The 53,956-nt window shown below is 72.4% G+C and carries 59 protein-coding genes (1 of these 59 cut by a window edge); 28 read left to right on the top strand and 31 right to left on the bottom strand.

What is annotated here, in order from left to right; genetic code table 11:
* Together B4E97_RS03290 and B4E97_RS03285 are read left to right on the top strand one after the other, a co-directional pair.
* On the top strand, nucleotides 1-91 hold the 3' portion of the coding sequence (locus B4E97_RS03290; RefSeq protein WP_286958695.1) for a CueP family metal-binding protein. It extends 563 nt beyond the left edge of the window; only the last 91 of its 654 coding nucleotides appear in the window; its start codon lies beyond the left edge, outside the window; its stop codon occupies nucleotides 89-91.
* A 354-nt stretch (nucleotides 92-445) separates the two neighbouring features.
* Nucleotides 446-829 carry a DoxX family protein gene (locus tag B4E97_RS03285; RefSeq protein ID WP_239265862.1) on the top strand — a complete coding sequence of 128 codons (384 nt, stop codon included), beginning with the start codon at nucleotides 446-448 and terminating at the stop codon, nucleotides 827-829.
* Nucleotides 830-919: 90 nt separating this feature from the next.
* On the opposite strand, the gene B4E97_RS03280 is transcribed toward B4E97_RS03285, so the two are convergent.
* From B4E97_RS03280 to B4E97_RS03250, 7 genes are all read right to left on the bottom strand, one after another.
* On the bottom strand, nucleotides 920-2,140 hold the full coding sequence (locus tag B4E97_RS03280) for a dicarboxylate/amino acid:cation symporter (protein WP_286955736.1): 1,221 nt from the start codon (nucleotides 2,138-2,140) through the stop codon (nucleotides 920-922).
* 48 nt (nucleotides 2,141-2,188) lie between these two features.
* On the bottom strand, nucleotides 2,189-2,725 hold the full coding sequence (locus tag B4E97_RS03275) for a TetR/AcrR family transcriptional regulator (RefSeq protein ID WP_286955735.1): 537 nt from the start codon (nucleotides 2,723-2,725) through the stop codon (nucleotides 2,189-2,191).
* Nucleotides 2,726-2,909: 184 nt separating this feature from the next.
* The gene (locus B4E97_RS03270; RefSeq protein WP_286955734.1) at nucleotides 2,910-3,578 is read right to left on the bottom strand and encodes a hypothetical protein; all 669 of its coding nucleotides are present in this window, start codon (nucleotides 3,576-3,578) and stop codon (nucleotides 2,910-2,912) included.
* The gene (locus B4E97_RS03265; RefSeq protein WP_286955733.1) at nucleotides 3,565-5,244 is read right to left on the bottom strand and encodes a vWA domain-containing protein; all 1,680 of its coding nucleotides are present in this window, start codon (nucleotides 5,242-5,244) and stop codon (nucleotides 3,565-3,567) included. Before B4E97_RS03265 ends, B4E97_RS03270 begins: the two co-directional genes overlap by 14 nt.
* A gap of 12 nt (nucleotides 5,245-5,256) precedes the next feature.
* Nucleotides 5,257-6,441, bottom strand: a complete 1,185-nt coding sequence (locus B4E97_RS03260) for a hypothetical protein (RefSeq protein ID WP_205621787.1) — start codon at nucleotides 6,439-6,441, stop codon at nucleotides 5,257-5,259.
* A 61-nt stretch (nucleotides 6,442-6,502) separates the two neighbouring features.
* Complete coding sequence (locus B4E97_RS03255; RefSeq protein WP_029210213.1) at nucleotides 6,503-8,173, bottom strand: ABC transporter permease; 1,671 nt, start codon at nucleotides 8,171-8,173, stop codon at nucleotides 6,503-6,505.
* A complete protein-coding gene (locus tag B4E97_RS03250; protein ID WP_286955732.1) occupies nucleotides 8,170-9,093 on the bottom strand; it encodes an ABC transporter ATP-binding protein in 924 nt (307 codons plus the stop codon). The genes B4E97_RS03255 and B4E97_RS03250 overlap by 4 nt, the downstream gene beginning before the upstream one ends.
* A gap of 129 nt (nucleotides 9,094-9,222) precedes the next feature.
* On the opposite strand from B4E97_RS03250, the gene B4E97_RS03245 reads away from it, so the two are divergent.
* Entirely contained in the window at nucleotides 9,223-9,675 is a 453-nt protein-coding gene (locus tag B4E97_RS03245) for a GbsR/MarR family transcriptional regulator (RefSeq protein WP_029210211.1), read from the top strand.
* A gap of 51 nt (nucleotides 9,676-9,726) precedes the next feature.
* Here B4E97_RS03245 and B4E97_RS03240 read toward each other — a convergent pair whose 3' ends face one another.
* The gene (locus tag B4E97_RS03240; protein WP_029210210.1) at nucleotides 9,727-11,286 is read right to left on the bottom strand and encodes a GGDEF domain-containing protein; all 1,560 of its coding nucleotides are present in this window, start codon (nucleotides 11,284-11,286) and stop codon (nucleotides 9,727-9,729) included.
* A 151-nt stretch (nucleotides 11,287-11,437) separates the two neighbouring features.
* On the opposite strand from B4E97_RS03240, the gene B4E97_RS03235 reads away from it, so the two are divergent.
* Genes B4E97_RS03235 through B4E97_RS03225 form a run of 3 tightly spaced genes read left to right on the top strand, consistent with a single transcriptional unit; the run spans nucleotide 11,438 to nucleotide 13,337 of the window.
* Nucleotides 11,438-12,232, top strand: a complete 795-nt coding sequence (locus B4E97_RS03235) for a VOC family protein (RefSeq protein ID WP_286955731.1) — start codon at nucleotides 11,438-11,440, stop codon at nucleotides 12,230-12,232.
* Nucleotides 12,225-13,109 (top strand): pentapeptide repeat-containing protein, encoded by an 885-nt coding sequence (locus B4E97_RS03230; RefSeq protein ID WP_286958690.1) that lies wholly within the window; start codon nucleotides 12,225-12,227, stop codon nucleotides 13,107-13,109. Before B4E97_RS03235 ends, B4E97_RS03230 begins: the two co-directional genes overlap by 8 nt.
* A gap of 54 nt (nucleotides 13,110-13,163) precedes the next feature.
* The gene (locus tag B4E97_RS03225; RefSeq protein WP_019285404.1) at nucleotides 13,164-13,337 is read left to right on the top strand and encodes a CsbD family protein; all 174 of its coding nucleotides are present in this window, start codon (nucleotides 13,164-13,166) and stop codon (nucleotides 13,335-13,337) included.
* A 110-nt stretch (nucleotides 13,338-13,447) separates the two neighbouring features.
* Here B4E97_RS03225 and B4E97_RS03220 read toward each other — a convergent pair whose 3' ends face one another.
* Entirely contained in the window at nucleotides 13,448-14,533 is a 1,086-nt protein-coding gene (locus B4E97_RS03220) for a quinone-dependent dihydroorotate dehydrogenase (protein WP_286958689.1), read from the bottom strand.
* 40 nt (nucleotides 14,534-14,573) lie between these two features.
* Here B4E97_RS03220 and B4E97_RS03215 point away from each other — a divergent pair, with 40 nt between their 5' ends.
* On the top strand, nucleotides 14,574-15,140 hold the full coding sequence (locus B4E97_RS03215; protein WP_029210208.1) for a DUF402 domain-containing protein: 567 nt from the start codon (nucleotides 14,574-14,576) through the stop codon (nucleotides 15,138-15,140).
* Nucleotides 15,141-15,211: 71 nt separating this feature from the next.
* Here the strand turns inward: B4E97_RS03215 and B4E97_RS03210 are convergent, their stop codons facing one another.
* A complete protein-coding gene (locus tag B4E97_RS03210; RefSeq protein ID WP_286958687.1) occupies nucleotides 15,212-15,766 on the bottom strand; it encodes a DUF2382 domain-containing protein in 555 nt (184 codons plus the stop codon).
* Nucleotides 15,767-16,019: 253 nt separating this feature from the next.
* Between B4E97_RS03210 and B4E97_RS03205 the strand changes: the two genes are divergently transcribed.
* From B4E97_RS03205 to B4E97_RS03195, 3 genes are all read left to right on the top strand, one after another.
* Nucleotides 16,020-16,457: an ATP-binding protein gene (locus B4E97_RS03205; RefSeq protein ID WP_019285400.1), complete on the top strand. Its 438-nt coding sequence runs from the start codon at nucleotides 16,020-16,022 to the stop codon at nucleotides 16,455-16,457.
* A 176-nt stretch (nucleotides 16,458-16,633) separates the two neighbouring features.
* Nucleotides 16,634-17,497, top strand: a complete 864-nt coding sequence (locus tag B4E97_RS03200; RefSeq protein WP_286958686.1) for a DUF5926 family protein — start codon at nucleotides 16,634-16,636, stop codon at nucleotides 17,495-17,497.
* A gap of 13 nt (nucleotides 17,498-17,510) precedes the next feature.
* On the top strand, nucleotides 17,511-18,260 hold the full coding sequence (locus B4E97_RS03195) for a glycosyltransferase (RefSeq protein ID WP_029210204.1): 750 nt from the start codon (nucleotides 17,511-17,513) through the stop codon (nucleotides 18,258-18,260).
* Nucleotides 18,261-18,296: 36 nt separating this feature from the next.
* On the opposite strand, the gene B4E97_RS03190 is transcribed toward B4E97_RS03195, so the two are convergent.
* Together B4E97_RS03190 and B4E97_RS03185 are read right to left on the bottom strand one after the other, a co-directional pair.
* A complete protein-coding gene (locus B4E97_RS03190) occupies nucleotides 18,297-18,956 on the bottom strand; it encodes a TetR/AcrR family transcriptional regulator (RefSeq protein ID WP_286958685.1) in 660 nt (219 codons plus the stop codon).
* Between the two features lie 33 nt (nucleotides 18,957-18,989).
* Nucleotides 18,990-19,421: an ester cyclase gene (locus tag B4E97_RS03185; RefSeq protein WP_286958684.1), complete on the bottom strand. Its 432-nt coding sequence runs from the start codon at nucleotides 19,419-19,421 to the stop codon at nucleotides 18,990-18,992.
* 212 nt (nucleotides 19,422-19,633) lie between these two features.
* On the opposite strand from B4E97_RS03185, the gene B4E97_RS03180 reads away from it, so the two are divergent.
* Nucleotides 19,634-19,915, top strand: coding sequence for a hypothetical protein (locus B4E97_RS03180; protein ID WP_019285395.1), 282 nt, complete (start codon nucleotides 19,634-19,636; stop codon nucleotides 19,913-19,915).
* On the opposite strand, the gene B4E97_RS03175 is transcribed toward B4E97_RS03180, so the two are convergent.
* Entirely contained in the window at nucleotides 19,903-21,174 is a 1,272-nt protein-coding gene (locus B4E97_RS03175; RefSeq protein ID WP_286958683.1) for an MFS transporter, read from the bottom strand. The two genes, B4E97_RS03180 and B4E97_RS03175, sit on opposite strands and share 13 nt — an antisense overlap.
* A gap of 49 nt (nucleotides 21,175-21,223) precedes the next feature.
* On the opposite strand from B4E97_RS03175, the gene B4E97_RS03170 reads away from it, so the two are divergent.
* The 3 genes from B4E97_RS03170 to B4E97_RS03160 are packed head-to-tail and all read left to right on the top strand — an operon-like array spanning nucleotide 21,224 to nucleotide 22,455.
* Nucleotides 21,224-21,841, top strand: a complete 618-nt coding sequence (locus B4E97_RS03170) for a winged helix-turn-helix domain-containing protein (protein WP_029210200.1) — start codon at nucleotides 21,224-21,226, stop codon at nucleotides 21,839-21,841.
* Nucleotides 21,842-21,890: 49 nt separating this feature from the next.
* Complete coding sequence (locus tag B4E97_RS03165; RefSeq protein ID WP_019285392.1) at nucleotides 21,891-22,121, top strand: ribbon-helix-helix domain-containing protein; 231 nt, start codon at nucleotides 21,891-21,893, stop codon at nucleotides 22,119-22,121.
* On the top strand, nucleotides 22,108-22,455 hold the full coding sequence (locus tag B4E97_RS03160; RefSeq protein WP_029210199.1) for a type II toxin-antitoxin system PemK/MazF family toxin: 348 nt from the start codon (nucleotides 22,108-22,110) through the stop codon (nucleotides 22,453-22,455). The genes B4E97_RS03165 and B4E97_RS03160 overlap by 14 nt, the downstream gene beginning before the upstream one ends.
* A 112-nt stretch (nucleotides 22,456-22,567) precedes the next feature.
* Here the strand turns inward: B4E97_RS03160 and B4E97_RS03155 are convergent, their stop codons facing one another.
* The gene (locus tag B4E97_RS03155) at nucleotides 22,568-23,485 is read right to left on the bottom strand and encodes an SDR family NAD(P)-dependent oxidoreductase (protein WP_286958682.1); all 918 of its coding nucleotides are present in this window, start codon (nucleotides 23,483-23,485) and stop codon (nucleotides 22,568-22,570) included.
* A gap of 166 nt (nucleotides 23,486-23,651) precedes the next feature.
* On the opposite strand from B4E97_RS03155, the gene B4E97_RS03150 reads away from it, so the two are divergent.
* Both B4E97_RS03150 and B4E97_RS03145 read left to right on the top strand, forming a co-directional pair.
* Nucleotides 23,652-23,882, top strand: coding sequence for a ribbon-helix-helix domain-containing protein (locus B4E97_RS03150; RefSeq protein WP_308191443.1), 231 nt, complete (start codon nucleotides 23,652-23,654; stop codon nucleotides 23,880-23,882).
* Nucleotides 23,879-24,118 carry a DUF4258 domain-containing protein gene (locus B4E97_RS03145; protein WP_286958680.1) on the top strand — a complete coding sequence of 80 codons (240 nt, stop codon included), beginning with the start codon at nucleotides 23,879-23,881 and terminating at the stop codon, nucleotides 24,116-24,118. The genes B4E97_RS03150 and B4E97_RS03145 overlap by 4 nt, the downstream gene beginning before the upstream one ends.
* Here the strand turns inward: B4E97_RS03145 and B4E97_RS03140 are convergent.
* On the bottom strand, nucleotides 24,069-26,264 hold the full coding sequence (locus B4E97_RS03140) for a hypothetical protein (protein ID WP_286958679.1): 2,196 nt from the start codon (nucleotides 26,262-26,264) through the stop codon (nucleotides 24,069-24,071). The two genes, B4E97_RS03145 and B4E97_RS03140, sit on opposite strands and share 50 nt — an antisense overlap.
* Before the next feature lie 223 nt (nucleotides 26,265-26,487).
* On the opposite strand from B4E97_RS03140, the gene B4E97_RS03135 reads away from it, so the two are divergent.
* The 6 genes from B4E97_RS03135 (at nucleotide 26,488) to B4E97_RS03110 (ending at nucleotide 32,712) form a co-directional block, all read left to right on the top strand.
* The gene (locus B4E97_RS03135; protein WP_286958678.1) at nucleotides 26,488-27,876 is read left to right on the top strand and encodes a sensor histidine kinase; all 1,389 of its coding nucleotides are present in this window, start codon (nucleotides 26,488-26,490) and stop codon (nucleotides 27,874-27,876) included.
* An 86-nt stretch (nucleotides 27,877-27,962) separates the two neighbouring features.
* The gene (locus tag B4E97_RS03130) at nucleotides 27,963-28,679 is read left to right on the top strand and encodes a response regulator (RefSeq protein ID WP_240483917.1); all 717 of its coding nucleotides are present in this window, start codon (nucleotides 27,963-27,965) and stop codon (nucleotides 28,677-28,679) included.
* Nucleotides 28,680-28,805: 126 nt separating this feature from the next.
* Nucleotides 28,806-29,687: an ABC transporter ATP-binding protein gene (locus B4E97_RS03125; RefSeq protein WP_019285383.1), complete on the top strand. Its 882-nt coding sequence runs from the start codon at nucleotides 28,806-28,808 to the stop codon at nucleotides 29,685-29,687.
* Nucleotides 29,684-30,940 carry an ABC transporter permease gene (locus tag B4E97_RS03120; protein WP_286958677.1) on the top strand — a complete coding sequence of 419 codons (1,257 nt, stop codon included), beginning with the start codon at nucleotides 29,684-29,686 and terminating at the stop codon, nucleotides 30,938-30,940. The genes B4E97_RS03125 and B4E97_RS03120 overlap by 4 nt, the downstream gene beginning before the upstream one ends.
* 68 nt (nucleotides 30,941-31,008) lie before the next feature.
* On the top strand, nucleotides 31,009-31,941 hold the full coding sequence (gene pheA / locus B4E97_RS03115; RefSeq protein WP_029210192.1) for a prephenate dehydratase: 933 nt from the start codon (nucleotides 31,009-31,011) through the stop codon (nucleotides 31,939-31,941).
* Between the two features lie 81 nt (nucleotides 31,942-32,022).
* On the top strand, nucleotides 32,023-32,712 hold the full coding sequence (locus B4E97_RS03110; protein ID WP_019285380.1) for a peptidase E: 690 nt from the start codon (nucleotides 32,023-32,025) through the stop codon (nucleotides 32,710-32,712).
* On the opposite strand, the gene B4E97_RS03105 is transcribed toward B4E97_RS03110, so the two are convergent.
* The 4 genes from B4E97_RS03105 to B4E97_RS03090 are packed head-to-tail and all read right to left on the bottom strand — an operon-like array spanning nucleotide 32,681 to nucleotide 35,829.
* On the bottom strand, nucleotides 32,681-33,157 hold the full coding sequence (locus B4E97_RS03105; protein ID WP_029210191.1) for an SRPBCC family protein: 477 nt from the start codon (nucleotides 33,155-33,157) through the stop codon (nucleotides 32,681-32,683). The genes B4E97_RS03110 and B4E97_RS03105 overlap by 32 nt on opposite strands.
* Nucleotides 33,154-33,849: a phosphatase PAP2 family protein gene (locus tag B4E97_RS03100; protein WP_239265262.1), complete on the bottom strand. Its 696-nt coding sequence runs from the start codon at nucleotides 33,847-33,849 to the stop codon at nucleotides 33,154-33,156. Before B4E97_RS03100 ends, B4E97_RS03105 begins: the two co-directional genes overlap by 4 nt.
* A gap of 1 nt (nucleotide 33,850) precedes the next feature.
* Nucleotides 33,851-34,615, bottom strand: coding sequence for a phosphatase PAP2 family protein (locus tag B4E97_RS03095; RefSeq protein WP_286958676.1), 765 nt, complete (start codon nucleotides 34,613-34,615; stop codon nucleotides 33,851-33,853).
* The gene (locus B4E97_RS03090; protein ID WP_286958703.1) at nucleotides 34,612-35,829 is read right to left on the bottom strand and encodes a diacylglycerol/lipid kinase family protein; all 1,218 of its coding nucleotides are present in this window, start codon (nucleotides 35,827-35,829) and stop codon (nucleotides 34,612-34,614) included. The genes B4E97_RS03095 and B4E97_RS03090 overlap by 4 nt, the downstream gene beginning before the upstream one ends.
* A 191-nt stretch (nucleotides 35,830-36,020) precedes the next feature.
* On the opposite strand from B4E97_RS03090, the gene serS reads away from it, so the two are divergent.
* The 4 genes from serS (at nucleotide 36,021) to B4E97_RS03070 (ending at nucleotide 40,615) form a co-directional block, all read left to right on the top strand.
* Entirely contained in the window at nucleotides 36,021-37,358 is a 1,338-nt protein-coding gene (gene serS / locus B4E97_RS03085) for a serine--tRNA ligase (RefSeq protein WP_286958675.1), read from the top strand.
* Between the two features lie 3 nt (nucleotides 37,359-37,361).
* On the top strand, nucleotides 37,362-38,162 hold the full coding sequence (locus B4E97_RS03080; protein ID WP_286958674.1) for an HAD family hydrolase: 801 nt from the start codon (nucleotides 37,362-37,364) through the stop codon (nucleotides 38,160-38,162).
* Between the two features lie 162 nt (nucleotides 38,163-38,324).
* On the top strand, nucleotides 38,325-39,779 hold the full coding sequence (locus tag B4E97_RS03075; RefSeq protein ID WP_286958673.1) for a M15 family metallopeptidase: 1,455 nt from the start codon (nucleotides 38,325-38,327) through the stop codon (nucleotides 39,777-39,779).
* 275 nt (nucleotides 39,780-40,054) lie between these two features.
* The gene (locus tag B4E97_RS03070; protein ID WP_029210184.1) at nucleotides 40,055-40,615 is read left to right on the top strand and encodes a hypothetical protein; all 561 of its coding nucleotides are present in this window, start codon (nucleotides 40,055-40,057) and stop codon (nucleotides 40,613-40,615) included.
* 55 nt (nucleotides 40,616-40,670) lie between these two features.
* On the opposite strand, the gene B4E97_RS03065 is transcribed toward B4E97_RS03070, so the two are convergent.
* Both B4E97_RS03065 and B4E97_RS03060 read right to left on the bottom strand, forming a co-directional pair.
* Nucleotides 40,671-41,102, bottom strand: coding sequence for a glutaredoxin family protein (locus B4E97_RS03065; protein ID WP_029210183.1), 432 nt, complete (start codon nucleotides 41,100-41,102; stop codon nucleotides 40,671-40,673).
* A 59-nt stretch (nucleotides 41,103-41,161) separates the two neighbouring features.
* The gene (locus B4E97_RS03060; protein ID WP_029210182.1) at nucleotides 41,162-41,773 is read right to left on the bottom strand and encodes a hypothetical protein; all 612 of its coding nucleotides are present in this window, start codon (nucleotides 41,771-41,773) and stop codon (nucleotides 41,162-41,164) included.
* An 81-nt stretch (nucleotides 41,774-41,854) separates the two neighbouring features.
* Here B4E97_RS03060 and B4E97_RS03055 point away from each other — a divergent pair, with 81 nt between their 5' ends.
* A complete protein-coding gene (locus B4E97_RS03055; RefSeq protein ID WP_286958671.1) occupies nucleotides 41,855-42,670 on the top strand; it encodes an RNA methyltransferase in 816 nt (271 codons plus the stop codon).
* 43 nt (nucleotides 42,671-42,713) lie between these two features.
* Nucleotides 42,714-43,349 (top strand): VOC family protein, encoded by a 636-nt coding sequence (locus B4E97_RS03050; RefSeq protein ID WP_029210181.1) that lies wholly within the window; start codon nucleotides 42,714-42,716, stop codon nucleotides 43,347-43,349.
* A 226-nt stretch (nucleotides 43,350-43,575) separates the two neighbouring features.
* On the opposite strand, the gene B4E97_RS03045 is transcribed toward B4E97_RS03050, so the two are convergent.
* The 10 genes from B4E97_RS03045 to B4E97_RS03000 form a co-directional block, all read right to left on the bottom strand.
* Nucleotides 43,576-45,837 (bottom strand): heavy metal translocating P-type ATPase, encoded by a 2,262-nt coding sequence (locus B4E97_RS03045; RefSeq protein WP_286958702.1) that lies wholly within the window; start codon nucleotides 45,835-45,837, stop codon nucleotides 43,576-43,578.
* A gap of 11 nt (nucleotides 45,838-45,848) precedes the next feature.
* Nucleotides 45,849-46,067, bottom strand: coding sequence for a heavy-metal-associated domain-containing protein (locus B4E97_RS03040; RefSeq protein WP_019285366.1), 219 nt, complete (start codon nucleotides 46,065-46,067; stop codon nucleotides 45,849-45,851).
* Nucleotides 46,068-46,161: 94 nt separating this feature from the next.
* Nucleotides 46,162-46,479 carry a metal-sensitive transcriptional regulator gene (locus B4E97_RS03035; protein WP_019285365.1) on the bottom strand — a complete coding sequence of 106 codons (318 nt, stop codon included), beginning with the start codon at nucleotides 46,477-46,479 and terminating at the stop codon, nucleotides 46,162-46,164.
* 79 nt (nucleotides 46,480-46,558) lie between these two features.
* Nucleotides 46,559-47,257: a class I SAM-dependent methyltransferase gene (locus B4E97_RS03030; protein WP_029210179.1), complete on the bottom strand. Its 699-nt coding sequence runs from the start codon at nucleotides 47,255-47,257 to the stop codon at nucleotides 46,559-46,561.
* A 198-nt stretch (nucleotides 47,258-47,455) separates the two neighbouring features.
* Nucleotides 47,456-48,298, bottom strand: coding sequence for a PRD domain-containing protein (locus tag B4E97_RS03025; RefSeq protein ID WP_286958669.1), 843 nt, complete (start codon nucleotides 48,296-48,298; stop codon nucleotides 47,456-47,458).
* Nucleotides 48,299-48,381: 83 nt separating this feature from the next.
* On the bottom strand, nucleotides 48,382-49,824 hold the full coding sequence (locus tag B4E97_RS03020) for a 6-phospho-beta-glucosidase (RefSeq protein WP_286958668.1): 1,443 nt from the start codon (nucleotides 49,822-49,824) through the stop codon (nucleotides 48,382-48,384).
* 32 nt (nucleotides 49,825-49,856) lie between these two features.
* Complete coding sequence (locus B4E97_RS03015) at nucleotides 49,857-51,785, bottom strand: beta-glucoside-specific PTS transporter subunit IIABC (protein ID WP_286958667.1); 1,929 nt, start codon at nucleotides 51,783-51,785, stop codon at nucleotides 49,857-49,859.
* Between the two features lie 273 nt (nucleotides 51,786-52,058).
* Entirely contained in the window at nucleotides 52,059-53,057 is a 999-nt protein-coding gene (locus B4E97_RS03010) for a GTP pyrophosphokinase (RefSeq protein ID WP_019285363.1), read from the bottom strand.
* Between the two features lie 91 nt (nucleotides 53,058-53,148).
* Nucleotides 53,149-53,700 (bottom strand): ribonuclease domain-containing protein, encoded by a 552-nt coding sequence (locus B4E97_RS03005; protein WP_286958666.1) that lies wholly within the window; start codon nucleotides 53,698-53,700, stop codon nucleotides 53,149-53,151.
* A 5-nt stretch (nucleotides 53,701-53,705) separates the two neighbouring features.
* Nucleotides 53,706-53,956: hypothetical protein (locus B4E97_RS03000; protein WP_286958664.1), on the bottom strand; the 251-nt coding region annotated here is incomplete at its 5' end.

Below are 53,956 nucleotides of genomic sequence, written 5' to 3'. Positions count from 1 at the left end.
CACGGTGGCGTATGACGGAAAGACGGTGAAGGCACCCTTCGCCACCGACGGCACGAGCCCCACCTGCGTCGCGACGCTCCAGCTCGCCTGAGGCCCCCACCAGCACCGCGCCGCGGTCGAGGCGCTGGAGCCATGTGAGCCGTCGGACCCGCGGGGCCACGTGAGTCGCGTGAGGCGCGCTCGCGGCGTGCGTCCGGTCGCCCGTCGTAGGTCCCGGTCAGCGGATCGTCGCCGAGCCAGGCCGTGACCCGGGTGCCGCGCTCGCCCCGTGGCGGCCCCAGCCCAGCTCCCGGGGCCGTCCCCCGGCGCGGGGGCCACCACGCGCGCCCGTCGCAGGTCGAGGACGGGCAGCTCGGTCATGCCTCATCCTCTCAGGCGCGCTGGGGGCAGGGACGGCCGCGCAGTAGCGTGGACCCCACGCACCCCGACCTCCCGTAGGCTCCCGATGATCCACCCCGTCAAGGCCGCCGCCCGTCTGATGCTGGGCTCCCTGTTCGTCATGGGAGGTCTCAACCAGCTCAAGGACCAGACCTACACCGGCGGGCTGCTTGACGCGGCCCGGCAGCGCTACGGGCTGCCCGACCTCGCCGCCCCGGCCGACCTCGTGCGGCTCAACGGCGCCGCCATGATCACCTGCGGTGCGTCCTTGGCCCTGGGCATCGCGCCGCGTGCCTCGGCGCTCGCACTCGCGGCCCTGCTGCAGCCCACCAACGTCGTGGGCCACGCGTTCTGGTCGATGGACGACCCGCGCAAGGCCTTCGTCGAGCGCAACCACTTCATGTCCAACGTCGCGATCACCGGCGGTCTGCTGGCCGTCGCCGCGGACTGACGACCGCTCGTCCCGGAGACGTCGAAGGGCCCCCGAGCAGCGTGCTCGGGGGCCCTTTCGCCGACGCTTGACGCCAGGGCTCGACCTCGGTCAGGCGAGGGCCGTCTCGGCGGGGAGGTCCGGCTCGCCGTGGCGGCGCCGGTCGCGTCGCGCGAGCGTGTCGACGACGTGCGCGATGGCCCCGTCTCCGGTGACGTTGGTGGCCGTGCCGAAGGAGTCGATCGCGATGTAGGTCGCGATCATCAGGCCGACCTGCCCCTCGTTGAACCCGAGCTGGCTCTGCAGCAGCGCCGTGGCCGTCATGATCGCGCCGCCGGGGACGCCGGGGGCGGCGACCATCATGATGCCCAGCAGCATGATGAAGCCGATGATGGTCCCGGTGTGGATGGGGAGGCCGTAGAGGAGCATCACAGCGAGCGAGAAGCAGGTGATCTTGAGCGTCGAGCCGGCCAGGTGGATGGTCGCGCACAGGGGGATGACGAACGATGCCACGGGCTCCGAGACGCCGGAGCGGATGGTCTGGCGCAGCGTCACGGGGATCGTCGCGGCGGAGGACGAGGTGCCGAGGGCGGTGGCGTAGGCCGGGAGCAGCTCTCGCAGCATCCGCAGCGGGTTGCGGTGGGCGATGGCGCCCGCGACGGAGTACTGGATGAGCAGGAGGACCACCGTCAGGGCGAAGACCATGAGGATCACGCCGAGGAAGGTCGTGATGACGTTGAAGGTCTCGCCCGCCGCGGTCATGTTGAGGAAGATGCCGAAGATGTAGAGCGGCAGCAGCGGGATGATGATCGCGGTGATGACCTTGTTGATGATCTCGCGGAACTCGACGAAGCCGCGGTGGATGACGTCGCCCTTGATCGTGGTGAGCGCGACACCGATCACGAAGGCCAGGAGCAGGGCGGTCATGACGCCGAAGGCCGGGGCCATCTCGACCTTGAAGTACGGCGCCAGCAGGGAGTCCTCGGGGTTGGTGACCGAGCCGACCTTCTTGTCCGCCAGCAGGCCGGGCAGCACCGCCATGCTCACCCCGAAGCCGAGGAGCCCGGCGAACAGGGTGGAGCCGTAGGCGATCGCGGTGGTGACGGCGAGCCACTTGCCGGCGCCCGCGCCGAGCTCGGAGATGGCCGGGGCGATGAGCCCGAGGATGATCAGCGGGATCACGAAGCCCAGGAAGTTGCCAAACAGCCCGTTGACGGTCACGAAGACCCGGGTCAGCCAGTCGGGGAAGAAGAGCCCGCAGACGATGCCGAGCACGATGGCGATGATGATCTTGGGTAGCAGGCCGATGCGGCGGCCGGGTGACGCGGTCATGCGCCGAGCCTAGGCCGGGTCGGTCGGCGTCTGCGCGCGGGGCGAGGGTCAGGGGCTGAGCAGCTGGTGGAGCGCGGATCGGGTGGCGTCCGGGTCCAGCTCGACCTGGCCCGTCATGAGGTGGAGGATCGTCCCGTCCATGAGCGCCGACACCGTCATCGCGACCCGGAAGGGCGCCGGGGTGCCCACCGCCTCCACGAGCTCGGCGAGGCCTGCGACCTGACGGCGACGGTGCTCGGAGAGGTGGACGCCCCCGTCGGAGGCGAGGGCGAGGCGGGCCCGCGTGTGGACGCCGCCGTCCTCGAGGGCGGCCACCCGGATGAACTCGACCAGGAAGGTCACGAGGTGGTCCACATCCTGGACATCGGATCCGGGGGCGATCTGGTAGTAGGCCTGGAGGTCCCGCGCCTCGATCTGCAGCAGGATCGCGTCCACCAGGGACTGCCGCGTCGGGAAGTAGTTAGCGGTGCTGCCCAACGGGATTCGCAGCGCCCGGTCGATGGAGCGGTGAGACAGCCCCCTGGTGCCGCCCTGGGCGAGGAGCTGGATGGCGGCCTCCAGTACGGAGGTACGACGATCGGGCATGGACCCATTATCGGCACAACGGGTGTTGTATCCTATCCCGAGAGCCGGGCTTCCCAGGAGGACGCCCGGTCGGGCGCGCGAGGGGGAGGCGCCCGGCCGGGTCCTTCACGGGGAGCCCGGTCGACTGCGTCCTGAGGGCCGGCGTGTGGATGCTGTCGGCTGGATCTCGGCGCCGGAGAACCGGTTACGGGCGGGGCGGGAGCCGCAACGAGGAGTCCGCGAAGCGATCCTCCAAGAACCTGCTCCTGGCGGCGAGCGTCTCCGCGTCACCGGCATAGATGGCCGCGGCGATCTGCTCGATCTGGGTCTCGATGATGCCGAGCTGGTGGAGGAGCTCCTCGTGGGCCGTCCGCCGCCCCTCGGCGCGGTGCCGCATGGCGAAGGACCGCGGCAGGTTGGCATAGGTCTCGAGCGCGGCCGGCAGGTAGTCGTCGACGATGCGGCCGACGACGAAGAACCGGTCGGACTCCGCGGTGAGCGAGTCCGCGCGGACCAGCACCTCGGACAGCCCCTCCTCGATCCGGCCGTATGCCGTGAGCACGTCGTCGGGCAGGCGATTGTCGTAGCGGCGCACGCGCGCTCCGAGCTCGGCGAGGTGCCCTTGGAGCTCCGCGGCCTGGGCCCGGGTCGACGCGAACCCGGACGGCGCGAAGCTGGCGCGCTCGCGCGGGCTCAGCAGCGCCCCGATCCCGTAGGTCCCCGCGACCACGAGGGGCCACAGCGGTCCGGCGACGCCCGTGGGGACGGTGGCGCCGAGCGCGCCGAGGGCTGCGACCGACCCGACGATGTTGCGCGTCGAGCCCAGGTAGCGGGCGAACCGGGAGCCGAGGTTCTCGGACCTACTGGTAGCCACGGATCTCCTTGAAGATGGCGGGCAGCGACGAGGTGCGGGCGTCGAACACCTTGCCGTGCGTGCGGGTGGCGATCTCGCGCAGCTCGTCGGCGTCGGACTCCCCGAAGAGCACGGTGAACGTCGGGACGGCCTTCGCCTCGTCCGGGAGGCCGTCATACGTGCGCAGGAACTGCGCCGCGTCGATCCCTGCGGTCTTCTCGCCGTCGGTCATCAGCACCACCGACGTGAACGTGTCGGGGTTGGCCCGCACCTGCTCGCGCGCCGTCTGGTACGCCCGGTCCAGGGCGGAGTAGATCGCCGTGCCCCCGGCGGGTTGCAGCGCCGAGACCTCACGGTTGATGGCCCCGAGCTGAGCCTTGGGGTCACGGGGGTCGAGCTGCACCGACTCGGCCTGTCGGGCCTCGTCGCTGAACGGGATCACGGTCACCCGCTCGCGGGGGCGGAAGGTCGTGAACTGCTCGGTGCCGGTCACGTCCTGCCCGGACAGGGTGGCGAACGCGCGCTTGAGCTGGGTGATCCGGTCACCGTTCATGGACCCCGACACGTCCAGGACGTAGATCGTCTGGCTGGGTCGCCGCACCTCGTCGAGGTAGGTGGCGATGAGCCCGTCCGCGGTGCTGCGCTGGGCCGGGAACGGCAGCTCCACGAGCAGCTGCCGACCGAAGGCGGGGTCGAGCGGCACGCCCGGCACGACGGGTCGACGGTGCGTGCGCTGCATGATCGCCCGCTGGGCGTCCGGGGTGCGCAGCCAGTCCGCGAGCTTCTGGTAGGCGCCGCGCTTGGCCTGGGCCGTGGTCAGGAGGGACAGCGGGTAGTCGGCTGACACGACCCCGTCCTTGGGGCGGACGAGGGTGAGCCGGCTGGACGCCGTGCTCTCGCCCTCGCCCAGGCCCAGCAGCACCGACTCGTAGTTGATCAGTCCGTCCACGGACCGGCTCGAGCCGCCGGAGCCGCTCTGCCCGTTCGCGCTCTGCTCGAGGAAGCGCTCGGCGAGCCAGCCCGACGACCCCGAGGTAAGCCTCTGCCCGGAGAAGAACTGGGTCAGCTGCGGCTTGACGGCCGCGACCCGTCGGCCGTCGATCGCCGATCCGCCCCCGGCGAGCGCCGTGGCGACACCGACCAGCGCGGAGAAGCCGCTGTTGGAGGTGGCGGGGTTGGTCATGCCGTAGGTGAACTTCTTGGCCGCCGCGGCCTGGGAGATCTGCGCCCAGGTCGGCGGCGTGCGGTCCCACCCGAGCTCGGTGGCCTTGGCGGGGCGGACGCCGAGGACCACGGGGGAGGCCATGACCTTGGTCGAGGACGCCAGCGCCTGGTTGCCGCCGGGCAGCAGCCCGAGGTAGCGGTTGGAGGAGAACCAGGTGGCGTCGTACGACCGGCCCGCGGCGCCGGAGGCGACCTGCTCGGCGCCGTCGAGGGTGCCTGCGTAGTGGAGCTCGACGGTGACTCCGGTGGCCTGCCGCGCCTCCTCCAGGATCGGGGCCATGTCCTTGACCTCCGATCCCGCCAGGAGGCGCAGGGTCGAGGGGTCGGCGGCGGAGGCCGACGAGGCGCTGGCCGTCGACCCGGTGCGGTCCGGCGTGGACTCGCAGGCCGCTAGACCGAGCGAGCCGACGACGCCCACGACGAGGACGGCGGCGGTGCCTGCTGCGCGATGGAACCTGTGCATCGTCGATCCCCCTCAGCCGTAGAGCTTCTCGACGCCGGTGATGAGCGACTCGAGCACCTCGTAGGTCGGGGGCTCGATGACGTCGACCAGGTCGGGGGGCGGCGCCACCCCGGCCTCCTTGAGCACCGAGGTGAGCACGGCGCGCTGCTGCGGCCGGAAGCCGTAGCGGGCGGCGGCCCGGACCAGCTCGGGGTCCGAGGTCAGCAGGCGGCCGACCTGGCTCCCGGTGTCCCCCAGGGCGACCAGCGTGTGCTTGGACAGCACGTCAGGGGTGGGATACAGCAGGACCATGTCGGGGGTGATCGAGCCGTCCTTGCGGATCTGGCGGTCGAGGAACTGCGACTCGTAGATGAGCACCATCGGCGTCTTGCCCATGCCGGCCGACAGGTAGTCCTCGAAGGGTCCCTCGCTCGACCCGCCGACATACCCCTGGTCGAGGAAGAGCGGCGACACCTTGGGCACGACCTGGGCCGCGGCCGTCGAGGACGGGACCACGCGCCCGCCGTTCGCCACGTAGCTGGTGAGGGCGAGGTACATCGCGGCGGAGTTGGACCGCCGGACGTCCGTGGTGGTGATGAGGACGTTCTTGCCGGCGGGGTAGGCGTCGTTGCCGGGGATCTGGTCCCAGCGGGTGCCCTTCTGCGCCAGCGCGTAGTACTTGGCCATGCTGATCGTCTGGGCGCCTCCCGGCCCGCTGGTGACGATGCCCTGGCGGCGCAGGACGTCCACGATCGGTCGGTAGGACGCCACCGCGATGGGCGAGAAGAACGGGGAGTAGGTGCCCTTGGACTTGCCTGCACGACGGATCCGGTCGGCCGCCGGGACCGACGAGGGGAACGCGAAGTCGTAGGTGGCCAGGTCCGTCATGGCCGCGATGTCACGTGATCCCACCGGGGTCACCTGGACGTCGAGCCCGTGCCGGGCGAAGGCCTGACGCACCGTGGCGTCACGGAAGAAGGCCTCCTTCTCGGACCCCACGGCGCCACGGACCGTCCTGAGCCCCGAGGTGGTCGCGCCGGCAGCTCCCGCCCCGTTGCCGGATCCCGCCCCCGGGTCGTCCCGGCCGATCCGGGGCCCGAGGACGACCGCGAGCACCACCCCCACCGCCAGCAGCGCAGCCAGCGCCACGCCCACCATGCGCTTCATGCGGGTCCCCCTGCCCGTCGTGCCCCCCGGGGCGATGTCCGTGCTGGTCATGCCCGTGGGACGCCATGCTGTCGGACTTCGCCCCGCAGGGGCAGGGGGGTTCACTCAGAGTTCATCCGGTTGACAGGTCCCGCCGCCGGTAGCCGACCAGGCCGACGGCCATCAGGGCCAGGGCGACGAGCAGGCTCACGACGATCGGCGTCCACGCCAGCTGCTCTACGGGCAGGCGGGGGAGCGGGGCGAACGGCGTGGCTCGGACGAGCGCCTCGGGCAGGCCCATCACCTCCCCCAACCAGGACATGGCCAGCGACCAGCCGACGACGAGCCAGGGAACCAGGCCGAGCCGGGGCAGCCAGCCGTGGAGGGCGACGGCCAGCCCCAGGACGAGGAGGACCCCGGGCAGCTGGGCCAGGCCCGCCCCGGCGAGGGTGACGGCGAGACCGAGCCCGTCGCCGGCGACGACCTGCGGCAGCGCCATGAAGAAGCCGAGCCCGACCAGGACGAGGGTGGGGACGAGCACGGCTGCGGCGACGTGGCTGACGAGCAGCTGCGGGCGGGAGACCGCCGTCGACAGGAGCAGCTCGGCGTGGCCGCGCTCCTCCTCGCGGCGCAGGACACCGAACAGCTGCAGGGCGAGCAGCGCGACGATCGGCACGAGGATGCCGATCATGGCGACGTAGAACGCGTCCTGCAGGTCCTGCGCCCCGGCGCCCATCCTGCGGAATCGCTCGGCGAGCACGGGGTTGTCGGCGAGCAGCGTGCTGAGGCTGGACGCGAGGGTCCCCATGCCGTAGGCGAAGATCGCCAGCCCGATCGACCACGAGACGACGGTGGTGCGGTCGAGCCGCCAGGTCAACGACGGGGCGTCGCGCAGGGAGCGCGAGGCGTCGGCCGGCCCAAGGGCAGCCGGTCGCAGCCCCGCGCCGTGGTCTCGCCGTCCCTCGAGGACGAACGCCAGGGCCACCAGGGCAGCCGTGAGGGCGGCCGGCAGCAGCAGGACGAGCCAGCGCTCGTCGGCATACGGTCGGGACAGGGCCGGCCAGTCCAGCGGGCTGGCCCACTGGAGCCCGGTGATCATCGGGTCGGAGCCGTCGGCGACGGCTCGCAGGCCGTATGCCGCGCCCAGCGCTCCGAGGGCGAGACCTCTTGCGCCTCGCGCCGACTCGGTGACCTGCGCGGCGACCGCGGCGACGCCGACCCACACCGCGGCACCCAGTCCCACCGCGAGGCCGAGGGCGACCGACCCGATGACGTCGCCGCTGGGACCGGCCATCGCGGCACCGGCCAGCAGCCCGACGGCTGCGCACCCGGCGAGCGAGACGAGGGCGGACGCGGCGAGCGGGGCGTGCCGACCGACGGCTCCCGACCGCAGGAGCTCGAGGCGACCGTCCTCCTCCTCGGCGCGGGTGCCCTTGACCACGCCCAGGATCGCCATGATCCCGGCGAGCGCGATCGCGAAGGTGCCGACCCGCCACATGACGAACGGGCCGACGTTCAACAGGTCGAACGGCGGACCGAGGATGGCCCGCATGGTCGGGTTGGCGGCCAGGGTGCGCGCCATCTCGGCGCCCGCCGCGGTGTCGGGCACCGACTGGCGGTAGGCGCCGGCCGTGGCGGGGAAGATCGCGACCAGGCAGACGATCCAGGCGAGCCACGACCAGCGGGTCCGGCGCACGAGCGCGCGCGCGAGCAGCGAGGTGCCGGTGATCGCGGTGTCGCCGCCACGGCCCTGGCGCGGCGTCCGTTGCGTGCGGTGCCGCGGCGGGAGGGTGGCGGTGCTCATCGCTCGGCCCCCTCGTAGTGGCGCAGGAAGAGCTCCTCGAGCGTGGGGGGCGTGCTGGTGAGGGCGCGGACGCCGAGCGGGCCGAGGCGCGCCAGCAGGTCGGACAGGGCGTGGTCGTCCACCTGGCAGGTGAGGCGGTCGCCCTCGACGACGGGGTCGTGAACCCCGGGCATGACGGAGAGGTTGCCGTGGTCGAGCATCTCGGGGTGCTCGACCACCGCCGTGACCTGGGTGCGGGTGAGGTGCCGCAGGTCGGCGAGGGTGCCGGACTCGACGATGCGGCCGGCCTTGATGATGCTGACGTGGTCGCAGAGGAGCTCGACCTCGGACAGGATGTGGCTCGACAGGAGCACTGTCCTGCCGCGCTGACGCTCGTCGCGGATCTCGTCGGTGAACACGCGCTCCATCAAGGGGTCGAGGCCGCTCGTCGGCTCGTCCAGCAGGAGCAGCTCGACGTCGGAGGCGAGGGCGGCGACGAGGGCGACCTTCTGCCGGTTGCCCTTGGAGTAGGTGCGGCACCGCTTGCGCGGGTCGAGCTCGAAGCGCTCCAGCAGGTCGGCCTTGCGCCGCGGGTCCAGGCCCCCGCGGGCCCGCCCGAGCAGGTCTATGGCCTCGCCGCCCGACAGGCCGGGCCAGAGGCTGACGTCTCCGGGGACGTAGGCGAGGCGCCGGTGCAGGGCGGGTGCGTCCTGCCACGGGTCCATCCCGAGGACGCGGCTGGCCCCGGAGTCTGCGCGGAGCAGGCCGAGCAGGACCCGGATCGTGGTGGACTTGCCGGCGCCGTTGGGCCCGAGGAAGCCGTGGACCTGACCTGTGGCGACGGTCAGGCAGAGACCGTCGAGCGCGGTCGTGGGGCCGAAGGTCTTGGTGAGGTCCACGACCTCGAGGGCTGGTGCTGGGGTGATCTCGTCACCGCTCATTGCTGACTTCTCCCTAGAGGTCCGGGAACGGACCGATGACTCGACACTACTCATCATTCAGATGTTTGTGAAGTCTCAGTTACATATGTATGAGTTGAAGGCTTCGGGTAGTGTGGGGCTGTGACAGACATGAGGGCACGAGACGAGTTCGTGGACCGGCTGGCGGATGTCGGAGCGTCGGCGGGCATGCCCCGGATGTCGGCTCGCGTGCTGGCGCACCTGCTGACCCTGGACGACGGCAGGGCGACGTCGAGCGAGCTGTCCCAGTCCCTCCAGGCCAGCCCGGCGGCGGTGTCCGGGGCGGTGCGATATCTCGAGCAGCTGACCCTGGTGCGCCGGACCCGGGAGCGCGGGTCGAGACGCGACCACTTCGTGCTGGACCGGGGCATGTGGGCCGGCTACATGGTGCGCGGGCTGGAGGTCCTGGACCTGTGGTCCAGCGTGCTGAGGTCCGGCGCCGAGGCGGTCGGGCAGCGCAGCCCTGCAGGATCCCAGCTGGCCGAGGACGCGGAGCTGTTCACCTACCTCGGAGCCGAGCTCAAGGACGCGATGCGGCGCTGGCAGGAGACCCACCCGCGCTGACGGGGGCTTCTGCCGGGGCTCCTGACCGGGGGCTGCTGGCGGGGGCTTCGGTCAGGTGCCGGGCTCGCGGGCCACCTGCGCGCCACCGCGCTGCTTGGCGAGGTACATCAGCTGGTCGGCGCGGTCGAGGCCGTGCTGGAAGTCGCCGTCGCGCACCGTCGTCACGCCGATGCTGGCGCGCACGGGCTCACCGTCCCGCACGGCTCCGAGCCGGGTGAGACTCTCGAGGTCGTCCGCGAGCGATCCACCGACCCCGGCGGGACGCACGACCACGAACTCGTCGCCGCCGTAGCGGGCACACAGGTCCTCGGGCCTCGCCGCGGCGCGCAGGGCCGCCGCGAACTGCCGCAGCACGGCGTCGCCGGTCGCGTGCCCCCGGCTGTCGTTGACGGCCTTGAACCCGTCGAGGTCCGCCAGCGCCACCTGCGCGGCCGGCTGGTCCGGCGGCGTCGCCGTCATCTGCTCGCCCACGTCCCACAGGTGCAGCCGGTTGTGCAGCCCGGTGAGGACGTCCCGGGTCGTCATCTCCCGCACCTGCTCGTGGTTGCGGCGCAGGTCGGCCATGGCCGCGCGCAGGCCGTCGGCCCGCTTGGTGGCCTGCCGCGCGAGCTCCTCCGCGTCGCGGGTCCGGTGCCACACCTCGAGGGCGAGCACAGCGGTGCGGGCCTGCGAGGCGTGACAGGTGAGGATCGCCTCGGAAAGCCGCCGCGATGCCTCCAGGGCCCCCCGCAGGTCGCCAGCGCTCTCCCGCAGCCCCACGAGGTCATCCAGCAGCTCGATCTGGAAGGGGAGGGACACCCGGGGGAGGACGGCGTCGATCAGGGCGCACCCCCCTTCGGGGTGACCCTGCACGCCGCTGATCACGGCTCGGGTGCGGACCACGCTGATGGCGTTGGTGACATCGCGCATGGAGGCGGGGTCCGGCAGGTCCCGGGCCAGCTCGAGGGCGCCCTCCGTCTCGCCGAGCTCCAGCCGCGTGCGCACGCGCACCGCGCGGATGTGGTGCCCCAGCTCGGGCCAGCCCTTGCGCGCGAGCTCCTCGGCCGTCGCTAGGCCGGGGATCTCGGGCGCGAGGCGGATGCCGTGGCGCAGCTGCACGTCGTGCAGGTTGCTGATGGCCAGCGCCTCCATGGCCATGGACTCGGTGCTCGCCGACGGCGTGTGCTCCTCGCGGAAGGTCCGCGCCAGCTCAATCGCCTCGAGGTAGAAGTGGCGGGACTGGTCGGGGCTCGCGAACTCGAACGCGTTGCCCAGGTTGGTCAGCCCGCGGGCCAGGCCCACGGTGTCGTCCTCCTCCTCCGCGAGGCGGCACTGCTCCCGGTGGGCGGCCACGCCCTCCTCGACGAGGCCCAGCTCGACCAGCACGACGCCCTGGACGCCCCTGGCACGGGAGCGCCAGCCCCAGGCGAGGTGCGGGGTCTCCAGGATCTGCGACACCATCGTCAGCGCCTCGTCGAGCCGCTGCTCCCGCCAGGCGAGGAAGGCCTCGAGGACGAGCCTCTCCGGCGAGTGGGGGACGATCGCGAGGCCGTCGGCGAACGCCGCAGGATCGACGTACCTCCAGGACCAGACGCGCTCGAGACGTCGGACGTCGTCGGGGCTCGCTGACATGCGGACAGAATAGGTTGAGCCTTCATCGACGTCCCGGTGATGTCCGCACCTGGTGCTGGGAGCTGACGCGAACACCCTGTCGGTGCCGCTGGCTAGGCTGGGACCGACGGCACGGCCACCGTGGTTCGTGCCTTCGCCGGAGGAGATCCGCATGACCGAGCACACGACACCCTGGCCGGCGGGCACCCCCTGCTGGGTCGACCTGATGGCGATCGACCTGCACCGGACCCAGCGCTTCTACGGCCAGCTGCTGGGCTGGGAGTTCACGGACTCCGACGAGCAGTACGGCGGCTACGGCAACGCGACCGTGCAGGGGCAGCCCGTGGCCGGGCTGTCGCCGACCATGCCGGGCCTCGAGGCCTCCCCGCACGTGTGGACCGTCTCCCTGGCCACCGACGACGTCGAGGCCACCGGCGGTCGCGTCCAGGAGGCCGGCGCCACGACGATCTTCGAGCCCATGCAGGTGGGCCCGTTCGGCCGGATGGGCCTGTGGAGCGATCCCACGGGCGCCGCCTTCGGGGCGTGGGAGTCGTTGGAGCACACGGGTTTCCGGATCCTTGACGTGCACGGAGCCCCGACCTGGCTCGACCTCATGACCCCCGACTACGTGGCGGCCCAGGACTTCTACTCGCGGACCTTCGGGTTCACCTACGAGGAGATCGGGATGGGCGACGGCGCGTACTCCATGTTCAGCGTCCCCGGCGGCGAGCGTCCCGCCGGTGGCATCGGCCAGACGGGTGCGGACCAGACCGGCGGCGGCGAGGGTGTGCCCTCGGCCTGGACCGTCTGCTTCCAGCACGACGACGTCGACGGCGCCGCGGCACTGCTGCCCGAGATCGGTGGCTCCGTGCTGCAGGAGCCCTGGGACTTCGAGCACGGGCGGCTGGTCGCCGCGGCCGGCCCCGACGGCGAGATCTTCACGCTGCTCACCCCTCCTCGTGACTGAGCTTCGCCCGGACTGCTCGCGCTGCGCCGGCCTGTGCTGCGTCGCGCTGCCCTTCTCGCGCGGTGCGGACTTCCCCGTCGACAAGCCCGGCGGCGTGCCGTGCGGCAACCTGCTCATCGACGACCGCTGCGGCATCCACGACCGGCTGGCCGAGACGGGCTGGCGCGGCTGCGTGACCTTCGACTGCTTCGGCGCGGGTCAGCGCGTCATGCAGGAGACCTTTCGCGGACGCACGTGGCGGGACGACCCCGACCCGGGTCTGCCGGCGCGGATGTTCTCGGTCCTCCCGGTCGTGCACCAGCTCCACGAGATGAGCTATCTCCTCGCGCAGGCGATCTCGTATGCCGTCGCGCCCGACCTCACGCGCCGGTGCAGGCAGCTCGCGGCGGAGGTGGACGCCCTCGCCGGCGGCACGGCGCAGGACCTCCTCGCGCTCGACGTGACCGCGGTGCGCGCGCGCGTGGGCCCGGCCCTGCGTGACGTCAGCGTCGCCGTGCGCCGGGCGGGGCGAAGCCCTCGGCATACGAACAGCCGGGGGAGTGCCCGAGCCGACCGCCGGCTCAGACCCGGCGCCGACGGCCGGAGCGGGACCGGCGCCGACCGCCGGATCAAGCCGGGGGCCGACCTGGTCCGGGCGGCACTGGCCGGGTCGGACCTGCGCGGCGCGGACCTGAGGGGAGTGCTGCTGATCGCGGCCGACCTGCGCGACGCCGACCTGGCGCGCGCGGACCTGCTGGGTGCCGACCTGCGGGACGCCGACCTGCGCGGGGCCAGGGTGGCGGAGGCTCTGTTCGTGACCCCGCCGCAGCTGGCCGCGGCCAGGACCGACGAAAGCACCACTCGCCCGCCAGGTGTGAGCGGGACTCACGCGGGGTAGGTTCGGGGGAACCGGTCGTCACGGACCGGGCCAGTCGAACGAAAGGGAAACCTCATGGGTCTCGACGACAAGATGGACAACAAGGGTCAGGACGTGTCCGGCAAGGCCAAGGAGGCCACGGGCAAGGTCACCGGCGACGAGGAGCTGCAGGCCGAGGGCAAGGGCGACCAGATGGGCGCCAACCTCAAGCAGGCCGGCGAGAAGGTCAAGGACGCCTTCAAGAACTGAGCCGCCGAGCAGCTCTCGCACCGCCGCCGCACCTCCGCCTGCCGTTCGTCGGCCACGCGGGTGCGGCGGCGGTGGCCTGTCCGGGTCCGGTCAAGCCACCGCCGGCCGACTCAGGCCAGCGCTCGCGCCAGCTCTCGCACCACCATCGGCCCGTGCAGCGCGAACGCCGTGTAGACCTGCACCAGCGAGGCCCCGGCGTCACGCATGGCCAGGGCGTCGTCCGCCGAGCGGAGCCCGCCCACCCCGATGATCGGCAGCGCGCCGGCCGTCTCGTCGTGCACGAACCTCACCACCTCGACCGCACGAGCGCGGAGCGGAGCACCCGAGAGGCCGCCCGGCTGCGCGGCATACGACAGCTCGGTCTGGTCCAGGCCGGAGCGGGACAGGGTGGTGTTGGTCGCGATGATCCCGGCCACCCCCACGTCCAGGCAGACCGCGAGCAGCTCGGCCAGTGCGGGCTCGGTGAGGTCGGGCGCGACCTTGACCCAGATCGGCACCGCGTGCGCTGCGTCGTGTGCCTCGTGCCCCAGATCGCGCCCCGCCTCCCGCCCGACCGCGGCGCTGTCGCTGCGCAGCGCGGACAGGATCTCGCGCAGCGCGCCCTTGTCCTGCAGCTCGCGCAGGCCCGGGGTGTTGGGCGAGGACACGTTGATGGCGACGTAGTCCGCGTGCCGCGCCAGCCGGCCGAAGGAGTAGCGGTAGTCCTCCACCGCCTCCCCGAGCGGCGTGACCTTGGACTTGCCGATGCTGATGCCGAGCGTGACCGCGGGGCGGTGGGCGTCGAGGCGGTCGGCCAGGGCGTCGGCCCCGGCGTTGTTGAAGCCCATCCGGTTGATCACGGCGTCCGACTTCGGCAGGGTGAACAGCCGGGGCCGGTCGTTGCCGGGCTGCGGGTGCCGCGTGACGGTCCCCACCTCGACGAAGCCGAACCCGAGGGCTGGCCACACCGACAGCGCGCGCCCGTCCTTGTCCATGCCGGCGGCCAGACCCACGCGGTTGCCGAAGCGCACCCCGCCCACCTCGACCGGGGCGTCGGTCGCCAACCTCGACCGCAGCGGCGCGAGCAGCTCGGGCCGGCGCTCGGCGAGGGCCATCAGGCGCAGCGTGCGCGCGTGGACCTGCTCGGCGTCGCCGCCCGAGACGGAGTAGAGGGCGGGGCGCAGGAGATCGTCATACAGGCGGGAGAGGAGGGGCACGCGCCCATTGTCGCAAAGGGCGGGGGCTAGTCTCTGGCAGGTGAACGAGCAGCAGCCCCGAGAGCCCCTCATCCTCGTCGAGGGGGAGCCCGTCGCCATCCGCTTCAGCAAGTGGGACGGGGGCCCGCACTGGAGGTATGACGGGTCCTACCTCGGCCGCGACGAGCACGGCCACTGGGTCGCGGTGCCGGTGGGCGCCCCGATCACCCGCCCCGGGCGATCCTTCGACAACGAGCACCACAGCGTGGTGTGCGTCCCGCGCCAGTCTGGGCACGTCCTCACCACCAACGCGGATCCGCACAAGGTGCGGCACTACGTGGACATCACGACGGTGCCCCTGTGGTCACGCGTGGACGGGGTGGCGACCGTCTCGATGGTGGACCTCGACCTGGACGTCGTGGAGCGCCGCAACGGGCGCATCTACGTCGACGACGAGGATGAGTTCGCCGACCACCAGGTCGAGTTCGCCTATCCGCCGGAGCTCGTCACGTCGGCCGAGGCGGAGGCGCGGCGGATGCTCGTGCTCGTCGAGACCCAGGCCGAGCCGTTCGCGACCGTGGCGGAGGCGTGGCTCGACCGACCAACCGCCCGCCCCACGACGCCCTAGGGCGCGCGGGTCGCAGAGCGGTCCGGCCGTCAGCGGTTGGCCCGCAGCGGCCGGTGATCAGCCGTCGGTGATCAGCGGTCGGCGCGCGGGGTGTCCTCGCGCTCGAGGCTGACGACCTCCTTGGCGAGCTCCGCCTCGACGACCTGCTCGCGCGTCACCCGGTCCACGAAGACCCGGACGCGCTCGATCGGCACGACCCGCGTGACGACCTGCTCCTCGTGGAGGACGATCTCGATCGCGGCGTCCTGGTGCAGCTCGCCGTCGTCGTCGCGGTGGCCCTGAGGACGGTGCGGCTCGCCCGCGGCCAGGGCTGCCTCCTTCGCGGGGTTGCCCCGCCCCTGTGCGTCGCGGTCACCGGCGCCGGTCACGCCGTCGTGGTCCGGCGGCAGGGGCGCCCGAGCCGGCAGCTCCTCGACCACGAGCTCCTCGCGGCGGACGGTGATGGTCCGCTCCTCGGTGACGACGCGCTTGGACACCCGCACCCGGCCGCTCTCGACCGGGCGGGTGGTGACGAAGAGCTCCTCCTCGCTGCGGGTGACCGTTGTCGGGGCGTCGTGGCGATCGCTCTCCTGGCGGCCGAGGCCCTCGTGGGATCGTTCGGTGCGCAGATCGTGCTGGTCGCTCATGGTGGCTCCCTTGCTCGCGGCGACGGATATCTCCGCTCACCTACCCCTCGCCCCCTCGACCTATGCGCGCGGGAGGTCGCCCCCGACCCGTGAGACCGACCGCGTGCAGGGGTTCCGCGCGAGCCCTATGGGGTATCCGGGCGAGGACGAACCCACGCAGGGGGACGCGTCATCTGGACCCCTGCTCACTGGCGGTCGGCCGAGGCACGTATGCCGTCGGACCGGCCGCGCCGCTGCACGAGAGGACGAGCCCATGCCACCGCGGGTGCGCAACCTGGACGAGGTCGACCAGACCGTGATGGTGCCGTGGGACGCGACGTCCGCCGAGCAGGCTCGGGCCGAGCTGCGGGCCAGCCTCGCGGACCAGCGGGTCGCCGACGGGACGCTCGACGAGGCCGTCCAGGTCATCTCGGAGCTGGTCGCCAACGCCGTGCAGCACGCCGGGCCCATGCCCGGTGACGTCCTGCGCGTGCACTGGACCCTGCGCAAAGGGGTCGTCGAGGTCGACGTCACGGACGGGGGCTCGGACTCCACGCCGCAGCCCGTGCGCATCACCCCGTGGCAGACGCGCGGCCGCGGGCTGCGGATCGTGCGCGCCTATGCCCACGAGTGGGGCTACCTCGACCAGCCGAACGGCGCCCGCACGGTCTGGGCGGCTCTCGGCGGCCCGTCCCGCCGCCGCACCCGCTGACCTCACCCGCTGACCCCCACCGACGCCGACGCCCACCGACGCCCGCCATTGGTCACCCGTGACCCTTTGGATCGTTCATATGACGCGCCGGGACGTCACTGGTGACCAATGACGCCGGGGTGTGGCGCCTGTGACCGTCGAGCTGGTGACCAGCGCGCCCCGATAGGGTGGCGAGCATGGGTAAGGCATCCCGCCGCAAGGGCGACACCAAGAAGACCCGTCCCGCGCCGTTCGCGCGCCGTCCCTTCGAGGGGATGGAGAGCGAGACCGACCTCGTGGCGATGCGCGAGATCGTGCCCGCCGCGACGGCCACGGTGACGCTGCGCGAGCCGGTGGCCGACGTGTCGACCGCGACGCTCGTGACGGTGCTGCCCCTCGCCTGGCCCGGCCTGCGCCGCGCGGACGGCGAGGTCCTGGCGGGCCTGCAGTCCGGGACGAGCAGCGGCGACGCGAGCCGCGACCTCGCCCAGGTGCTCCTGGCCGCCGCCGAGACCGAGCCCGGCAGCCCGGTCGCGACGCTTCCCCTCGCCACGGAGGACACCCCACGGCTGCAGGACCTCCTCGACCCGTCCGCCCCCCTCGACATCACGGTGCACGAGGGCTTCGACTTCTGGGTCGGTGACGGCGACCTCGACGAGGAGGGTCGCGAGTCGCTGCAGCGCGCCAACGACAGCGCCATCCCCACCGTCAAGCTGGACGGCGTGCGGTCCGCCTACTGGTGCCTCATCGGCGACCGTGCCTATGTCCGCCAGGTGCTCCCCGACGACGAGGATGCCGCCACCGACGCACTCGCCCGCCTGCACGCGCGCGGCGAGAGCGCCCTGACCGACACCCACCGCCTGCTCGGCGCCTTCCGCGCCTGCGGGCTGCTCATCCCCGTCTGGGAGGTCGACCCCGAGGCGGACCCCGCCTCCTTCTCCGACCCCGCCCAGCAGATGCAGCAGCGGTATGCCGAGGCCCTGGCCGGCAGCACGCCGCTGTCGGCGGACGAGCGACGGGCTCGCTCGGGTCTGCTCAGCCGCCAGATCACCCTGCGCTGACGGAGGGTCCGCCGTGAGCGGTGACCACGCACGGCCGGTGGCGGTCGTCATCCCGGCCAAGGACGAGTCCGCGCGGATCGCCTCGACGATCCGGGCCGCGTCCGCCATCCCCGGCGTCGACCTGGTCGTCGTCGTCGACGACGGGTCGCGCGACGGCACGCAGTCCATCGCCCATGGCGCAGGCGCCGTGGTCGCCCGGCACACCCGCAACCGCGGCAAGGCCGCCGCCCTGCAGACCGGGGCGGCCGTGGTCGAGCGCCGCGACGAGCACGAGGGCCGGACCGGGACGGCCCGGCGGCTGCTGCTGCTCGTCGACGCGGACCTCGAGGACTCCGCCGCCGAGGTGGGGGTGCTCGTGCCGCCCGTGGCCGGCGGCGAGGCCGACCTCGCCATCGCGATCCTGCCCCCGCAGCGCTCCGCCGGTGGGGGTCACGGGTTCGTGGTGCGGCTGGCTCGTGAGGGCATCCGGTCGCTGACGGGCTGGACGCCCACGCAGCCCCTGTCGGGGATGCGCTGCCTGACCCGCGAGGCCTACGACGCGGCGCAACCCCTGGCGGCCGGGTGGGGCGTCGAGACGGCGATGACGATCGACGTGCTCGCCGCCGGACTGCGGGTGGTCGAGGTGCCGTGCGCGGTGCACCACCGCGTCACCGGCTCGGACTGGCGTGGCCAGCTGCACCGGGCCGCGCAGTACCGCGACGTGTGGCGGGCGCTCGCCGTGCGGCGCCTGCGGGCCCGCCGCGCTGCCCGACCGAGCGCCTGAGCTGTTGCCCGACCGAGCGCCTGAGCTGCCTGGCCCTCACGGGTGGGCGAGCAGCGTCCGTGACCAGCAGTCCACGAGATGCGCCCCGAATCTCTGTGTGCTCCAGCCGCGTTCGTCGACGAGCAGGGTCCAGTACTCCGGGGCGTTCATGCTCCAGATGATGTCGGCGACCTCGTCGTCGTCCAGGTCCGCCCGCAGCTCGCCCGTCGCCCTGAGGTCTCGTGCGAAGTCACGCATGTTGCCCGCCCGACGCTGCGTGATCTCGCCCCACAGATCCGCCGACTCGGGGTCTGTGGCGGCGGCGTCGCGCAGCGCGAGCACGACCGGCGCCAGGCGCGGCTGCAGGAGCAGGAGCCCGTCGACGTAGGCCGCCAGCTTGGCCCGCGCGGTCGGGGCCGCCCGCACGGCCCTGACGTAGTCGCGGTCCTCGGGGGCCACGGCGGTGTCCGTGCCCGAGATGGCCGTCTCCAGCACCTGCCGCAGCAGCTCCGGCTTGCGGCCCACCGCCGCGTAGACCGTGTCGACCGCCACCCCGGCGCGCGCGGCCACCTGCGAGACGGTGGTGGCGGCATACCCCTGCTCGACGACGAGGTGACGTGCCGCGTCGACGATCCGGTCGCGGGTGGCGGCCGCCTGCTCGGTGCGCCTCGACGAGCGGTAGCGCCGGGGCGAGGTGGCGTCGGCCGACGCGCTCATGCGGCTCCTGAGAGTGGGGGTCGTGCTGCGCGGTCAGCCTAGGCGCTCGAGCACCCCCGACTGGGCCAGCATGGCGAACCGGTCCGGGACGCCCCAGTGCTCGACGATGCGGCCGTCGACGACCCGGGCGACGTCCACCACGGTGAAGTCCAGCGGCCGTCTGCTCGGCGGGTCGAAGAAGGGTCCGGTCGCCGTGCCCTGCGCCCGCACGCGGACCCAGATGGTGTCGCCGTCCTTGACCTCGTCCTCGATGGTGAAGGCGATGTCGGGCACGGCCGTGTGGACGGCCCGCATCGCGGCCTTGACGTGCTCGATGGCCTGCTGGCCGGTGCCGGCGAGGCCGAACTGGTGCTCAACCAGGTCGGGGGAGCAGAGCTCGTCGACGATGGCCCCCTCGCCGGTGGCGAAGCCTTCGTGGAAGATGCGGGACATGACGATGCTGGCGGGAGGTGCGCTGGTGCCCATGAGGACTCCTCGGCTGGTATGCCCGCCGATGGTTGGCCCGGGGGGCGGTGCACTTTGATCCGAAGGGCATTCGGATCAATACATCGATCGTACGCCGTGCACGTCGCGCCGTCGACCCCTGACGGGTGCCCGTCGCCGAACGGCGTCCGGTCATCTCTCAGGTCGCGGTGCGACGGTGGGGCTGCACGCTGACAAGGGGAGGGAACCACGTCATGCAGAGCGATCGCGGCTGGATCCGCAGCTACGCCAAGGCCGCCATCCTGGCGGGGCTGGCCCTGCTAGGGGCGGCGCTGTGGGCCGTCGGCTGCTCCATCGGGATGGACCTCGCCGACGCCGGGTCCAGCGGGCCACCGGCCTGGACGATGGTGATGACCTGGGGTGGCCTCGCCCTGGCGCTGGTCACCGGCATCTGGGCGATCGTCGAGCTGGTCCGGTCGCACGAGCGCGTGCGCTGGAGCCGCTGGGCGCAGCAGGTCGGGCCTCACTCGGGCTGAGCGACCTCGTCGTTGGTGCCCGGGCTCACCGGGGTCGGCCCGGCTGCTGGGGTTGCTGGGGTCGCCCGCGTTGCTCGGTGGTGGGCGATGGCGCCCGTCGTGCTGATCGCCAGTCCGGCTGCGCCGACGACCAGGTATGCCGTCCGCGGCCCCACCAGCAGGTTGAGCGTCCCGCCGAGCGCGAGCGCCGCCACCGTGCAGGCGCGTGCCGCCCCTTCGACCGCCGCCAGGACCCGGCCGCGCTCGCGGTCCGGGATCTCGGCGAGGAGGACGGCGATGAGCCACGTGTTGGTGGCGCCGAGGAGGCCGCCGACCACGCATCCCAGGACGACGAAGACTCCCACCGAGATCGCCAGTCCCTGCCCGGCCTGGGTGGCCGCGACGAGCACCAGCGTCCCCAGGAGCAGCCGGGCCCGCCGTGAGGAGGTGGTGACGGTTCCGGCCAGCAGGGCTCCGACGGTGGCGCTGACCCCGGCGGCAGCCTCGGCCCATCCGTAGTCGGCCGCGTTCGCGTGCAGCACGTCCCGCAGCAGGGAGACCTCGACGGCGTTGACGGACTCCAGGGTCAGGATGAACGGCAGCACGGCCGCCACGAGGATGCCGGTCGTCGGGTGGCCGCGCAGGATCCGGAGCGCCGGCCCCGGGGAGGCCGAGAGGCGATCCGGCTGTGCGGCCCGCCGGCGGCGGGTGCGCAGCAGGAGCGCCGCGACGGTCAGGGCGAGGAAGCTCGCGGCGTCGATGGCCAGGGCTGCCGACGCGCCCTGGTGCTGGACGAGCAGCCCGCCAGCGGCCGCGCCGACGGGGGTGGAGGCCGTGCGCAGGCCCTGGCGCAGCGAGACGAGGACACCGGCCAGCTCGTCCCCGGCGACCAGCGGCAGCAGGCTCGTCCACAGGGGGCTGGTGAAGGCGAACGCCGTCTGCAGGAGGGCGACGAGGACGAGCGTCGCGGCGTAGTCGGTGGTGAGCGCCAGCCCCCCGGCGGCCGCTGCCTGGACCAGGCTGCCGGTGACGAGGACGGTGCGCGAGTCCGCGCGGTCCGCGACGGATCCAGCGATCCCCATGGTCAGCACCAGGGGCAGGGCGAAGCACACGAGGAGGCCGGCCACGGCATACGGCCCGGCCTGGGTGTCGTGCGTCCGCAGCGTGAGGGCGACCAGCGCCATGGCGTCACCGACCGTCGACAGGGCTCCGGCGGCGAGCAGGATGACCGCGTCCCGGTGCGAGAAGGCAGCGACATAGGTGTGAAGGATTTGTTTCACATATGTGAAGGTACTGCTTCATGATGAGCCCGGCAACTAGCCTGGCCTCATGGCCGGCCGACCCGACGCGCTCACGATCACCGATCCGCAGGCTCTGCGAGCCATCGCGCACCCCGCACGCCAGCGGCTGATCGCCGAGCTGTATGCCGGGGAGGTGCTGACCGCCACGGAGGCATCGCGTCTCGTGGGCCTGACCCCGTCGGCCACGAGCTATCACCTGCGCGCCCTGGAGCGGTGGGGGATCGCGACCCGCGACGAGACCACCGGCGACCGTCGTGAGCGGCCGTGGCGCAGCGCCGCCACCTCGATCGCCATCACGCCGGAGGCGCACCGGCTGGCCGGATCCACCACCAGCCGACGATCGCTGTCCTCCTGGTTCGAGGACCTCCAGGCCGGGGTTCATCGCATGCTGGCGCGCGCCGATCAGGGGTCCGACGAGGTCGGCATGGTGTCGCGGGAGCGCCTGTGGCTCACGCCCGAGGAGGGCGCGGAGCTCCAGGAGCGGCTGCAGGCGGTGGTCCGCGAGTACGGGTCGCGCTCGGGTAGGTCCCGGTGGAGTCACCCTGAGGGGGTGGCCCCGTGGGAGGCGTACGTGTTCCTCATGCCTGCGCAGGACGATCCGGAGAAGGCGCCGGGTCGCGGCCCCAGGTCCTCGGAGGTCGAATGAGCGTGCTACCTGGGTAGTAATCGCGATGCTATCCGGGTAGTGTCGTGGCATGAAGGTGAGTGTGAGTCTCAGCGCCCAGGATCTCGCGGCCCTCGACCGGTATGTCGAGCAGTCCGGGCTCGAGTCGAGGTCGGCCGGCGTCCAGCAGGCCATTCGCCGTCTCCAGGACCCGCAGCTGGAGGCCGCCTATGCCGCCGCCTGGGAAGAATGGGCCGTCCTGGGTGACGAGGATGCGTGGGCTCCGGCCTCGTCGGACGGGCTCACCGATGTTGCGGGGTGAGATCGTCCTGGTCGACCTCGAACCGGTGCGCGGCAGCGAGGCCGACAAGCGTCGCCCTGCTGTCCTCGTCAGCAACGACCGGGCCAACACGACGGCACGACGGCTCGGTCGCGGAGCGGTGACCGTCGTGCCGGTCACCAGCAACGTCGAGCGGGTCTTTCCGTTCCAGGTGCTGCTCGCGGCGAGCGAGACCGGCCTCCGGGTGGACTCCAAGGCTCAGGCCGAGCAGGTGTGCTCGATCGCCGTCGAGCGTGTGGGGTCGGCGGTGGGCCGGGTCCCCGCGCACCTCATGGCCGCCGTCGACGAGGCCCTGCGCCTGCACCTGCAGCTGTGACGCGCAGAGGCGGTCCCGCTCCACCTGATCATGGTGCCGTCGAGCAGGAGCCGGCCCTCGGGTGCTGGCAACCGCGTCGTGCCGCCCTCGTGGCTCGACGAGACGAGCTCGGTCACGCGCGGCCGGTCAGCCTCTCGGCGGCCTCCCAGAGCTGCCGTTCACGGGCCGGGTCGTAGGACTGAGGCGAGGAGCGGGCGACCCGGTCGCGGTCGACGTAGGCGCCGGCCGGGGCGTCGAGTCGCCCCAGGGCGAGGTCGGCCAGCTGACGTCCGGCGCCCTGAACCGTGCCGACGACCGGAGTCCTGGCCAGCAGGGGGAGCGCGTGCTGCATCGCGTAGCGGGTGAGCGGGCCCGCATCGCGAGCAAGTCCGGTGGCGGGCACGAAGCCCGGGTTGTAGCCGAGGACGACCCGCTCGGGGTAGCGGCGGGCGTACTCGTGCATCAGGTGGATCGCTGCCAGCTTGCTGGTCGAGTACGCGGTGCGGCCGGCCCGCAGGGTGCCCGGCCGGTCGAAAGCGCCGGGCCTGGCCAGGACGTGGGGATCTCGCCACTGCGGGCCTGGGACCATGCCCAGGTTGTGCCTCAGGTCGCCGAAGTGGGTGTCGCTGACGGTGATCACCACCCGCCCCCTTGGCTGGAGCCGATCGGCCAAGCTCCTCACGAGGACGTGGTTGGCCAGGACGTTGACCGCGAACGTCGGCTCGAAGCCATCCTCGGTGCGGCCGTTCGCATCCACGCGCTGGATGCCGGCGTTGAGCACCATCGTCGAGATCGGGGGCACCTCGCCGCTGTCGACGAGGCGAGCGATGTGCTGAGCGGCAGAAGCGACGTCGGGCAGCCTGGCCAGATCTGCCTCGACGAGCCGAACCTCGTCGAACGCTGACGCCCAGGCCTGTCGCGCCGCGTCTCGGACGACGACCAGCACGTGCGCGCCTGGGGCGGCATCGACGATCCTCGCGAGGGCCTCTCCCGCGATGCCCCGGCTCGCACCCGTCATCACCATGGTCTGCACGACAGGCCCCCAGATCATCGTGAGGAGAGTGTCTCTCGCGATGCGCGAGACCATCCCACCCTAGGTCACTGACTTCGCCTCTCAGCCCGGCGAGCGCCTAGGCATGCTGTAGATCGGCGTTCAGAGGGTCTTGTCGGGGTTGCCTATATCGTAATACGATTTGATGATGGAGACAGTCAACGGGGTGCCGGTCACCGACGAGATGATCCAGGCCTGGGCTGATGAGGCGGAACGCGGCTATGACGTCGAGGCGCTGCGCAAGCGTGGCCGCAAGTCGAAGGGCGATGGTCCGGGTCGCGTCGTCCCCGTCCGGCTCGACGTCTCGCTCATCGGAGCCCTCGATGAGCGTGCGGAGCACGAGAACACGAGCCGCTCGGACATCATCCGAGCGGCGATCCGCGCTTACGTCGCGTGAGGGTCAACCATTCGGCCCTCAAGGACGGCATCGGCGAGAAAGATATCCTGCACGCCGTCGCTCATCGTGCGTACGAGAGTGAGCCGGACGACGACATCCCTGCCAAGCAATTCGTGCTGGGGTTCGACCGCCATGGACGCCTTCTCGAGCTCGTGATCGTGACCTTCGACAGCGGCAACCAGCTCGTCATCCACGCCATGAGGGCGCGCCGCCAGTTCCTCGGCCTCCTCGATTGAATCTGCGGTCGGTCCTTCGTGCGTCCAGCACGGCAGCGATCAGCAGTGGCACGAGCACCGTAGCGCCGACGGCGGGGATGGCGGTGCCGGAGTCGTTCATGACGAAGCCGATCAACCACATGACGACGATGCAGATCAGCCCGGTGCGCAGCAGCGGGACGCGGTCGTAGGCCGGCAGCAGGGGCCGACCCAGCGCTGAGTGCGGGCGCAGCAGGGCCACGATCACGAGGACCAGGCCGACCGGGATCAGCATCGCCAGGGGAGAGCCGGTGAGCATGTCGAGGTTCTGCTGGGCCTTGCGGGTGATCACGTCCAGCGCGCCGCCGTCGAGCACGGTCTGGACGAACCGTCCGAGGTGCGTGCGGGACGACGCGGGCCGCAGGTAGTCCACGACCGCCAGCCCGACGAGGGCGAGGACCGTCACGAGGCCGACCATCAGGACCCGTCCCCAGCCGAGGCGCAGCCCGAGCGCCACGACGACCAGACCAGCGACGGCGGGCAGGAGTGCGGCGGGCCCGCCGAGGTCGGCTCCCCAGGTGGGAGACCCGTCGACCACGACGGCGACCAGACCGATCGCCAGCGCGGCGAGGGCGCCGGCTCGCGGACGGCCGCGACGCGCGCCCAGGTCGGCCACCGCGACGCAGAGCAGCAGGACCGACGTGGCCAGGAGCGCGAACGCCACGTTGCCGAGGCCGTAGAACCGGCCCCCGATCGTCGGCTGCTCGCCCATGAGCGTGGAGAGCGTGAGGCGCGAGCCGGTGACGGCGTCGCCGGCGATGACGAGGGCGGTGATGGCGGCCACCGCGGCCGGCGACCCGAGCGGGTGGCGCCGCCAGGGGCCGGCCAGCGCCATGGATCCGAGCACGAGGGCGACGGCGGCCACGACGGCGCTGAGCGTGAGGAGCGGCGGCCCCACCCGCCGCCAGGGGACGAGCGCCGCGAGATAGGTGGCGGCGGGGACGCATGCCGCGACCACGGCCACCGCGCGCACGCCACGCGCCAGCCGCCTGCGCGTCGCGTCGCCGGTAGACGAGCGTCGCGCGAGCAGAAGCGCCCCGAGGTAGAGCACCAGCTGCCCGATCGCCCAGGTCTTGAAGAAGGGGTCGGCGAGCGGTTGCACCTGGTGCGCCGCCTGCGCCGTGTCGACCATCGTCTCCCGGCGCGCCGCCGCCGTGCCGTCGTCGGGCAGGACGGTCCACGCGTCGCCGGTCCAGGACGCCGGCCCGCTGCCTCCGCGCAGCGCGACGACCTCGGGGGCCAGGTCCGTCAGCAGGACCATGCCGTCCTGCCGGGTCGCCGAGGACCGCAGCGTGCCGGGCGCGATGCCCGGACCCCTCTCGAGCACGACGCGCACGCGCTCGGCGGGCCCGTCGTCGGCCAGCCCCGCGACGATCACGGTGGCGTTCTCGGGCGTGGCGGCCAGCACCTCGCCGAGCCGGGCGTCGAGCCCCGCCAGCTGGGTCGCCCGCGCACCCCGGTCGCGGGTCGTCAGCCCGCCCGGGTCGACGAGCGTCACCGGGCACCGGGCCAGGTCGGCCGGCAACGTCGAGGGCTCGTATGCCGTCGCGCTCCCCACCCGGCCGTCGCCGTCGGCGGCGCCGACCGCCGCACCAGGCCCGATCGCCGCGACGCAGTCGCCCCGCTGTCCCAGCGTCGCCGCGAGGCTGCCGAGCCGACTGTCCTGGCGGGTGCGGGACGCCGCCTCGACATAGCGTTGCCACCCCGTCATCACGCCGTCCGACCCGACCGAGGGGAGGGCTGAGCAGGGCGGACGCGGGTCGTCGCCCTGGTCGGGCTGCGCCGCGCGCCCGCCCGCGCCGAGAGTCAGCCACCCGTCGACCGGGCAGGTCGTGAGGTGCACGGACCGCACGATCAGCGAGGACGATGCGCCACCCTCCAGCATCGACCACAGGGAGGGCGTGCGGGCGGGGTCGAGGTCGTGGGCGTCCAGCCCGGGCAGACCCACCACGACGACCGGGCCGGGGCCCGGCCGCTCGGTGGCCGGCCGTTCGGTGGCCGGCCGGACGGAGGCGGCAGCGCGAGGAGCGCCCGCGGCGACCCCGGCCCCGGTGACCACGCCGAGCAGCAGGAGGCACAGGGCCGTCATACCGCCCAGCAGGGCGAGCAGGCGGGAAGGGGCGGTCACGGCGTCAGCCTAGGACGCACCCCTGACAGACCCGCTCAGGCGCAGCGCGTCCGCCCGCCTCAGCGCCACTCGCCCCCGCAACCGGCCGACCGACCGGGCTATCGGCCGACCGACCGGGCTATCGGCCAGATCGACCAGTCGTCCAGATCGGACAGCAGGGGCGGGTCCTTCTCCACCTCGAGAGGGAGGTGGTCCGTCGGTGCTCGCCCCTAGGATCTCGGCCATGGCCACCACCCTGACCGCCGCGGGCGAGCGCATCCGTGCGTTCTTCGCCGTCGACGACCTCTGGGAGCGCCCCGGGCCGACGGCGTCCCAACGTCGCAACGACCTGTGGATCGCCCTGGCGCTGTGGGTCTGGGGCGCGCTCGGCATGGAACTCGTCCGCAGCATCGCCGACCCCCGCTACGTCGACCATCCCGTGTGGGTCCAGCACCTGCTGATCGCCCTCGGCACGCTGCCGCTGGTCTGGCGGCGCAGCCACCCGCTGCTCGTCATGGGGATCCTCCAGCTGCACATGTTCCTCGTGGGCATCACCGTGCCGGAGGTCATGCGGGGCTTCACGATGCAGTGCGTCTACGTCTTCGCGCTGTTCACCGGGGTGGCGTGGGCGCGCTCGCGGCGGGCCATGCTCGGGCTGGTCGGGGCCGTCCTCGTCCTGATGTTCGGCTGGATCGCCTGGCAGTACGCCCTCGGCACGGCGGTGCAGGAGATCCTCGACCGTCGCGACGACGTCCGGCCCGCCCAGGGGCTGTTCCCGATCGTCCAGGCCTCCGTCGTCTTCGACGTCGTGACCAACCTCGTCTACTTCGGCGGCGGCATCGTCGGCGGCCAGGCCGCCTGGCGGCAGGCGCGCTCGCGGGACCTGCTCGAGCGTCAGTCGGTCCAGCTCGCGCAGCAGGCCGACGAGCTGGCCGACCGCAAGGTCGTCGAGGAGCGGCTGCGGATCGCTCGCGAGCTGCACGACGTCGTCGCCCACCACGTCTCGGTCATGGGGGTCCAGGCTGCGGCTGCCCGCCGTGTGCTGGACCGCAACCCCGAGGCGGCGGCCGCGGCGCTGGGCCAGGTCGAGGAGTCCTCGCGGCAGGCCGTCGGCGAGATGCGCGGGCTGCTCGGCACCCTGCGCCGCACGGACCGGCCGACCGGGGGCGACCCCGGTGCAGCGGCCACCGACGACGCGGCTGCAGACCGCGACCGCGCTCCCCAGCCGGGGGTCGACCAGGTCGCCGAGCTGGTCAACGCCGCGTCGCGCCCGGGGTTCACCGTCACCTACCAGGTCGTCGAGGACCGGCCGGGTGCGCTCACCGAGGTCCCGATGCCGGTCGGGCTGTCGATCTATCGCACCGTCCAGGAGGCGCTCGCCAACGTCCGCCGCCACTCGACCGCGCACGCCGCGGGGGTGGTCGTGCGCATCGACCGCGAGGGTGAGCGGAGGTTCGTCGAGGCGGAGGTGCTCGACGAGGGGCGACCGCGGCCCGGCACCTCCGGGTCGGGGCTGGGGCTGCTCGGCATGCGCGAGCGCATCGCCTCCCACGGCGGCACCTCCGAGATCGGCCCCCGGGCCACGGGCGGCTATCGCGTCCGGGTCCGCTTCCCGCTGACCTCCGGCTCGTGACCGGGGCCGCGCGGCCGGGGGCACGTGACCCCTGCCAGCGAGGACTGGGGACACCTGCGTCCGAGCAGGTCGCTAGGGTGTCGGCCATGGGGGACGACCGGGGGAACGACATGGTGGGCGGCGCGCAGGTCCTGCGGGTGCTGCTCGCGGACGACCAGGCGCTGGTGCGCAACGGGTTCCGGCTGATGCTGTCGGTCGAGGACGACCTCGAGGTCGTCGGCGAGGCCGCCAACGGCGCGGTCGCCGTCGACCAGGCCCGCAGCCTGCACCCCGACGTGGTCCTGATGGACGTGCAGATGCCGGTCATGGACGGGATCGAGGCGACCCGCGTGATCGCCGCCGAGGACCTCGCCAAGGTCCTCATCCTCACCACCTTCGACAACGACGACTACCTCTTCGACGGGCTGCGCGCCGGCGCCAGCGGCTTCCTGCTCAAGAACGCCGACCCCGACCAGCTCGTCGACGCCGTCCGCGCGGTCGGCCACGGGCACGCCCTCCTCGCTCCCGAGGTCACCCGCCGGGTCATCGCCCAGATGGCGGCGGCCGAGGGTCCCGCACCCGCCGAGACGGCGGCCGGCTCCCGGCATACGGCCGCCCTGGCCACCCTGACCGAGCGGGAGCGCGAGGTGCTCGTCCTCGTGGGCCGCGGGCTCTCCAACGCCGAGATCGCCCGCGAGCTCTTCGTCGGCGAGGCGACGGTCAAGACGCACGTGTCCAGCTGCCTGGCCAAGCTGCACCTGCGGGACCGGGTGCAGGCCGTGGTCCTCGCCTACGAGTCGGGCCTCATCCAGCCGGGGGAGTAGCCCCGCGACGAGATCATCCTCGCGGGGGAGGTGCGCCCCCTCGCGACCTCCTAGGTTGGGTGGTGCGAGCAGGCCGTATGCCGGAAGAACCGCTTCCGGGGCCACCCGCACGAGGAGGGGTGAGACGTGATCGAGGTCCAGGACCTGACGCGGCGGTTCGGCGACCACACCGCCGTGGACCACGTGTCGTTCGCGGTGCCGAGGGGGCAGCTGATCGGCTTCGTGGGCGGCAACGGCGCCGGCAAGACGACGACCATGCGGATGATCATGGGCCTGCTGCAGATCCACGAGGGCGAGGTGCGCTGGGACGGTCATGAGGTGACCACCGCGGACCGCCGCACGTTCGGCTACATGCCCGAGGAGCGCGGCCTCTACCCCAAGCAGGGGATCGCCGACCAGCTCGTCTACCTCGGTCGGCTGCACGGGATGTCGCGCCCGGACGCCCAGCAGGCGACGGACCAGCACCTCGAGCGGTTCGGCCTCGGTGACCGCGCCAAGGACAAGCTCGAGTCGCTGTCGCTCGGCAACCAGCAGCGCGTGCAGATCGCCGCGGCCGTGATGAGCCGGCCCCGCGTGATGATCCTGGACGAGCCGTTCTCCGGGCTCGACCCGGCCAGCGTCGACACGATGGTCGACCTCCTGCGAGAGCACACCCGCACCGGCGTGCCCGTGCTCTTCTCCAGCCACCAGCTCGACCTCGTGGACCGTCTGTGCGACGGCCTGGTCGTGCTGAGCAAGGGCCGCGTCGTCGCCCAGGGCACCGCCGACGAGCTGCGGTCGAGGGGGCCGCAGCGTCATCGCATCGTCCTGGGCGGCGACGCCGGATGGGTGCGGTCCCAGCCGGGGCTGCACGTGGTCGACGTCGACGGCCCGTCGGCCCTGGTCGAGCTGCTCGAGGCCGGCGCCGACCGCCGGCTGCTGACCGAGGCCCTCGCACGCGGCACGGTCACCGAGTTCGCCCGCGTGCGCCCCAGCCTGAGCGAGATCTACCGAGAGGTGACGGCATGAGCACCCAGATGGCCCCCGACACGCATCCCTCCCCGTCGACGCCGGCAGGTCAGGGCGCCGCGGCACCGGGCGGGGGCCGCGCGCCCCGCAACGCCTGGCAGCTGGTCGCCGCCCGGGAGATGGCGGTCAAGCTGCGCGACAAGAACTTCATCATCGGCACCGTCATCACCATGGTCCTGCTGATCGGGATCACCGGGTTCCAGGGCTGGATGGCGAGCCGCACCAGCGCCACGACGGTCGCCGTGGCCTCGGCCGAGGGCCGGACGCTCGCGGAGGCGGTGGGTCGGACCATGTCGGCCCGCGACGACTCCGACGAGGTCAAGGTCACCCAGGTCGCCGACCAGGCGGCCGCCGAGCGCCTGGTCCAGGACGGTGATGCTGACGTCCTGCTCGCCCGCTCCGGCGAGGGCTGGCAGATCACCAGCAACGAGACCGCGCCGACCGACCTGACCTCGGCCACCCGTCAGGTGCTCACCTCGCAGACGCTCGCCACCACGGCGGCCAGGGCGGGCACGACCCCCGAGGCCATCAGCCGGCAGACCGCGGTGACCACCCGCACGTTGTTCGGGACCGACGTGTCCAAGGAGGTCACCGCCAAGGTCGTCGGAGGCGTGTTCGCCATGCTCTTCTACTTCGCGGCGCTGATGTTCGGCATGCAGATCGCCCAGTCGGTGATCGAGGAGAAGCAGTCGCGCATCGTCGAGATCCTCGCCTCGGCCATCCCCGTGCGGCAGCTGCTCGCGGGCAAGGTCATCGGCAACACCGTGATCGCGGTCGGCCAGATCGTGCTCTACCTCGCGGTCGGGCTCGTCGGGATCAGCTTCACCCCGTTCAAGGAGATGCTCGGCGGGGTGGCGACCGCGGCGATCTGGTACGTCCTGTTCTTCCTCGCGGGCTTCCTCGCCCTGGCCTGCATCTGGGCGGTCGCGGGCTCTCTCGCGACCCGCAACGAGGACCTCCAGCAGACCACGACCCCGCTGACGATGGTGCTGATCATCGGCTTCTTCGCCTCCTTCATGGCGGCGGGGGCGTGGCGGGTGGCGCTGTCCTACGTGCCGGTGCTCTCCTCGATGCTCATGCCCACGCGCCTCATGGACGGCTCGGCGCAGTGGTGGGAGGGCGTCATCGCCCTGGCGCTCACCCTGGCCTTCGCCGCCGTCGCGATGGTCCTCGGCGAGCGGATGTACCGCCGCTCGCTCATGCAGACCTCGTCTCGCATGACGTTCAGGCAGGCGCTGACCGCGTCGGACTGAGCCATGATCGTGGACGCCTGCCCCCGCACCCGCGGCGGCGGGCGTCCACCCGCGTCGAGGGAGTCCGCATGCGCTACGCCTATCTGGGTCCGGCCGGGACCTTCACCGAGCAGGCGCTGCTGCAGCGGCCCGAGGCGTCCGCGCCCGACGCCGAGCGGGTGCCTCACGGCTCGGTCGACTCGGCCCTCGCGGCCCTGCGCGCGGGCGAGGTCGACGCGGCCGTCGTCCCGATCGAGAACTCCGTCGAGGGCGGCGTCAGCGCCACCCTGGACGCCCTCGCCACCGGCGACCCGCTCGTGGTGGTCGCCGAGATGCTCGTCCCCATCACCTTCGTCCTCGCGGCACCGGCGGGCGTGACGCTCGCGGACGTCCGCGCCGTCGGCACCCACTCCCATGCCTGGGCCCAGGTCCGCGGCTGGATGTCCACGCGGCTCCCCGAGGCGGCATACGTGCCGACCCTGTCGACGGCGGCGGCCGCGGCCGGCCTCGGTGGGCCGACCGAGGACCAGACCCCGTATGACGCAGCCGTGTGCGCGCCCGTCGCCGCCACCGTGCACGGCCTGGAGCTGCTGGCCGGCGACATCGGCGACAACCGAGCCGCCGTCACGCGCTTCGTGCTGGTGTCCCGGCCGGGCAGCGGTCCGGCGCCCACCGGCGCCGACAAGTCGACGATGGTCCTCTACCAGCACGAGGACCACCCGGGCGGGCTGCTCGGGCTGCTCGAGCAGTTCTCGGTGCGGGGGATCAACCTCACCCGGCTCGAGTCCCGCCCGACCGGGGAGGGCATGGGCCGCTACTGCTTCAGCATCGACATCGAGGGGCACGTCGACGACGAGCGGGTCGGCGAGGCGCTGATGGGCCTGCGGAGGGTGTGCGCGGACGTGCGCTTCCTCGGCAGCTATCCGCGCGCGGACCGGCTCGCCGCGACCGTCGCCGCGGGCACGCAGGACGCGGACTTCCAGCACGCGCGGTCCTGGCTGCGCTCGCTGCGCACCCCCTGAGCGCCGAGGTGTGGGGCGTCTCACCCGGGCCGGAGCAACCCCTGCCGCGCGACGACCGGGACCGCTGACTAGGGTCGAGGCATGACGCACATCCTCTGCATGGGTGGCGGCGGCTTCTCGATGTCGCCCGACAACGCGGCCACGGCCCTCGACCGGTACGCCCTGGAGCTGACGGGCAGGTCCAACCCCCTCGTCTGCTTCGCGCCCACAGCGTCGGCCGACGACCCGGAGTACGTCCACCGCTTCCTCACGGCCTTCGGCGGCCTGGGCGTGCAGACGATGGTGCTCACGCTGTGGCAGGACGCCCGGCACGCCCTCGAGCGGTTCGGGGACATCGACCTGCTGTATGTCGGGGGCGGTTCGACCGTCAACCTCATGGCGCTGTGGGACGCGCACGGGGTCAGCCAGGCGGTGCGGGACCTGCGGGCCGAGCGTGACGTGGTGTTCGCCGGCACGAGTGCCGGGGCCAACGTCTGGTGCGAGGCGTGCACGACCGACTCGTTCGGCGGCATCGACCCCTGGCGCGGCGGCCTGGGCTTCGTGCGCGGGTCCTTCTCGCCGCACTTCGACAGCGAGGCGGAGCGCGCCCCGCACTACCTGTCGTGGGTGCGCGAGGGCGAGCTGCCGGTGGGCTGGGCGGCCGACGACGGCGCGGCGCTGCACGTCCTCGACGGCAAGGTCCAGGCGTGCGTGACCGAGCGCGACGACGCCAAGGTCTATCGGGTGGACCGCAGCGGGATCACTGCTCAGCAGATGACGCGTCTGGCCTGACGGCGAGGTACTTGCGCAGCCCCTGCTCGCCCGCCCGCATCATGTGCGTGTGGTTGATCCGCAGCAGACGGTGGCTGGTCACCGGCATGCGCTCGAGGTGCTGGTTGGTGAGATAGACGTCCTGGGTCCAGCGGGCGGCGGTGGTGGTGTCGCCCTGCCAGGACAGGTCCCACTGGGCATAGCCCACGAGGTCCTGGGCGAGGCCGACGCGCAGCACGCCGTTGTCGCGGTCGAGGATCTGCTTGGTGGCGACGATCTTGAGCGTCACCGGGATCAGCGAGCGCACCGACAGGCGTCGGGCGTCCCCGGGCAGCGGCTCGGTGGCCCGGATCTGGGGCCACCACTGCGCGTAGCGGTCGACGTCGAGCAGGACGTCGTAGGCCTCGCCGAGCGGCAGCGGCACCTGCCACACGTGGTCGAAGTGGTAGTGGTGCGGGGCCATCATGACGAACGAGCCTCCTTGCGGCGCAACCAGAGCCAGGCCATCAGCGCGCACAGGACACCGTTGAGCATGCCTACGACGATGTCGATGACGTGGTGCATCCCACGGTAGGCCCTGGCGTAGGCCACGAGGAACGGGATCAGGACGCACACGAACTGGACGAGGCGGCGCAGGACGACGTTGTCGATCCGGTGCGCCATGAAGGCGAGGGAGAGGTAGAGCGCGGTGGCCGCGCCGACGTGCCCGCTGGGGTAGGACGAGGTCGGGGGCGCCGGGTCGAGCTTGCTGACCTCGGGCCGGGGGCGGCCGGTGAGCTCGGTCGCGGCGACGAAGATGCTGGCCTGCAGCGCGATGGCGATGCCGGGGATCACGGCATACCACCACTCCTTGGTGCGCCACCAGACCAGGGCGATGATGATCAGGCAGAACCCGATGATGTACTCCGTGTTGCCGATGTGCGACCACACCATCGTGACGGAGTTCCACAGGCTGGTGCGACCCGACTCGAGGTCCTTGTTGATCGGCTCCTCGGCGGTGTCCCAGCTCTTGAGCGGGCCCATCAGGGCCAGGCCGAAGCCGTAGATCGCGAGGAACAGCACGATGCCCGGCGCGATGGCGCGCACGAGGAGATCCTTGAACGCCGCTCCTGCCCTGGGGCGGGAGCTGTCGAGGTCGTAGCGCAGCAGGAAGGGCATGTCAGGTTCTCCTCGTGCCGAGCGCCTCGGTGCGCTCGGTGCTGGGGTCGGCCGGGTTGGCCGGTATGCCGTGCTCGCCGGTCGCCGGCACGTGGACGAAGCCGCGCCACGAGCCGTAGACGAAGGCCGCCGCGAGGAGCAGGCCGGCGGTCACGTCGGAGGGGAAGTGGACGCCGAGGTAGACGCGGTCGAGCAGGACCGTGACCGTCGCCACCGCGGCGAGCACGACGGCGACGACGCGCTGGGCGCGGGTCCGCAGGAGCGGCCACAGCAGGACCACCAGGACCATGCAGATGGCTGCGGTGTTGGCGGCGTGCCCGGACGGGAAGCTGTAGCCCGGCGCGTGGGACACCGGGTCGTCGACGACCGGCCTCGCTCGCTGGACGAGCAGCTTGACCTGCAAGAACAGGTTCCAGCCCAGCATCATCGTGATCCACGCCCACCAGGAGCGGGCGGTCATGCCGCGAGCGCGCCAGGTCCACAGGCACACCAGCGTCGCGGCGAGGTAGGCCCGCCACGGCTGCCAGATCTCCTGCCACAGGACGAGCGCCGAGCGCAGGTCGGGGTGCGCACGGGTGACGTCCGTGGCGGCGACGATCGCGCGCTGGTCCAGCTCCATGAGCGGGGCGAACCGCTGCTGCACGAGCACGGCGAGGGCGATGACCGGTGCGCTGAGCACCACGGCGGTCAGCACGGCGCGGGCGAGCTGGCGCGCATGGTGGCGCCGCAGCCGTCCTCGCAGGCTGGTCCGCCGGGTGGGGCTCACGCGGCGACGTCCCCCTTGGAGGCGCCCGAGGCCGGGGTGGCGGAGGCGGTGGCGGAGGCGACGCGGACCCGCAGGGCTGCGGGCAGGACGTGGGCGCTGATGGACGTGCGCTCGCCGATGGTGTCGCCGTCGAGCTGGACCTGGACCGCGCGGCTGGCGTTGACGGTGATGTTGCGCGTGGTGTGGTGCGTGACGCGGTGGTGACCCTTGCGCTTGGCGGTGACCAGGCGCAGGAGCACCGCGCCCCAGCCAATGCCACCGTCGGGGGACAGCATGAGGGCGTCCAGCTTGCCGTCGTCGACCTGGGCCTCGGGCATGAGCGCCAGGCCCTGGATCTTGCCGCAGTTGCCGATGATGACGCTGCGCGTGCGCCGGGAGAAGGTCTCGGTGTCGGTCGTGACCTGGGCCTTGAACTGGGCGCCCCACAGGTGCTTGGCGCCGGACACGAGGTAGGCGGCCCAGCCCACCTTGGACTTCAGGCCCTCGGGCGCGTCGGCCATGATGTCCGCGTCGAAGCCCATGCCGGCCATGACCAGGAAGTGCAGTTCCTCGGGGCCGGTGTCCTCCGGGGCCAGCGCCTCGGCGTCGACGGGCTGGTCATCGACCTCGCCCTCGCCGTCCATCGGGGCAGGGTTGACGCGGAGCACGCCGACGTCGATGACGCGCTCCTCGCCGGTCAGGGCGATGGCCAGGGCGTCGCGCAGCGAGTCGACCGGCAGGTCGAGGTTGCGGGCCAGCAGGTTGCCGGTGCCGCCGGGCAGCAGGCCGATCGGGACCTCGGAGCGGGCGCGGGCCATCTCGCTCCCGACCGTGCGCACGGTCCCGTCGCCGCCGAGCGGGCAGATCACGTCGACCCCCGCGTCGAGCGCCTCCTTGGTCTGGCCCGAGCCCGGGTCGTCCTCGGTCGTCTCCAGCCAGAGCGGCTCGTCCCAGCCGGTCTCCTGGCACAGCGCGCGGACCTCGTCGCGGACCTTGGCGACGTGGTCGAACTTCGTGGGGTTGACGATCACCGCGGCGCGGGGGAGCGGCTCCGGCTCGGGGGTGGTCTCGCTCGCGACGCCGGTCGAGGCGCCAGCAGCCCTGTCGGTGCTGTCGGTGCTGTCGGAGCTGCCGGCCGCGTCCGACGGCCGCGCTGCACCCGATCGTCCCCGGGTGGCGAGGACGAGCACGAGCAGCAGGACGGCGACGGCGACGCCGATGACGAGGATCCACATGTCTGGCACGCCTGAACGGTACCCGTGCGAATGCCTGGGCTAACCCCGTTTGGGCCCGATCGGTGCCGCCTCGTGGCCCCGGGTCGTATGCCGCGTCCTGCCATCGGGGCCGAGGCGGCGACCACGCGAGCGCCCGGCCCGTCCGGCATACGAGGTGGAGGGGTGTCGTCGCAGGCCACTAGGCTGAATCCGTGATCGACATCAAGCTGCTGCGCGACGACCCCGAGCGGGTCAGGAAGTCGCAACGTGCCCGCGGCGAGGACGACACCCTCGTCGACCAGATCCTCGAGTTGGATCAGGAGGTGCGTGCCCTCCGCACTCACGTCGAGTCCACGGAAGCTGAACAGAACCGCATCTCGAAGGAGGTCGGTCGGCTCGTGGGCATGGCGAAGCGGGCCGACAAGGGAGGGGACCTGGAGGCCGCACAGCGGTTCATGGCGGAGTCCAAGGCGATGCGCGATCAGAACCACCACGGCCCGAGGGCCCTCGGAGAGGCTAGGGGCCAATTGGCCCTCGCGCAGGAGCAGTTTGCCAAGGAAATGCGCCGCATCGGCAATGTCATCGTCGACGGTGTGCCCACCGGCGGCGAGGAGGACTTCGAGCTGCGCCAGACCGTCGGTACGCCACGGGACTTCGCGGCCGAGGGGATCGACGTCAAGGACCACGTCGAGCTCGGCACGGCGCTCGGGATCATCGACCTGGAGCGCGGGGCCAAGGTCGCGGGCAGCCGTTTCTACTACCTCAAGGGCGACGGGGCGCGGCTGGAGTACGCCCTCATGGGGCTCTGTCAGCAGATCGCCGCCGAGGAGGGCTTCGTCCCGCTCGTCGTCCCCAACCTGGTCAAGGGGCAGACGATGGCGGGCGCCGGCTTCCTCGACAGCCACGCCGACGAGGTCTACCAGCTGCCCGCAGACGAGCTCTACCTCACCGGCACCTCCGAGGTCGGCCTCGCGGGCTACCACCTCGACGAGATCATCGACCTGTCGGACGGCCCGCTGCGCTACACCGCGACCTCGACCTGCTACCGCCGCGAGGCGGGCAGCCACGGCAAGGACACCAAGGGCATCTTCCGCGTCCACCAGTTCCAGAAGACGGAGATGTTCGTCTACTGCCGCCCCGAGGACGCGGAGGCCGAGCATGACAACCTCCTGCGCATCGAGCGGCGGATCCTCGACGCGCTCGAGCTGCCCTACCGCATTATCGACGTCGCGGCCGGCGACCTCGGTGGCCCGGCGGCGCGCAAGTTCGACTGCGAGGCGTGGGTGCCGAGCCAGGAGCGCTACCGCGAGCTGACGTCGACGTCCAACTGCACCACCTTTCAGGCGCGCCGGCTCGGCATCCGGGAGCGCGACCCCCAGGGCAGCGGCACCCGCGTCGTCGCGACGCTCAACGGCACGATGGCCACCAACACCCGGCCCATCGTCGCCCTCCTGGAGAACCACCAGCAGGCCGACGGGTCCGTGCGTGTGCCCGACGCCTTGCGGCCGTGGCTCGGTGGCCGCGAGGCCCTGACGGCATCGGGTCGCTGACCCGTGCGCCACGGCCCCCGGATGGTCTGCCTCGACATCGACGGCACCACCATCAACCACGCCCGTGAGCTGTCCCCCGCCGTCCAGGAGGCCGTCCAGGCCGTGGCGGACGCCGGGGTGCACGTCGTCATGGCCACCGGACGCGCGTGCGTCGCCACCATGCCGATCATCCGCACGCTGGGGATCAGCCAGGGTCGCGCCGTCTGCTCCAACGGCGCCGTCACCCTCAAGCTCGACCCCCACAAGCGCAAGGGCTACAAGTTCACCGAGGTCGTGACCTTCGACCCCGGACCGTCGCTGCGGCTGCTGCGGGACAAGATGCCCGGCGCGCTCGCCGCCGTCGAGGAGCTCGGCAAGGGCTTCAAGGTCAACGCGCCCTTCCCCGACGGCGAGCTGGACGGCAAGATTCGCGTCGTCGGCTGGGACGAGCTCATCGACACCCCCGCCACCCGCGTGACCCTGCGCCAGCCCGAGACCCCGGTCGAGGACTTCCTCGCCCAGGTGCACGCCGTGGGTCTGCACGGGGTCTCGTATGCCGTGGGCTTCTCGGCCTGGCTCGACATCGCGCCGGAGGGCGTCTCCAAGGCGTCCGCACTGGAGCTCGTGCGCCGCAAGCTCGGCGTCGACCCCTCCGACACGGTCGCCGTCGGGGACCAGCGCAACGACCTCGAGATGCTGTCCTGGGCCGCCCGCGGCGTGGCGATGGGCAATGCGCCCGACGAGGTCAAGGCCGCGGCGGACGAGGTCACGGGGCACGTCGACGACGACGGGCTCGTGCCCGTCCTGCGCTCCCTCATCGACTGACACCTCTCGACTGACGCCTCGCCGTCGACCGGGCGGCCCCCCGGACCGTCGGACGGTCTGACGGTCCGACGGGCACTCGTCGAGCTGGTCTCAGAGCGGTGCAACCTGCTGACGTGACTGTGCGTGTGTCTATCATCGACCGAAAGTCAGGTTGGGGGACCGATGATGCGCCGTTCAACAGCACTCGCCATGGCCGCCGTGCTCGTGCCTGCCGCAGGCGCGCTCGGGGTGGCCCCGTCCGCCTGGGCGCTCGCGGGCAGCACACCGGCCCCGGCGCCGAGCAGCCTGCCGGCTGGCAGCTCCCTGCCCGGCGCACCGACCCGCCCTGCCTCTGCCGACGACCCGGCCACCGCCGCGCCGACCACCTCGGCCCCGACCACCTCGGCCCCGACGAGCGAGGCGCCAGGTGCTCCCGTCGGCGCACCCACGAGCACGACCCCGCCGGCGCCGCCGCCCTCGCCGAGGCCCACCGCGCCGCGCACCCACGACAGCCAGCAGGTGCGAGTGTCGCTGCAGTGCGCGGGATGCGGAGGGTGGGACTGGGTGGCCGGCGTCGGGCAGACCCGGGTCGTCGGCATGGTCCTGCCGGCCCGGGCCGGCAGGCCCGTGCGGATCCTGCGCAAGGCGCCGGGTGCGGCGGCATACGTGCAGGTCGCGACCGCGACCACCGGGACGAGCGGCGCGTTCTCGTGGACCGGCCCGATGGGGGCCGTGGGCACGAGCAGCTATCAGGCCGTGGTCGAGGGTGCACCCGCGTCGGCTCAGGTGGCGCGCGCGGTGGTCGCTCCGTCGGTGACCATGACGGTGCCGCCCGCGACCGACACGCTCAAGAACCCGCCCGTGACCGGCGTCGTCTCGCCGCGGATCGCGGGCATCCGGGTCCGAACCGAGGTGCTCACGCCAGCCGGGTGGCGCACCTCCCAGATCGGCACGACGCGCGCAGGGGGCGCCTTCACGCTCCCGTTGACCTACGGCCAGGGAGCGGTCGGCGTCGTCACCGTGCGGACGGCCATCACCGTGCCCAACGGCGTCGTCGCGGCCAGCCCGTCCCGCGGCATCAACCGCGTCGCGGTGATGGACCCGGTCGTGCGCGGGACGGTCGCCGCCGACGTGCCGCGCACCCATCGCGCGGGATGCCCCGTCGGGCCGGCCAGCCTGCGCACCATCGACATGAACCACTGGGGCTTCGACGGGCGGATCCACCGCGGGCGCCTCGTCATCCGGACCGCGAACGTCACCCCGATCCTCAACAGTTTCCAGACGGCGTTCAACGGGAGGTTCCCGATCCGGGAGATGCGCGACGCCAGCGTCTACGGCGGCGACGACATCATCTCGATGGAGCACGACAACACCAACGGCTTCAACTGCCGGCGCGTGACGGGCAACCCCTACCGGATGTCCCCGCACAGCTACGGCACCTCCGTCGACATCAACACCGTCGAGAACCCCTACCGCATCCCGTCCGGCGTCTGGCTGCCCAAGAACGGCCAGGCCTACGTCGCGCGCACGCCCTACCGCCCCGGGATGCTGACCCCGTCGACGCCGTTCACCAAGGCGCTGCTGGGCAACGGGTTCACCTGGTTGAGCGGCTTCGACTGGCAGCACTTCCAGCGATGACCGGTCGTATGCCGGCCCGCTGCCTCGCGGCGCTGGGGCTGGCGGCGCTGCTGGGCCCGCTAGCCGCCTGCTCGAGCGGGTCACCGACACCCTCCGGGTCGCCGACAACCTCTGGGGCAGTGGCGTCCGCAGGGGCAGCGACCACCGCTGCGGCGCAAGCGCCCTCGTCCACCGGAGGAGTTTCAGCGCCGGGGTCGGCGGCGGCCACCTCGTCTCCCACTTCAGCGGGAACCGCCCCTCCGACCTCGCCCGCGACCTCGCCCCCCGAGCCGGTCGTGGTCGAGCCGCCGCTGCCGACCGCCCCCGCCGCCACCAGGGCCGGGGCGCTCGACCAGCGCGCCCTGCCGACCCCGTCCGGCTGGACGACGGCCGTCGGGGACGGCGCGGACGGCGCCTACATCCCGAACGGCACCTGGGTCAACGCGCGCGACCCACGGTCCACCGCGCACGAGCTGCTCGGGCTGGGGTGCCAGGAGGTGCCCGCCGGCTATCCCGTGCCGACCGCGGCCCTCGAGGGGACCTATCGCGGACCCGGCGGCGCGTCGGGCACCACCGTGACGGTCGAGCTCCCCGACGAGGCCGCGGCCCGCCGGCTCGTCGACCTCTACCGCGGCCAGGCCGAGTCGTGCCGCGGCAGGGGCGACGCCCCGTTCACCTACGAGCCGCTGCGCGCCAGCCCCGACCTCGTGGACCGGCGCACCTTCGCGGGTGAGACGGCGACCTGGCTCGAGGTGGTCGGCGTCCGTGGCCGCCGGGCGACCTTCCTGCTGCTGCAGGAAGGGGCCGGTCGCCTCTCGGGGCGCCAGATCGACAGCGTCGTCGCCTCCCTCCGCTGACACCCGTCGATGGGGGCGGGCGGTTCCGGCATACGGCCGGGTGGGGCTGCCCCGGTCACCCGAGGTGGGCGACGACCTCCTCGGCGGTGGGGTTGCGCAGGACGGCCGAGCCGACGAGGACCGTCGGCGTGTATTCGTCCCCGCCGTTCAGGTCCCTGACGGCCTGGTTGGCGTCGGGGTCCCGCCAGACGTTGACCCAGGTCACGCGCTCGTCCGCTCCGAGGGCGCGGAGCAGGCGCTCGCAGTAGCGGCAGCCGGGCTTCCACAGGACGACCGCGTGGCCGTCCCGGACGGACCCGCGAGCCTCGGCCCAGGGAGTATGCCGTCCCCCGCGCAACGACCACCACCCATAGGCGGCGACGAGCCCGAGCGCGACGACGCCGGTCCCCAACCCCGCGACCAGACCGGACCTCGCCCCGATCCAGGCGGCGACCGCCACCGCCACGACGGCGAGGACGGCGATGCTGGCGCGGACCTGGTTCTGCACGTTCTCTCCTGCGTCGGTCGGGGTGATCGGTGATCCGTGTGATCCGTTGTCGGGGACGGTCAGCGGGCCTGCAGGGCGTCGAGCGCCACGGCCATCGCGGCGCCCACGCGCCAGTCCAGCTGCCAGCCGTTGGGGGCGACGGGGAGGGTGACGGCATACCGGTCGCGCACCGACAGCTTGCGCTCGGACGTCAGGACCGGGGTGCCGTCACCGGCGGTGAAGTCGAAGTGGAACACCCACGGGATGGGGAACGCGTCGACGACGGGCAGGTTCTCCATCAGGCGGCGCGCGATGGCGATGCCCTGGCTGCGCTCGGTGCCGGTGGCCTCGAGGCCGTCCGCGGTGCCGAGGTGCCAGGTCGAGCGGAGCAGCGACCTCGCGAAGTCCTTGCGGAACCACCCGATCTGGGCCCCGGAGGCGTCGGTTACGTCATAGGTCGCACCCAGGTCGATGCGTTGGCGGGCGCGGAAGGCGAACACCGGCGTCGATCGCGACTCGTCGGTGTAGAAGGTGACCAGCTCCTTGAGCGCGATCCGCTTCTGCTGCGCGAGGGCGAGGAGCTCACCCTCGTTGCCGGCGTCGTCGAGCCGGCGGATCTCGTAGCGGTTGACGATCGGCGTGATCCGCTGGCGTACGGCGAATCGGGTCATCGGCGCGGGGCGGCTCGTCATGGACTCCACTCTCCCACCTGCGCGACCACGCTCGGGGGCGCCTCACCGGGTCGGCGTCCCGCGTGGCATGCTGTGTGCCCTATGCACGAGCTCGTCATCACCTCCCCGGCCAACCCACGGCTGCGCGCCCTGACCGGGCTGCGTCGTCGGCGTGCCCGCGAGGAGAGCGGGGTGACGCTCCTCGAGGGCTACGAAGAGCTCGAGCTCGCGCTGTCGGCGGGGGTGCGGCCGCAGACGCTCTTCTACTGCCCGGAGCTGATGCTCGACCCCGACCGCCAGACGCGCGTCGTCCGGGACGTGCAGGCCGGCGGCGCAGAGGTGGTGCGGCTGGGTCGCGTCGCGTTCGAGAAGGTCGCCTACCGCGAGGGCCCGGACGGGTTCCTCGCGGTCGTGCGGTCGGTGGGGCGCGGGTTCGAGGAGCTGACGCTGTCGGCCGACCCCTTCCTGCTCGTGTGCCAGGGCGTCGAGAAGCCCGGCAACCTCGGTGCCATGCTGCGCACCGCCGACGCCGCGGGGATCCACGCCGTCGTCGCGGCCGACCCGGTCACCGACTGGGGCAACCCCAACCTCGTGCGGTCGAGCAAGGGCACGGTGTTCTCCGTGCCGGTCGCGTCGGCATCGACGCAGGAGACCTTGGCCGTATGCCGCGACCGGGGCGTGCTCGTGGTCGCCGCCACCCCGGACACCGACGTCGAGCACACCGACGTCGACTACACCGGACCGGTCGCGATCGCCGTCGGCACGGAGAAGGCCGGCCTCACCGAGGACTTCATGGCCGCGGCCGACGTGCGCGTCCGCATCCCCATGACGGGGCGGGCCAACTCCCTCAACGTGGCGACGTCGGCGGCCATCGTGATCTACGAGGCCGTGCGCCAGCGCCGGGCTGCCACCGGCTGACCTGGGTTCAAGGGCACGGCATGACCTGTGTCACGATGTGGCCATGCGCGTCGACCACGTCTCCTATGCCGCCGAGCCGGATGGCTCCATCGCGACCGCCGAGCGTCTGGCGGCCCGCCTCGGGGTGGAGCCGGTCTACGGCGGGGTGCACCCCCGCTTCGGCACCCGCAACATCGTCCTGCCCCTCGCGCACGAGCGCTACGTCGAGGTCGTCGAGGTCCTCGACCACCCGGTGACCGACAAGGCCCCCTTCGGGCAGGCGGTGCGGCTGCGCTCCGAGCAGGGTGGCGGCTGGATGGGCTGGGTGATCCGGGTCGACGACATCGCCCAGGTCGAGCAGCGCGTGGGCCGCGAGGCCGTGTCCGGCAACCGCACCCGCCCGGACGGCGTCACCCACACCTGGCGCCAGCTCGGCGTCAAGGGCCTGATCGCCGACCCGCAGCTGCCGTTCTTCGTGCAGTGGGACGAGGGCAGCGTGCACCCGTCGGCCGCCGCCACCAGCGAGGTCACCATCAAGCACCTGACCATCGGTGGGTCGCCTGACCGCGTGCGGGACTGGCTGGGCATGGACGCCGACGCGACGTCGTCGGTCATCGACTTCGAGTTCGTGGCGCCGGCCGGGAGCGCCGGCCTGCTGGCCGTGACCTTCCAGACCCCCACCGGCGACGTCACCATCTGACCTACCTCAGGTCGTCACACCCGCCTGGGTTCGCACCGCGGGCCGACGTGTCCAACCCCGGCTGATGGCCCTACCCCCGGCGGATGCATCGGCCGGGCTTCGTTCGCCAGGCTGATGCCTTTACCCCCGGCGGGTTCGGCCGTATGACGAGAAAGAGCCCCCGCCACCAGACCTCACGTCTGGTGGCGGGGGGCTCTCGGCATACGAGCTCCCTCGCGGGCTCAGGTCAGGTGCGCGCCCGACCAAAAGCCTTGAGCCGCAGGCTGTTGGTCACCACGAGCACGCTGGACAGGGCCATGGCCGCGCCCGACACCATCGGGTCGAGCAGGCCGAGCACGGCCAGCGGGATCGCGACGACGTTGTAGCCGAACGCCCAGGCGAGGTTCTGCTTGACGATCGCCAGCGTGCGCCGGGACAGGCCGATGGCGTCGGCCACGGCCCCGATCTCGGGGCGCACCAGCACGATGTCCGCGGAGTCGATCGCGACGTCCGTGCCGCTGCCCATCGCCAGCCCGAGGTCGGCCTGGGCCAGGGCGGCGGCGTCGTTGACCCCGTCGCCGACCATGGCCACGACCCGGCCCTCGCGCTGCAGCCGGGCGATCGCCTCGTGCTTGTCGCTCGGCAGCACCTCGGCGATGACGTCGGCCGGGTTGATGCCGACCTCCTCGGCCACCTGACGGGCCGTCCGCTTGTTGTCGCCGGTGAGGAGCATGGTGCGCAGGCCGAGGTCGCGCAGCGCCTCGAGCGAGGCGGGGGACGTCGGGCGGACCTCGTCGGCGACGGTGAGGGCGGCGTACGCGACGCCACCCCACCCGACGTGGACGGTGGTGCCCACGCGGTCCAGACCCTCGAGGTCGCCGGGGACGACGTCGAACAGGCTGGCCTTGCCGACGGTCACCTCGGTGCCCTTGATGGTGGCGCGCGCCCCCATGCCGGGCAGGTTGGTGAAGTCGGTGATCGGGCGCAGCTCGATGTCGCGCTGCTGGGCGGCGCGGACGATCGCCTGGGCGACGGGGTGCTCGGAGCCGGCCTCGACGGAGGCGGCGGCCTGCAGGGCGGCGGTCGGGGTCAGCCGTCCGCTCGGCGTCACGTCGACGAGGGTGGCCTTGCCGGTCGTGACGGTGCCGGTCTTGTCCAGCACGACGGTGTCGATACGGCGCGTGGACTCGAGGATCTCCGGGCCCTTGATGAGCACGCCCAGCTCGGCGCCCCGGCCGGTGCCGACGAGCAGCGCCGTGGGGGTGGCGAGACCGAGCGCGCAGGGGCACGCGACGACGAGGACCGACACGGCGGCCGACAGCGCAGCGGCCGCGCCCTGCCCGGCGACCAGCCACCCGGCGAAGGTCAGCACCGCGATGACCAGCACCACCGGCACGAAGACCGCGGAGATCCGGTCGGCCAGCCGCTGCACCGGAGCCTTGCCGGTCTGGGCGGCCTCGACGAGGCGGGTGATCGACGCGAGCGTCGTCTCGGAGCCCACGCGGGTCGCGCGGACGATGAGTCGGCCGTGCGCGTTGGTGGTGCCGCCGGTGACCTCGTCGCCGGGCGTCACGTCCACGGGGATCGACTCGCCGGTCACGACCGAGCGGTCCAGCGCGGAGCTGCCGTCGACGACGATGCCGTCGGTGGCGACCTTCTCGCCGGGGCGGACGACGAACTGGTCACCGACCTGCAGCTCCTCGATCGGCACGCGGACCTCGCGGGTGACGCGGGTCTGCGGGTCGATGCGCTGCACCGCGACGTCCTTGGCGCCCAGCTCGAGCAGGCTGGTGAGCGCCGATCGCCCGGCGGTGCGGGCCCGGTGCTCGGCGACGCGACCGGCCAGCAGGAAGGTCGTGACGACCGCCGCGACCTCGTAGTACATGTGCCCGGTGCTGCCCGCGAACGTCGCGACGACCGACCACAAGAAGGCCGCGGTCACGCCGATCGACACCAGCGTGTCCATGGTCGAGGCCTTGTGGCGGGCGTTGATCACGGCGGACCGGTGGAACGGCCACGCCGCCCAGATCGCGACGGGGATCGTCAGCACCAGCTCGGCCCACGGCCGCACGCCGCCCAGCAGGTGGTGCGCCGCCGGAACCATCGCCATGACGACGACGAACACGGTCAGCGGCAGGGCGATCTCGAGCCGGGTGCGCAGGGACGCGCGGCTCATCACCTGGTCGATGGCGTATGCCGGGCCGCTGCCGGCCTGGGCCCCCGTCTCGGTCTCGGCGAGGCCCTCGCCGGACCCCGCTCGACGCCCCGCCCGCAGCTCGGAGGCGGTGTAGCCCGTCTGCTCCACGACCTTGACCAGGTCGGCGACGCTGAGGGCGGTCGGATAGGTGACGTGGGCCTTCTCGGTGGCGAGGTTGACGCTCGCCTGCACCCCGTCGAGCTTGTTGAGCTTGCGCTCCACCCGGCTCGAGCAGGAGGCGCAGGTCATGCCGCCGATCGCGAGGTCGACCGTGCGTTCGGCCTGCTGCTCGTCGGGCGGGCTGGTCGTCATACGGGTCGCGGTCACGAGACCACCGTGTAGCCCGCCTCGTCCACGGCGGCCGTGATCGCGGCCGGGTCGACGGGACCCTCGCTGGTGATGGTGACCGGGGAGTCGCCGCCCGCGACGAGGTCGATCGCGACGTCGGTGACGCCCTGGATCTCCTTGAGCTCGGAGGTGACGGCGCTCGTGCAGTGGCCGCAGGTCATGCCGTTGACGGTGATGGTGGTGGTCTGGCTCATGTCGGATCTCCTTGTCGTCCCAGGATCGTGAGTGTTTCGTCCGGCATTCTCGGGTGGAACGCTCACGTTGTCGGGGGTGGGGTGGGTGGTGCGGTCAGCTCTTGACGAGACGGGCGATGGCGGCGGAGGCCTCGGCGACCTTGGCGGCGGCGGCCTCGTCGGACTCACGGGCGGCGCCGACGACGCAGTGCCCGATGTGGTCCTCGAGCAGGCCGAGGCTGACGGCCTGCAGCGCCTTGGTGATCGCCGAGATCTGGGTGAGGACGTCGATGCAGTAGGTGTCCTCGTCGACCATGCGCTGCACGCCGCGGACCTGGCCCTCGATGCGCTTGAGGCGCTTGAGGTAGGCGTCCTTGTGGTCGCTCTCGACGTAGGCCGGGGCGGGCGGGTGCGGGCACGTGTCGCTGCTCATGATGGGATCAACTGTATACCCCCATGGGGTATTCCCCGCGGCGGGGTGCGACTCGGGTGGCAGCGCGTCGGGGCGCGGGTCAGTCGGCCGGTCGCTGCAGGACGCGTCGGACGTTGCGGGACACCAGGTCGTAGGCCTGGCCGTCGCGGTCCTCGGCGACCGAGGTCTGCGGCGACGAGCTCTCGTGCACCTGCCACCCGGCATACACCTGCTCGAGGATCGCGCACGCGTCGTCGTGGCCCAGGTCCAGCTCGACCCGGGCCGCCCGGGTCTCGCCGTCGACGACCTCGCGCCGGTCGGTCGCGATCACCAGCACGTGGACGCCGCCCGGGGCGGTCGCGTCGCGCATCCGCTCCAGCAGGGCCACGAAGGCGTCCCGGCTGGACACGTGCTCCAGCGTCGAGACCCCGAGGACGAGATCGGCTGGGCCACGGTCGAACTCGTACGTCTCCTGGTCGGCGACCACGGGGATCACCACGTCGCCCACCGACTCGTGGGCGGCGCGCTCCTTGAGCTGCTGGATCGGGATGTCGAGCAGGTCGACCGCCACCACGCGCGAGCCCGCGGGCAGTGCCCTCGCCAGCGGTATGGCGTGCCGCCCCGATCCGGCGCCCAGGTCATAGACGCGGACGGGGCGCGTCCGGTCGAGGTGCGCGAGCGCGTCCATCACGATCGGCGCCGGCCGGTTGAGCCAGGCGTCAGGATCGTGCGCCTCAGGCGCGGAGTAGAGCTCCTCGTGGTAGCGGATGGTCTCGTCGCGGCCCTCGTCGAATCCCATGAGGACGAGCCTAGTTCCGCCACCGCCGCGTTGGGGCGCGGCGTTCGTGAGCTCGGAGCGCTCAGATGTCTGGTGGGGGTGGCCCGGATGCGACCTTCGTGAGCTCGGAGCGCTCAGATGTCTGGTGGGGGTGGCCCGGATGCGACCTTCGTGAGCTGGGAGCGCACGTTCTCCACGTGCTCCCCAGGCTGGGCGGGATCAGGTCGGCCGGTCGCTGTCGCTGGCGAGGCGGGCGACGTGCAGCGCGAGATAGGTGACCTCGTCGTCCAGGAGGTGACGCCCGTCCATCTCGAGGACCTCGCGGACCCGCTCGGCCGCGCGGTAGGACCGCGGGTGGGCGGCCCGCACCGACTCCTCCAGCAGGGACGGGGTGTCGGCGATCTGACGTTCCTGCTCCAGCCGGACGAAGAGGTACCGCAGGTGCGTGACGAACCGCGCGACGGACATCGACTGGTGGTCGAGGGGGACGTCCATGGCGGCGGCGACCACGTCGAGCAGCTGGGTGATGCGGCGGGTCATCGCGACGGTGCGGCTCAGGTCGCCGCCCGCGAGCTGGGCGTTGACGAAGTGCAGCGCGAAGGCTGTCGCCTCCTCCGGCGGCAGGCGCACGCCGTGGTCGGTGGCGATGAGCTCGAGCGCCGCGCGCCCCACGGCCAGCTCGTCCGGGAACAGCTGGGACACCTCCCAGGCCAGCGGGTATGCCGCTGCACCGTGGTCGCCGCGACGCACCGCGAAGGCCAGGTGGTCGGCGATGGCCAGCAGCAGGGCCTGGGTCACGGGGACGCCCGTGCGCTCGTGGCCGATCCTCATGATCGTGCCGGCGGTCTGGGTGATCTCGATCGGCAGGTCGCCGACCAGATCGGCGAGCCGCCCGATGGGGTGCGACCCGTCGGGGACGAAGGTGTGCTGGATCGCGGACCGGTCGACGGGGTCGCCCAGGCGCCGGCCGAAGCCCAGCCCCTTGCCCATGAGGACGACCTTGCTACCGTCCGGGCGGCTGGCCAGGACGGTGTTGTTGTTGAGGACCCGGACGACCTGCATCCTGCCTCCTCTCGTGCGGTGGCGGGGGCCGGCCGATTCTGCTGGCCGACCGGCACCCGCCGGATGCTGCGTGGCTCCGAGCCTCAGAGCGCGGTGCCGTTGGTGGCGATGACCTGCTGGTACCACGTGAACGAGTCCTTGCGGCGGCGCTCCATGGTGCCGTTGCCCTCGTTGTCGCGGTCCACGTGGATCATGCCGTAGCGCTTCTTCATCTCGCCCGTGGTGAACGAGACGAGGTCGATGATGCCCCACGGCGTGTAGCCGAGCAGGTCGACGCCGTCGTGCGTGACGGCGAGCATCATCTGCTCGACGTGGTCGCGCAGGTAGGCGATCCGCTCCGGGTCGTGGATCGACCCGTCGGCCTCGACCTCGTCGACCGCGCCGAAGCCGTTCTCCACGATGAACAGCGGCAGGTCGTAGCGCTCGGACAAGACGTTGAGCGTGTAGCGCAGGCCGACCGGGTCGATGGGCCAGCCCCACTCGGTGGCCTGGATGTGCGGGTTGGCCACGGCGCCCTTGAGCCCGCCGGACACGACGTTCGACTCGTCCGCGTCCTTGTCGTCGGTGGCCCGCACCACGATCGACATGTAATAGCTGAACCCGACGTAGTCGACCGTGCCGGCCGCGAGGATCTCCTCGTCGCCGGGCAGGATGCCCACGTCCCAGCCCTCCCGCTCGAACGTCGTGAGCGCGTAGCGCGGGTAGTGCCCGCGCACGTGCACGTCGGGGAAGAAGAACCGGTCGTGGTTGGCCTCCTGCGCGGCCATCATGTCGGCCGGGTCGCAGGAGTAGGGGTAGATCGTCGCGCTCGAGATCATGCAGCCGATCTGCAGCTCGGGGTCGATCTCGTGGCCGATGGCGACGGCGCGGGCGCTGGCGAGGAGCTCGTGGTGACCCGCGCGGTACATCACCTCCTGGGCGTCCTCGCCCGGCTCGATCGTGACGCCGGAGTTGGTCCACAGGAAGATCGGCGCGTCGGTGTTCATCTGGTTGTTGATCTCGTTGAAGGTCATCCAGTAGCGCACCTTGGTGGCGTAGCGCTCGAAGCAGACCCGCGCGAACCGCTCGAAGAACCCGACCAGCTCGCGGTTGCGGAAGCCGCCGTACCCCCGGGCGAGGTGCAGCGGCAGCTCGAAGTGCGACAGGGTCACCACGGGCTGGATGCCGTGGGCGAGCAGCTCGTCGAACAGCTCGTCGTAGAACCGCAGGCCCTCCTCGTTGGGCTCGGTCTCGTCGCCGCGGGGGAAGATCCGACTCCACGCGATCGAGGTCCGGAAGCAGCGCAGCCCCATCTCTGCGAAGAGCGCAATGTCCTCGCGGAAGCGGTGGTAGAAGTCGACGGCCTCGTGGTTGGGGTAGAACTCGGTGGGCTCGACGTCCTGGGTGATGCGGCGCGGGACGCCGTGGGCCCCGGCCGTGAGGACGTCGACGACGCTGGGGCCCTTGCCGCCCTGGTCCCACCCGCCCTCGAGCTGGTGGGCCGCGACGGCGCCACCCCACAGGAAGGTGTCGGGAAGCGTGCTCATGGTGCTCTCCTCGTGCTCGTGCGGGTGCGGGGTCAGGCGCTGGTGACGGGGGTGGCGGCCCGGACGGCCGTGATGACGGCGTCGCCGTGCTCGACCGTGCCGTCCCCGTCCGCGACGACGGCGGCGTATGACGCGGTGTTGGTGACGACCAGGACCGTGGTGGCGGCATACCCGGCCTCCTCGATCACATCACGGTCGAACTCCATGAGCAGGTCGCCGGCGTTGACCGCGGCGCCGTTCTCGACGTGCGCGGTGAAGCCGCGGCCGTCGAGCTTGACGGTGTCCAGGCCGACGTGGATCAGCAGCTCGAGGCCGTCGTGGGAGCGGACGCCGACGGCGTGCGGCATGAGGGCGACCACCGTGCCGTCGAACGGCGCGTAGACCCGGCTGCCGGTCGGCTCGATCGCGACGCCGCTGCCCATGGCACCGGAGGAGAAGACGGGGTCGGCGACGTCAGCCATGGGGACGAGGCGGCCGCTCACGGGGGAGGAGACGACGGTGCCGCTGTCGCCCGTCGCGAGGGCTGCAGCGCCTGCGGCCCCGATGGTGCTGGTCGTCGTCTCGTCGGGCTCGATGTCCGTGCCGAGGTCGGACGTGGGGTCGTCGAAGCCCACGACATAGGTCAGGGCGGCGGCCAGGGCGAAGGCCACGAGGCACCCGACGGCCTCCCACAGCAGCGAGGACGTCCCCGGCTTGTGGGCGTTGACGATGGTCAGCGGGCCGGGCAGGCCGGCGTAGGCGTAGTAGCGCGCACCGAAGACCGCGATGATGATCGCCCCCACGGCACCGCTGATGCAGCCCATGATGAACGGCTTCTTGAAGCGCAGCGTGACGCCGTAGAGGGCGGGCTCGGTGATGCCGAAGAGGCCGGGGGCGGTGGCGGACAGCGCCACGCCCTTGAGCTCCTTGTTGCGCGACTTGAGGTAGACGCCGAACGCCGCGCCGACCTGGCCGATGACGGCGGCGGTCTGGAAGGCCTGGAAGGAGTCCTGTCCGAAGCGGTCGAAGTTGTCCAGGACCATGGGGGTGACGCCCCAGTGGACGCCGAAGATGACGGCGATCTGCCACAGACCACCGATGATGGCGGCGGCGACCGGGGGCGCGGCCTCGACGAGCCAGTTGTAGCCGTTGGCGATGCCGCTCGCCGCGCCGGCGCTCAGCGGGCCGATGACGATGAGCGTGAGCGGGACCATGATCAGCAGGCAGAACAACGGGGTCAGCAGCTGCTTGGCCGTACCGCGCAGGTGCTTGCTCAGGAATCGCTCGAGGTAGGACAGGAGCCAGACGAGGAACAGCGGCGGCAGGACCGAGCTGGTGTAGACCGTCTCGGTGAGGGGGATGCCGGCGAAGGTGACGCCCTCGCCCTTGCCGATGCGGGCGGCGATCTCGCCCCACGTGGGGTTCATGATCGCGGCGGCGCACAGCACGGCGATGAAGGTGTTGGTCTTGAAGTGCTTGGACGCGGTCATGGCGATGAAGATCGGCAGGAAGGTGAACGGCGTCCAGGACATGAACGACAGCACCTCGTAGGTCCCCGTCTTGGCGAAGTCCGGGGCGGCCATCGTGATGAGGATGAGCGCGCCCTGCAGGATGCCGGCGGCTGCGAGGACGTAGATGAACGGCGCGAACACCGCTGACATCGTGGCGATCACGCGGTTGACGACCGATTGCTTGGGTGCGTCCCCGCCGCTCAGCTCGTCGAGGCGGCCCTGCGCGACGAACTCGTCGTAGACCTCGCCGACGTGGGGACCGATCACGACCTGGAACTGCCCGCCGTTCTCCACGACGGTGATGACGCCCGGCAGGCGCGAGACGGACTCCTTGGCGCCGGCGGGGGTCTCCTTGAGCACCAGGCGAAGTCGCGTGGCGCACCGGGCGACGTTGGAGACATTGGCCTCGCCGCCCACGCGATCGAGGATGTCGTGCGCGAGCTGCGGGTAGTTGCGTACTGGCTCAGCCACTGTGCTGGCCCTTCTCGTGAGTCCGGCGCGCTCGCCGGGGGTGCGGTGATGGTTCGGGTGCAGGACCCGATGGGTTCCCGGAGGCCGCAGCGCTCGACGGAGGCAGCAAAAAAAGAGGCAGCACGTCAGAGGAGGAGCTCACGCTCCGGCCCCGAGTAATGCCTCTTGCGAGTAACACGCTCGTATCCGAATGGATGTGAGTCCACTGTAGACATCTGACGACTGGCCGCGCAATGGGGGGTGGGGCTAACCGCGCCGGGGATGGAGGTGCGGTCAGGCGTCGCTGCGCAGCCGCTCCAGGCGGGCCCCGAGCAGGGGACGGCGGTGGGCGTTGCCGTGGAGGGCGACATACCGCTCGCCGAAGGCCCACAGCAGCGCGTCGTCGAGGCGGCGGACCGCCCCGGGCGGGTAGTGGTAGGCCATCCGCGCCTCGATGGCGGCGTGGTCGACGCCGCGCAGGACGTCGCGCAGCTCGGCGAGCGAGGTGATGCCGAGCTCGAGCAGCAGCCCCGAGACCCACGAGTAGTGGTCGGTGCGGGACCAGCCGGCCTCGGCGAACTGCCCGGCGAGGAAGGCCGCGAGGTCCGACCCGCTGATGCGTGGGTCGTCCTCGTCGGTCTCGGTGGAGGGGCCGCCGGCGTCGCGGAGGCGCTCGCGGATCGTGGAGAACTCCTGGTCGGCGAGCTCGAGCAGGCCCGCGGCGAGGGTGAAGCGACGGTCGAGGTCGGGGCCGTGCTCCTCGGGGACCGAGCCCTTGTAGCGGATGTCGTGCTCGAACTCGGCCCACGCGTGCTGCAGGACGGTGCGGACCTGCACCGAGGCCTTGCGCCCGGCCATCGGTCCGCCGGCGCTCTCGCGGGCGGGGTCGAGCTGCACCAGCAGGTGCCGGCTCGAGTAGCCGAACCGGCCCTGGGCGGCGGTCTCCTGACCCATGTCGCGGTCGTCGAGCAGGACGAGCTGGGCGCCGAGCAGCTGGGCCACGGCCTCCACGTCGGCCAGGACATACGTCACGACGCGCACGCCGACCTGGTCGGTGATCTCGGTCTCGGGGTGGCGGTGGACGAGCCGGCCGCCGACACGACGCGCGGCCTTGGCGGCATAGGACTCGACGGACTTGGCCCGCCCGGTCACGGCGAGGTAGTTGATGCCGGCGTCGTCGAGCAGCTGGGTCACCAGCGCGACGTACTCGTCCGTCGCCGCCTGGACCTGGGGGAGGTCCTTCGCGTACCGCGCGATGACCCTGCTGAGTCGCTGCGCCTGCTTGCCTGCCATGGGACCAGCCTGCACCACGCGGGCCCCGCGGCCCCAGGCTGTCCGGGCGGCGCCGGGCACCAGTCCTGTTCGCGAGTCCCATGGGCGGCAGTCAGGGCCGCGGGATCTCGCAGAAGCTCTCGTAGTGGTCGGCCGTGTAGTACCAGTGCAGCGGGCTGCGCGCCGCGCCGCCGCCGGTGATGATCCTGCGGGCGCCGCGGGTCGAGGCACCGGGCGTGGGCACGGTGTACTCCCGGTAGTAGCCGCGCTGCTCCAGCGGCAGCAGGCGCTCGCGGTTGCCGAAGGTCACGCCGTCGTTGCGCGGGTGCCGGAACGGGCCGCCCGCGCGGATCGCCTCGATCACCGGGGGCACCTGGGCGGGCAGCTCCTGCGGCGAGCAGGGTGGGATCGACCGGCCCGTCGACCGGGGGCTGTTCGACCGGGGACTGGTCGAGCGGGGACTGGTCGAGCGGGGACTGGTCGAGCGGGGACTGGTGGTGCCGGCCGTGCTGGTCGTGCTGGTCGTGGGGGTCGCAGGCCGTATGCCGGTGGCCGCCGTCGTCGTCGGGTCGCCGTCACCGCCCGGGGTGGCCGGAGTCGTGCACCCCGCGAGCAGCACGCCGCCGCCGAGCAGCAGGGCTGCGAGGCGGCGAGCGGACGGCATACGGCTCACTGGATCGCGGGATCCGTGGGGTCCATCCGCGCGGCGTCGGTGGCGGGGACGAGGACGGTCTCGAGGACGCGTTCGTGCTCGTCGCCGGTGACGGCGGCGTCACGCTCGGAGCGCCACAGTCCTTGGTGCGCCTCGGACAGGACCGACACGAGCTCGTCGAAGCCGGCCGGGTCCGCCTCGCGCAGCACGTGGGCCTCGGACCAGAGCAGGACGATGCGGCGGGGGGGCGGGCCCCCCCCGGCGGGGG

Source organism: Arsenicicoccus sp. UBA7492, from assembly GCF_002479615.1.
GTDB lineage: Bacteria > Actinomycetota > Actinomycetes > Actinomycetales > Dermatophilaceae > Arsenicicoccus > Arsenicicoccus bolidensis.
Note: the sequence above shows the minus strand (reverse complement) of the source record. Positions and strands in the feature narration are given on the sequence as shown.

What these genes read in the sequence shown, in the direction of transcription:
- B4E97_RS03280 (WP_286955736.1), bottom strand. Translation starts at nt 2,140, where the DNA reads ATGACCGCGTCACCCGGCCGCCGCATCGGCCTGCTACCCAAGATCATC.
- B4E97_RS03100 (WP_239265262.1), bottom strand. Translation starts at nt 33,849, where the DNA reads ATGCCCTTCCTGCTGCGCTACGACCTCGACAGCTCCCGCCCCAGGGCA.
- B4E97_RS03165 (WP_019285392.1), top strand. Translation starts at nt 21,891, where the DNA reads ATGAAGGTGAGTGTGAGTCTCAGCGCCCAGGATCTCGCGGCCCTCGAC.
- B4E97_RS03130 (WP_240483917.1), top strand. Translation starts at nt 27,963, where the DNA reads ATGGGGGACGACCGGGGGAACGACATGGTGGGCGGCGCGCAGGTCCTG.
- B4E97_RS03060 (WP_029210182.1), bottom strand. Translation starts at nt 41,773, where the DNA reads ATGACGAGCCGCCCCGCGCCGATGACCCGATTCGCCGTACGCCAGCGG.
- B4E97_RS03010 (WP_019285363.1), bottom strand. Translation starts at nt 53,057, where the DNA reads ATGGCAGGCAAGCAGGCGCAGCGACTCAGCAGGGTCATCGCGCGGTAC.
- B4E97_RS03040 (WP_019285366.1), bottom strand. Translation starts at nt 46,067, where the DNA reads ATGAGCCAGACCACCACCATCACCGTCAACGGCATGACCTGCGGCCAC.
- B4E97_RS03260 (WP_205621787.1), bottom strand. Translation starts at nt 6,441, where the DNA reads ATGACCAGCACGGACATCGCCCCGGGGGGCACGACGGGCAGGGGGACC.
- B4E97_RS03075 (WP_286958673.1), top strand. Translation starts at nt 38,325, where the DNA reads ATGATGCGCCGTTCAACAGCACTCGCCATGGCCGCCGTGCTCGTGCCT.
- B4E97_RS03180 (WP_019285395.1), top strand. Translation starts at nt 19,634, where the DNA reads ATGCAGAGCGATCGCGGCTGGATCCGCAGCTACGCCAAGGCCGCCATC.
- B4E97_RS03210 (WP_286958687.1), bottom strand. Translation starts at nt 15,766, where the DNA reads ATGAGCGACCAGCACGATCTGCGCACCGAACGATCCCACGAGGGCCTC.
- B4E97_RS03240 (WP_029210210.1), bottom strand. Translation starts at nt 11,286, where the DNA reads ATGTCAGCGAGCCCCGACGACGTCCGACGTCTCGAGCGCGTCTGGTCC.
- B4E97_RS03285 (WP_239265862.1), top strand. Translation starts at nt 446, where the DNA reads ATGATCCACCCCGTCAAGGCCGCCGCCCGTCTGATGCTGGGCTCCCTG.
- B4E97_RS03245 (WP_029210211.1), top strand. Translation starts at nt 9,223, where the DNA reads ATGAGGGCACGAGACGAGTTCGTGGACCGGCTGGCGGATGTCGGAGCG.
- pheA (WP_029210192.1), top strand. Translation starts at nt 31,009, where the DNA reads ATGCGCTACGCCTATCTGGGTCCGGCCGGGACCTTCACCGAGCAGGCG.
- B4E97_RS03110 (WP_019285380.1), top strand. Translation starts at nt 32,023, where the DNA reads ATGACGCACATCCTCTGCATGGGTGGCGGCGGCTTCTCGATGTCGCCC.
- B4E97_RS03105 (WP_029210191.1), bottom strand. Translation starts at nt 33,157, where the DNA reads ATGATGGCCCCGCACCACTACCACTTCGACCACGTGTGGCAGGTGCCG.
- B4E97_RS03185 (WP_286958684.1), bottom strand. Translation starts at nt 19,421, where the DNA reads ATGGGCACCAGCGCACCTCCCGCCAGCATCGTCATGTCCCGCATCTTC.
- B4E97_RS03135 (WP_286958678.1), top strand. Translation starts at nt 26,488, where the DNA reads ATGGCCACCACCCTGACCGCCGCGGGCGAGCGCATCCGTGCGTTCTTC.
- B4E97_RS03090 (WP_286958703.1), bottom strand. Translation starts at nt 35,829, where the DNA reads ATGTGGATCCTCGTCATCGGCGTCGCCGTCGCCGTCCTGCTGCTCGTG.
- B4E97_RS03120 (WP_286958677.1), top strand. Translation starts at nt 29,684, where the DNA reads ATGAGCACCCAGATGGCCCCCGACACGCATCCCTCCCCGTCGACGCCG.
- B4E97_RS03200 (WP_286958686.1), top strand. Translation starts at nt 16,634, where the DNA reads ATGGGTAAGGCATCCCGCCGCAAGGGCGACACCAAGAAGACCCGTCCC.
- B4E97_RS03205 (WP_019285400.1), top strand. Translation starts at nt 16,020, where the DNA reads ATGCCACCGCGGGTGCGCAACCTGGACGAGGTCGACCAGACCGTGATG.
- B4E97_RS03045 (WP_286958702.1), bottom strand. Translation starts at nt 45,837, where the DNA reads ATGACGACCAGCCCGCCCGACGAGCAGCAGGCCGAACGCACGGTCGAC.
- B4E97_RS03190 (WP_286958685.1), bottom strand. Translation starts at nt 18,956, where the DNA reads ATGAGCGCGTCGGCCGACGCCACCTCGCCCCGGCGCTACCGCTCGTCG.
- B4E97_RS03275 (WP_286955735.1), bottom strand. Translation starts at nt 2,725, where the DNA reads ATGCCCGATCGTCGTACCTCCGTACTGGAGGCCGCCATCCAGCTCCTC.
- B4E97_RS03250 (WP_286955732.1), bottom strand. Translation starts at nt 9,093, where the DNA reads ATGAGCGGTGACGAGATCACCCCAGCACCAGCCCTCGAGGTCGTGGAC.
- B4E97_RS03265 (WP_286955733.1), bottom strand. Translation starts at nt 5,244, where the DNA reads ATGCACAGGTTCCATCGCGCAGCAGGCACCGCCGCCGTCCTCGTCGTG.
- B4E97_RS03170 (WP_029210200.1), top strand. Translation starts at nt 21,224, where the DNA reads ATGGCCGGCCGACCCGACGCGCTCACGATCACCGATCCGCAGGCTCTG.
- B4E97_RS03155 (WP_286958682.1), bottom strand. Translation starts at nt 23,485, where the DNA reads ATGATCTGGGGGCCTGTCGTGCAGACCATGGTGATGACGGGTGCGAGC.
- B4E97_RS03025 (WP_286958669.1), bottom strand. Translation starts at nt 48,298, where the DNA reads ATGCAGGTCGTCCGGGTCCTCAACAACAACACCGTCCTGGCCAGCCGC.
- B4E97_RS03055 (WP_286958671.1), top strand. Translation starts at nt 41,855, where the DNA reads ATGCACGAGCTCGTCATCACCTCCCCGGCCAACCCACGGCTGCGCGCC.
- B4E97_RS03035 (WP_019285365.1), bottom strand. Translation starts at nt 46,479, where the DNA reads ATGAGCAGCGACACGTGCCCGCACCCGCCCGCCCCGGCCTACGTCGAG.
- B4E97_RS03255 (WP_029210213.1), bottom strand. Translation starts at nt 8,173, where the DNA reads ATGAGCACCGCCACCCTCCCGCCGCGGCACCGCACGCAACGGACGCCG.
- B4E97_RS03160 (WP_029210199.1), top strand. Translation starts at nt 22,108, where the DNA reads ATGTTGCGGGGTGAGATCGTCCTGGTCGACCTCGAACCGGTGCGCGGC.
- B4E97_RS03225 (WP_019285404.1), top strand. Translation starts at nt 13,164, where the DNA reads ATGGGTCTCGACGACAAGATGGACAACAAGGGTCAGGACGTGTCCGGC.
- B4E97_RS03235 (WP_286955731.1), top strand. Translation starts at nt 11,438, where the DNA reads ATGACCGAGCACACGACACCCTGGCCGGCGGGCACCCCCTGCTGGGTC.
- B4E97_RS03020 (WP_286958668.1), bottom strand. Translation starts at nt 49,824, where the DNA reads ATGAGCACGCTTCCCGACACCTTCCTGTGGGGTGGCGCCGTCGCGGCC.
- B4E97_RS03030 (WP_029210179.1), bottom strand. Translation starts at nt 47,257, where the DNA reads ATGGGATTCGACGAGGGCCGCGACGAGACCATCCGCTACCACGAGGAG.
- B4E97_RS03050 (WP_029210181.1), top strand. Translation starts at nt 42,714, where the DNA reads ATGCGCGTCGACCACGTCTCCTATGCCGCCGAGCCGGATGGCTCCATC.
- B4E97_RS03005 (WP_286958666.1), bottom strand. Translation starts at nt 53,700, where the DNA reads ATGCCGTCCGCTCGCCGCCTCGCAGCCCTGCTGCTCGGCGGCGGCGTG.